The following is a 57,367-nucleotide window of genomic DNA, read 5'->3' as shown; positions in this document are numbered from 1 at the left end:
AGAAGGCGGGCTAGCCGAGAAGCAGGCGGGCCGGGGGACGGGCGTCGCGGGGGGAACCGGGGGAGATGGCCAGGCGAGAGCAAGTCATGAGGATGTCGGTCGAGCAGCCGCTGTGGCGTGCGCTCACCGCCTACCGCGTACTGACGATGCTGTACGCGATCGGCCTCTTCGTCGCCGCGCACGAGAAGCTGGACCGCCCCTGGCTCGCGGTCGCCTACTACGCGGTGCTCGCCCCCTGGACCCTCGCCACCCTGCCCCGCGTCGCGAACGCCGCGAGCTGCACCCGGCGGTTCCTCTTCGCGGACCTGACGGTCGCGATCGCCGGCATCCTGCTCACCCCCCTCGCCGACTCGCAGCAGCGGATCGCCGACGGCGGCCCGACGCTGCCCTCCATATGGACCGCGGGCTCCGTCCTGGCGTTCGCGATCAAGGGCGGCTGGCGCTGGGCGGCGTCGGCGTCCCTCCTCGTGGGGGTCGCCAACGTGGTGCAGCGCGGCGCGTTCAGCCGGGACACCCTGCACAACGTCCTGCTGGTCTGCATCGCCTCCATCGCCATCGGGTACGTCGTCGAGCTGGCCCGCGCCTCCGAGCGCACCCTGGCCCGCGCCCTGGAGATAGAGGCCGCCACCCGCGAGCGCGAACGGCTCGCCCGCGACATCCACGACAGCGTCCTTCAGGTCCTCGCCATGGTGCAGCGGCGCGGCACCGCCATCGGCGGCGAGGCCGCGGAGCTCGGCCGCCTCGCCGGTGAGCAGGAGGTCGCGCTGCGCACCCTGGTCGCCGGGGGCATGGTGCCGGCGTCGCGCGTGTCGGAGGACGCCTCGCAGGGTGCTGTCGTACGCGCCGTCGAGGTGCCGGACGACGCCGAACGGGACGACGGGACCCCCTGTGACCTGCGCTCGCTCCTCGTCGCGCACGCGGGGGCGAAGGTCACGCTCTCCGAGCCCGGGGCGCCGGTGCTCCTCGCGCCGGGGGCCGCGAGGGAGCTGGCGGCCGCTGTCGGCGCCGCCCTGGACAATGTCCGCAGGCACGCGGGCGCACAGGCGCGCGCGTGGATCCTGGTCGAGGACGAGCCGGGCGAGGTCATCGTGACCGTCAGGGACGACGGCCCCGGCATCCCGGAGGGGCGGCTCGCGGAGGCCGAGGGGGAGGGGCGGCTCGGGGTGGCCCTGTCGATCCGGGGGCGGCTGCGGGACATCGGGGGCACGGCCGAGCTGATCTCGGTGCCGGGCCAGGGGACGGAAGTGGAACTGAGAGTGCCGCGCGAAGAGGCGCGGGACGCGCGGGGGAAGGCGGGAAAGGCGAGATGAACGAGCAGCAGAGGCAGGAACCGGCCACGACCCGGGCCACGGAGGGCGCGGCGGCGGCAGGACCCGTCAAGGTCATGGTCGTCGACGACCACCCCATGTGGCGCGACGCCGTCGCCCGCGACCTCGCGGAGGCGGGCCTCGACGTGGTCGCCACGGCGGGCGACGGTGAGCAGGCGGTGCGCCGCGCGCAGGCCGCGGGCCCCGACGTCCTGGTCCTCGACCTGAACCTCCCGCTCAAGCCGGGCGTGCAGGTCTGCAAGGAGCTCGTCGCAGGCAACCCGGCGCTGCGCGTCCTGGTCCTCTCGGCGAGCGGCGAGCACGCCGACGTCCTGGAGGCCGTCAAGTCCGGCGCCACCGGCTATCTCCTGAAGTCGGCGTCGACCGAGGAGCTGATCGACGCGGTCCGCCGCACGGCCGTCGGCGACGCCGTCTTCACCCCGGGCCTCGCGGGCCTCGTCCTCGGCGAGTACCGCCGCCTGGCCACCGAGCCCGCGGCCGGCACCCCCGACGACCCGAAGGCCCCCCGGCTCACCGACCGCGAGACGGAGGTACTGCGCCTAGTCGCCAAGGGCCTGAGCTACAAGCAGATCGCCGAGCGCCTGGTCATCTCGCACCGCACCGTGCAGAACCACGTCCAGAACACCCTGGGCAAGCTCCAGCTGCACAACAGGGTGGAGCTCGTGCGGTACGCGATAGAGCGGGGCCTCGACGACGCGTGAGCGCGAAGCCGCCGCCGCGAAACCCCTCGTACGAGTGAAAGTGCTTGATCAACTGCCCTGCGCCACAAGGGAATTGACCATTCGCACCATCCCTGAGTGACCTGGATCACCATTAGCGTGACTCGCATCAGGTCACTGAGGCGAAGGGACATTTCCATGGGGGCCAAGAAAATTGGCGTACTGACCGGAGGCGGCGACTGCCCCGGGCTCAACGCTGTCATCCGGGGCATCGTCCGCAAGGGCGTGCAGGAGTACGGCTATGACTTCGTCGGCTTCCGGGACGGCTGGCGCGGTCCGCTGGAGGGCGACACCGTCCCGCTCGACATCCCCGCGGTCCGCGGCATCCTGCCGCGCGGCGGCACCATCCTCGGCTCGTCGCGCACCAACCCGTTCAAGGCGGAGAACGGCGTGCGCCGCATCAAGGAGAACCTCGCCAAGCAGGAGGTCGACTCGCTCATCGCGATCGGCGGCGAGGACACCCTCGGTGTCGCCGCGCGCCTCACCGACGAGTACGGCGTCCCGGTCGTCGGGGTCCCCAAGACCATCGACAACGACCTCTCCGCCACCGACTACACCTTCGGCTTCGACACCGCGGTCGGCATCGCCACCGAGGCGATCGACCGGCTCCACACCACCGCCGAATCGCACATGCGCGTCCTCGTCGTGGAGGTCATGGGCCGCCACGCGGGCTGGATCGCGCTCCACTCGGGCCTCGCGGGCGGCGCCAACGTCATCCTCATCCCCGAGCAGCGCTTCGACGTCGACCAGGTGTGCGCGTGGGTGACCTCGCGCTTCAAGGCGTCGTACGCGCCCATCGTCGTCGTCGCCGAAGGGGCGATGCCCAAGGACGGCGAGATGGTCCTCAAGGACGGCACGCAGGACTCCTTCGGGCACGTCAGGCTCTCCGGGGTCGGCGAGTGGCTGGCCAAGGAGATCGAGGGGCGCACCGGCAAGGAGGCGCGCACCACGGTCCTCGGCCACGTCCAGCGCGGCGGCACCCCCAGCGCCTTCGACCGCTGGCTCGCCACGCGCTTCGGACTGCACGCGATCGAGGCCGTACGGGACGGCGACTTCGGCAAGATGGTCGCGCTCCAGGGCACCAACGTGGTCCGGGTCCCGATCGCGGAGGCCACGGCCAAACTGAAGACGGTGGACCCGGCGCTGTACGCGGAGGTCGGGGTGTTCTTCGGCTGAGATCCTGTGCCCGGCGGGACGGCCCCCGCTCCGGGTGCCGTCCCGTTCGGCGCTCCTTAGACTCGCGCCATGGAGATCCTCGCGTTCGGCGTGCAGTCCGACGAGAAGCCGCTGATCGAGAAGGCCTTCGAGGGGCACCACGACGTCCGCTGCCTCGACGTGTTCCTGAACGAGGACACCGCCCCCATCGCCGCCGGTTACGAGGTCATCTCCTCCAGCGTCAACGCCACCCTGAACAACCGCGTCCTGCAGAGCCTCGCGGCCGGCGGGACGCAGATGATCGCCCAGCGCTCCACCGGGTTCAACAACATCGACCTGCGGGTCGCCGAGCGCCTCGGCCTGACCGTCGCCCGCGTCTCGTACTACTCGCCGTACTCTGTGGCCGAGTTCGCCTGGACCCTTGCCATGGCCGTCAACCGCCGCATCGTCCGCGCGAGCAACCGCACCCGCGACTTCGACTTCCGCCTCGACGGCCTGATGGGCCGCGACCTGCGCGGCCGCACCGTCGGCGTGCTCGGCACCGGCAAGATCGGCGAGGCGTTCACCCGGATCGCGCACGGCTTCGGCATGCGGCTGCTCGGCTGGGACGTCGCCGAGAACCCCGCCTGCCTCGGGCTCGGCATGACGTACGTGGAGCGGGACGAGCTCCTCGCCGAGGCGGACCTCGTCAGCCTGCACGTGCCGCTGCTCCCCTCCACCCAGCACCTCATCGGCGCCGACGCGCTGCGGATGATGAAGGACGACGCGATCCTGGTGAACTCCAGCAGGGGCGGCCTGATCGACACCAAGGCCCTGGTCGAGGAGTTGCGCGCGGGCCGCTTCACGGGTGTGGGCCTCGACGTGTACGAGGCGGAGGCGGGCCTCTTCTTCCTCGACAAGTCCCTGGAGGTCGTCGAGGACGACACGCTGGCCCGCCTCGTCACCTTCCCCAACGTCGTGGTCACCTCCCACCAGGCGTACTACACCGTGGACGCGGTCGGCCAGATCATCGACACCACGGTGAGCAACGTCCTCGACTACCTCGCGGGCCGCCGCTCCGAGAACGTCCTCGTCCCGGCCCCGGCCAGGAGCTGACCGAGCAGTTCCCGCACGATCCGGGCCCCGCTCAGCGTCAGCACCGACTCGGGGTGGAACTGCACGCCCGCGAAGGACGGCGCGCGCAGCGCGTGCACCTCGCCGCTGGCCGCGTCCCTGCTGACCTCGACGCCGTGCGCGGCGAGCTCCACCGCCGCGTCGTCGTCGCAGCGCGCCACGAAGCTGTTGTAGAACCCGACGGTCTCGGGCCGCCCGAACAGCTCGATGTCCGTCTGCGCGCCCTGGTAGGGCACTTCCTTGCGCACGATCTCCAGGCCCAGCTCGGCCGCGATCAGCTCGTGCCCGAGGCAGACGCCGAGCACGCCGTGCCCATGGGTACGGACGACCTCCGCGGCCAGCGAGCGCAAGAAGCGCATCTTCGGGTCGGTCAGGTCGGACGGGTCGCCCGGCCCCGGGCCGAGCACGACGGGACCCTCGTGGGCGAGCACCGCCTCCCGCAGCCCCTCCTCGTCGTACCGCCGGACCGACACCGCGAGGCCCGAGGAGCGCAGCACGTGCGCGAGCATCGCGGTGAACGTGTCCTCGCCGTCGACGACGAGGGCGTGCCCCGCCAGGTCGCTCGCGGGCTCCTGCATCCGCAGCCAGAACGGCGCGAGCGATGCCCGCCGGCCGTCGAGCGCCGCCCGCACCCGCGGATCGTCGGCGAGGGCGGGCCCCGCGTCGCCCGCGCGCGGACGCCCCGGACGTACGCCCAGGGCGGCGAGGACCCCGGCGGCCTTCGCATGGGTCTCGGCGACCTCGCCCATCGGGTCGGAGCCGCGCACCAGCGTGGCGCCCACCGGCACCCGGAGCCGCCCGGCCGCGGTGATGTCGGCGGTGCGGATCAGGATGGGGGAGTCCAGGGTCTGCGCGCCGCCCGCGTCCCTGCCGACGAGGGCGAGGGCGCCCGCGTAGTAGCCGCGGCCCCCGCTCTCGTGGCGCTCGATGACCCGGCAGGCGTTCTGCACGGGCGATCCGGTGACGGTCGCCGCGAACATCGTCTCCTTGAGGACCTCCCGCACGTCCAGGGACGACCTGCCGCGCAACTCGTACTCGGTGTGTGCGAGATGGGCCATCTCCTTCAGGCGCGGCCCGATCACGACACCGCCCATGTCGCCGACCGTGCACATCATCTTGAGCTCCTCGTCGACGACCATCGACAGCTCCTCGATCTCCTTGCCGTCGGCGAGGAAGGCGAGCAGACCCTCCGGGGTGGGCCCGTCGGCGGGGTAGCGGTAGGTGCCGCTGATGGGGTTCATGACGACGGTCCCGCCGGACATCCGCACATGGACCTCGGGGCTGGCCCCGACGAGCGTGCGCTCGCCCGTGTGCACCACGTACGTCCAGTACGCGCCCCGCTCGCCGACGAGCAGCCGCCGGAAGAGCGCGAGGGCGTCGGCCCGGCCGAAGCCCGGGATCCCACCCTCGTACGTACGCCGGATGACGAAGTTGGCGCCCTCGCCCCGGCCGATCTCCTCGCGCAGGACCCGCCCCACGATGTCCGCGTACGCCGCGTCGTCCACGTCGAAGGCGCCGCCCTCGACCCGCACCTCGTGCGCGGGCAGCGCCGCAAGGGCCTCGGCGAGCGGCAGCTCGTGGCGCTCCTCGGGGGTCAGGACGGTCAGCGGCGTGCCGTCGTCGCGTACGTCGAAGCCGCGCTCCCTGATCTGCCGGAACGGCACGAGCGCGAGGCCCTCCGGGATGTCCGCGAGCCGTTCGTACGTGCCCGTCGGGCCGATCAGGACCTCGACCGTGTCGTGGTCGCGGCCCGGGGTGCGGCGGCGCAGCAGGGCGAAGGGGCGGTCGTCGGACAGGAGGTCGGTGAGCTGCATCGTTTCGGTTCCTTCTCACTGGGGAGAGGAACGGCCCGCCCCCGGGAAGTCCCCGGAAAACACTGAAGGCCGCCCCTCGGGCGGCCTTCGCGAGTCTGTGTGCGCGCAGAGTCAGTGGGCCGCCGGATGAGCGGGCCACCACCAGTTCGACATCGTCGTCTGCGTACGCATGAGCGGCACGATAACGCATCACGTGTACGGTCGCTCCACTGTGTCGGGTCCGTCTCACTTGGTGAGCGGGGGAATGGACGCTGCCCGGCACCCCGTAATGTTGACGAGGTGACCGTGAACGCTAAGACCACCGCCACCGGTGGCAACACCTGGCGAAACCTGCCCGCGGCGCAGCAGCCCGAGTACCCCGATGCCGAGGCTCTGCGCGATGTGATCGCGGACCTCGAGTCGTATCCGCCGCTCGTCTTCGCGGGCGAGTGCGACCAGCTGCGCGCCCGACTGGCCTCCGTCGCCAAGGGAGAGGCGTTCCTGCTCCAGGGCGGCGACTGCGCCGAGGCCTTCGACGCCGTCTCCGCCGACCACATCCGGAACAAGCTGAAGACGCTGCTCCAGATGGGTGCCGTCCTCACGTACGCGGCGTCCGTGCCCGTCGTGAAGGTGGGCCGCATCGCCGGGCAGTACTCCAAGCCGCGCTCCAAGGGCACCGAGACCCGCGACGGCGTGACCCTGCCGACGTACCGCGGCGACTCGGTCAACGGCTTCGAGTTCAACGAGAAGGCCCGCATCCCGGACCCCGAGCGCCTGAAGCGGATGTACAACGCCTCCGCCTCCACGCTCAACCTCGTGCGCGCCTTCACCACGGGCGGTTACGCGGACCTGCGCCAGGTGCACGCCTGGAACCAGGACTTCGTGAAGTCGTCCCCCTCCGGCCAGCGGTACGAGCAGCTGGCCCGCGAGATCGACAACGCGCTGAACTTCATGCGGGCCTGCGGCACCGACCCGGAGGAGTTCAAGACCGTCGAGTTCTACGCCTCCCACGAGGCGCTGCTGCTCGACTACGAGACGGCGCTGACCCGCGTCGACTCGCGCACCGGCCGTCTTTACGACACCTCGGGTCATATGGTCTGGATCGGTGAGCGCACCCGCCAACTGGACCACGCGCACATCGAGTTCGCCTCCCAGGTGCGCAACCCCATCGGCGTCAAGCTCGGCCCGACCACCACGGCCGAGGAGGCGCTGCAGTACATCGAGCGCCTCGACCCCGACCGCGAGCCCGGCCGGCTGACCTTCATCGTCCGGATGGGCGCCGACAAGGTCCGCGACAAGCTGCCCGAGCTGGTCGAGAAGGTCACCGCCTCCGGCGCGACCGTCGCCTGGATCACCGACCCGATGCACGGCAACACCTACGAGGCGGCCTCCGGCCACAAGACCCGCCGCTTCGACGACGTGCTCGACGAGGTCAAGGGCTTCTTCGAGGTCCACAAGGCGCTCGGCACGCACCCGGGCGGCATCCACGTCGAGCTCACCGGTGACGACGTCACCGAGTGCGTGGGCGGCGGCGACGAGATCTTCGTCGACGACCTGCACCAGCGCTACGAGACGGCCTGCGACCCGCGCCTCAACCGCAGCCAGTCGCTCGACCTGGCGTTCCTGGTCGCCGAGATGTACCGCGACCAGTAGTTTCTCCGCTGTACGCACGTGTGGGGCGCGGATCCGTGTGATCCGCGCCCCACCGGCGTATCCGGGGCTTTTGTGTGCCGACCCTCGCGGGTAAGGTTAGGTTAGCCTCACCGATCAATCGGGGCGGCGCTACCGATGAGTCCTGTCCGGGAGGTGAACCGCGTGTACGTCTGCAACTGCTTCGGGGTCACCGAGGCCCAGGTGAAGAAGCACGCGGCGGACGGGGCCTGCACCCCCCGCCAGATAGCGTCGGCCTGCAAGGCCGGCACGGACTGTGGTTCGTGCGTGCGGCGTATCCAGGCACTCCTCGGCCGGGGCGCGTGCCCCCGCCGTGAACTGGTGGACCAGGGAGAATCGGCGGTGGCGCTGGCTTCCGGGACCGAGCTCCCCGAGGCCGCCTAGCCCTCCGGCTGCCTGATCTAGCTGTCCGGCTGCTCGATGAGCTGCGCGATGTAGAGCGCCTCACCCAGCTTCTCGACCAGTTCGAGCTGGGTGTCCAGATAGTCGATGTGGTGCTCCTCGTCCGCGAGGATCGACTCGAAGATGTTCGCGGACGTGATGTCGCCCTTGGTGCGCATCACCTCGATGCCGCGCCTGAGGCGGTCGATCGCCTCCACCTCGACCTGGCGGTCGGCCTGGAACATCTCGGTGACCGTCTGGCCGACCCGGACGTGGAAGAGCCGCTGGTAGTTGGGCAGACCGTCGAGGAACAGAATCCGGTCGGTCAGCACCTCCGCGTGCTTCATCTCGTCGAACGACTCGGACCGGGTGTACTTCGCGAGCTTCGTCCAGCCGAAGTTTTCCTGCATCTTGGCGTGGAGAAAGTACTGGTTGATCGCCGTCAGTTCGGCGGTCAGCTGCTCGTTGAGAAATTCGATGACCTCGGGGTCGCCCTGCATCGCAGAGGCTCCTTCCATAAGGGTTACCGGGCAGGTGACGCGCATCCTTGCACCGGTGTTCGGAGGCCGTCCAGTAAGTGCACGCTTAGTAGGAGTTGCCCCAATCGGCCTCCCCGGGGCTGCGGCTGGTCACGTCCACCGTCCGGGGTCTGTCAGGATGGAGTCATGGGTCAGCCGGCGGAACGCGCATCTCGACAGGCGGCGGAGTCGGAGCTTCCGCCGGGTCAGCGGCTGCAGCGCGGCTGGCCGGTCACGCACTACGGCCCGGTGCCGAAGTTCCGGCCCGAGCGCTGGGAGTTCAGGGTCTTCGGGGCCACCGCGGACGGCGCGAAGCACTGCTGGACGCACGAGGAGTTCTCCGCCCTGCCCTACGAGACGGTCGTGGCCGATCTGCACTGCGTCACGAAGTTCAGCATGCTGGGCGCCGAGTGGGGCGGGGTCCCGGCCCGTACGATCCTGCAGCTCGCGCCGCCCGCGCCGGAGGCCACCCATGTGATGGTCTGGGCCGAGTACGGCTTCAGCTCGAATCTGCGGATGGCCGACTTCGCCTCGGACCGCACGATTTTCGCCACCCACAAAGGCGGCGAACTCCTCACCGCGGAGCACGGTTTCCCGCTGCGGCTCGTGGTGCCCCACCTGTACGCCTGGAAGGGCCCCAAGTGGGTCCGCGGCATCGAGTACATGACCGCCGACCGTCGCGGCTTCTGGGAGGAGCGCGGCTACCACAACCTCGGCGACCCGTGGCAGGAGCAGCGCTACTCCTACCAGGAGGAGCCCGGGGACGGCCCCGAGCTCTGACCTGCGTCCGACCTGTGCCTGACTCGCCCTTGACCTGCGCCTTCGGGTGATCAGTGGTGGTACTGGTGGACCACCGCGTGGCCCTTGCCGCGGCCGATCATCCACTTGTTCACCGGCGTGGTGACCAGGAACGCCACGGCCAGCGAGACGGCGAGGACCCACCAGAACATCGCGTCCGTCAGGTGCGCGTCCATGGCACCCGGCCACAGCGCGATCACCCCGTTGTCGATCAGCTCCATGACCGCGATGGACAGGGTGTCGGCGGCGAGCGCGACCCGGAACGCCGTCCTGAAATCGACGCCCGCCTTGAGGATGCCGCGCAGGGTCAGCGCGTAACCGAAGGCGAAGGCCAGGACGATCGCGAGGGCCATCGTCGGCATGTTGCCCCAGCCGAACGCGGTGCCGACGATCATGCCGAGCACCTCGCCGATGGCGCAGCCGGTGAGGCAGTGGAGGGTGGCCTGGGCGGCCGTGCGCCAGCTGACCTTGCCGAGGCCGTGCTGGTGGCTGTGGGCGTGGCCGTGGCCGTGACCTTGGTGTGTGTGCCCGGCGTGCCCGGCGTGCCCGGCGTGCCCGGCGTGCCCGGCGTGCCCGGCGTGGCTGTGGTGCTCGGAGTGCTTGGCGTGCATGTCGTGCATGTCGTGCATGTCGTGCGTGCCGTGCGTGTCGTGCTCCATGAGGTTCCCCCAACGTCGGATAGCGGTTCCTGCCTCCACTGACAGGAACCGTATACCCCCAGGGGGTATTCCTCAAGGATCTTTAGACGCCCCTGAGCTCCTTCAGGCGCGCCACGTCCGCCGCGTGCCCCTCCTTGCCGCCCGGTGTCTCGATGACCAGCGGTACGCCGTCGGTCGCGGGGTGGAGCATCAGCTCACGGAAGGGCTCCTCGCCGATGTGGCCGGTGCCGATGTTCTCGTGGCGGTCCTTGTGGGCGCCGACGACGTCCTTGGAGTCATTGGCGTGCACGAGCTTCAGACGGCCCTCGCCGACCGTGTCGACGAGGAGGTCGAGGGTCTGCTTCATGCCGCTCGGGCCCGTCAGATCGTGGCCCGCCGCGTAGATGTGGCAGGTGTCCAGGCAGATGCCCAGCTTGGGGTGGGCGTCCAGGGCCTCGAAGTACGGCCCGAAGTCCCAGGTGCGCGAGCAGAGCGAGGCGCCCTGGCCCGCGGTCGACTCCAGGAGCAGGAAGGGGTCGTCGTCGTGCGTCAGCTCGTCGAGCAGCGGCAGCATGCGCTCGCGCACCTGCCGCAGGGCGACCGCGCGGTCCCGGCCGCCGGTCGCCGAGCCCGTGTGCACGACGACGCCGAGCGCGCCGATCTCGCGGGCCCTGCGCAGCGAGTGGCGCAGGGAGTCCACGGACTTCTCGACGGTCGCCTCCGTGTGCGAGCCGAAGTTGATGAGGTAGGGCGCGTGGACGTACGCGGGGATCCGCTCGGCGGCGCAGGCCGCGCGGAACGCCTCGTCCTGCTTCGGGTTGCCGGGCGGGGTCGCCCAGCCGCGGGGGTTGGCGACGAAGACCTGGACGGCTTCGGCGCCGAGGTCCCGGGCGTACGGAAGGCCGACCGTGGCCAGGCCGCCGGCCACGGGGACATGGGCGCCGACGGGGTTGCGGGACGCTGCGCTGGGGGTGTTGTTGCTGCTCACGCCCTCCAGGGTGGCACGGGCGCGGGGGTGCTCCGTCAGCGGTCCGGGACGCGCGGGACCCGCGGGACCCGCTGGACCCCGGGTACGGGGCTCAGCGGGTCTTCAGGAGCGGAGAACGCGCACGGCTCAGCGGATCGTGATGGTGATCGTCGAGTTCTTGGGGGCCTTGTCGCCGCCGTCCACCGACTGCTTCTTCACCTTGTCGCCGAAGATGCCGAGCAGGCCGCGGTCCTCGTCCACCTCGAAGCCCGCCTTCTCCAGCTCGTCCGTGGCATCGTCGACGCTCATGCCGGTCACGTCGGGGACCTCGACCATCGGCGGTCCCTTGGAGATCGTCAGCGTGACCGTGTCACCCTCGGCGAGCGTCTTGTTCTGGGCGGGTGACTGTGCGGCGACGTTGCCCTTGTCCTCGTCGGAGTGGACCCGCTCGGTGGCGACCTTCGCCTTGAGGCCCTCGTCCTCGAGGTCGGCGATGGCGTCGGCCTCGGACTCGCCCGTCACGTCGGGGACCTCGACCGCGCGGCCCTTGCTGACGACCAGGGCGACGGCCGAGCCCGCCTTGCGGGTGAAGCCGGCCCGCGGGTCCGTGCTGATCACGGAGCCCTTCTTGACGTCGTCGCTGAAGCTCTGGCTGACCATGCCCGGCGCCAGCCCGGAGTTCTTCAGCTCCTTCTCCGCCGTGGCCAGCGGGATCTTTCTGACGTCCGGGACCTTGACGGTCTCCGGGCCCAGCGAGACGGTCAGCGTCACCTTGTCGTTCTGCCGGATGCGCTCGCCCGCCGCGGGGTCGCTGGCCATGACCGTGCCGCGCTTGTCCGTGTCGCTGTACTTGCGCTTGATGTCCTTCACTTCGAGCCCGGCCTCGTCGAGCCGGTCCTTCGCCTGCGCCTCGGTCTTCGCGAGGAGCGGCGGGACCTTCGTGAACTGGCCGGAGTTGATGTACCAGATGCCGGTGCCGAGCCCGAGGACGAGTACGACGGCGGCGATGACCGCGACCATGCGGCGACGCGGCTCGAACCGCCTGCGGGGCACCGGGGCGGCGGCGGGCGGGCCGGCCGGCGGGGTCGCGAGGACGCTGGTGCGGTTCAGCGGGTCCTGGCCACCCTGCTCGCCCTCGGCGGGGAGCGGGAGCTGGACCGACCGGGCCGCGCGCGGGATGACGCTCGTGCGGTCGTCGGCGTTGTCGTGCCCCGTCGCGTGCGCCTGCGGCGGCACCGCGTCGAGCTCCTCCTCGGTCAGGGCGGACCGCGCCTCCCTGAGCTGGGCGAGGAGCGCCACCGCGTCGTACGGACGGACGTCGGGGTGGCGCGCGGTGGCCGAGGCGACCACCTCGTCCAGCGCGACGGCGAGCCCGGGGACGGCCGCCGACGGGGGCGGCACGTCCTGGTGGAGGTGCTGGTAGAGGACCTGGGCGGGGGAGTCGCCGGAGTGCGGCTTGGCGCCGGTCAGCATCTCGTAGAGCACGACCCCGCTGGCGTACACGTCGACGCGGGTGTCCGCCGTGCCGTGCTCGATCTGCTCGGGGGCGAGGTAGGAGACGGTGCCGAGCACGGTGCCGGTCGTGTTCGTGACGGTGTCCACCGCGCGGACCAGACCGAAGTCGGCGACCTTGACCCGGCCGTCGTCCCCTATGAGGACGTTCTCGGGCTTCATGTCGCGGTGCACGAAACCGGCGCGGTGCGCGGCGCCGAGCGCGGCGAGGACCGGCTCCAGGATGTCGAGCGCGGCCCGCGGCTGCAGCGCCCCGCGCTCGCGCAGGACGTCGCGCAGGGTGCAGCCCGCGATGTACTCCATGGCGAGGTAGACGTACGAACCGTCGGTGCCCTGGTCGAAGACGCCGACCACGTTCGGGTGCGAGAGGCGGGCCACCGACTTGGCCTCGCGGATGAAGCGGTCGACGAAGGAGGCGTCGGCCGCCAGCGTCGGATGCATCACCTTGAGCGCGAGCACACGGTCGAGGCGGGTGTCCACGGCCCGGTAGACCGTGGCCATCCCGCCGACCGCGATGCGTCCGTCGATCCGGTAACGGCCGTCGAGCAGCTGCCCGACGAGCGGGTCCTGAAGGGTCGTGTCCACGCAGGGGAGTCTACGAGGCACCACCGACACCTCCACCCGCCCGGGCCGCTTCCCGGCGGGACTGCAGCCGAGCTGTGACGCTCACCGCCGTACCCCCGCGCCCGGCGCTAGAACGCGGGCCGCTCCGGATCGAGCCGCGCCATGCCCGCCGCGGGCGAGGACGCCTCCGCGAAGTGCCTGCGCGGGATCCGCCCGGCCCGGTGCGCGAGGCGCCCCGCCTCGACGCCGTGCCGCATGGCCTCCGCCATCAGGACCGGCTCCTGCGCCCGCGTCACCGCGGAGGCGAGCATCACGCCCGCGCAGCCCAGCTCCATCGCGATCGCCGCGTCGGACGCCGTGCCCGCGCCCGCGTCGAGGATCACCGGCACGCGCGCGTGCTCCACGATCAGCTGGAAGTTGTGCGGGTTGCGGATGCCGAGACCGGAGCCGATGGGCGAGCCCAGCGGCATGATCGCCGCGCAGCCCACGTCCTGAAGCTTCCGGGCGAGCACCGGGTCGTCGTTGGTGTACGGCAGGACCGTGAAGCCGTCGTCCACCAGGACCTCCGCGGCGTCCAGGAGCTCGACCGGGTCGGGCAGCAGGGTGCGCTCGTCGGCGATCACCTCCAGCTTCACCAGATCCGTGCCGAGCGCCTCGCGCGCGAGACGGGCGGTGAGGACGGCCTCGCCCGCCGTGAAACAGCCCGCCGTGTTGGGCAGTACGCGGATGCCGAGCCGGTCGAGTACGGAGAGCACGGAGCCCTGGACGTCCGGGTCGAGGCGGCGCATCGCGACCGTGGTCAGCTCCGTGCCGGACGCGACGAGGGAGCGCTCGAGGACGTCGAGGCTCGGCGCTCCGCCCGTGCCCATGATCAGACGCGAGGAGAGGGTGAGCCCGCCGATGACGAAGGGGTCGTCTGCCATGGTGGTTCAGCCTCCCTGGACTGCGGTGAGTACTTCGACACGGTCGCCATCGGCGAGCGCCGTGGCGGACCACTGCGCGCGCGGGACGACGGTTTCGTTGACGGCGGCGGCGACACCGGAGTGCGCCGAGGACAGGGTGGCCACGAGGGCGTCGAGCGTGGTGCCCGAGGCCACCTCGCGTACTTCTCCATTGAGGGAGACGGCGAAGGGCGTGCTCATGCGTGCTGCTCCATGACGTGCTGCGCGGGGAGTGCGGGGGAGGCGCCTTCGAAGCGGCGCGGGGTGAACGGGCGTGCCTCGTCGGGGAGTTCACCGGTGGTCAGAGCGTGCGCCATGACGTCACCGGTGAGGGGCGTGAGGAGGACGCCGTTGCGGTAGTGGCCGGTGGCCAGCTGGAGTCCGGCGAGCCGGGTCGGGCCGAGCAGCGGCGCGTTGTCGGGCGAGCCGGGCCGCAGCCCCGCGCGGGTCTCGGTCAGCGGCAGTTCCGTGATGCCGGGCACGAGTTCGTGCGCGTCCCGCAGCAGCTCGTACACGCCGCCCGCCGTGACCGTCGTGTCCCAGCCGAGCTCCTCGCTGGTCGCGCCGACGACGAGCTCGCCGTTCTCGCGCGGCACGAGGTAGACGTGGCTGCCGCGCACCACGGCCCGCACGGTGCGGCTCAGGAACGGCGCGTAGGGTTCCGGCACCGTCAGCCGCAGGACCTGCCCCTTCACGGGGCGCACGGGCGGCAGTACGTCGTCGGGGACGCCCGCGAGCCGCCCGCTGAGGCTGCCCGCCGCGAGCACGGTCCGCTCCGCGCCCAGTCCGGTGCCGTCGGCGAGGACGACACCGTGCGCCCGCTCGCGTACGACCGAGAGGCGCTCGGCCCAGGCGCGGTGGAAGACCACGCCGGCCCGCTCGCAGGCCACCACGAGCGCCGCCGCGAGTCGGCGCGGGTCGATCTGGTGATCGCCGTCGACCCGCAGGCCGCCGCGTACGCCCGGCGCGAGCATCGGCTCCAGACGGCGGCACTCGCGCCCGCTCAGCCACTCCGAGGCGAGCCCCGAACGGCGCTGCAGGGCGTGCAGCTCGCGCAGGTGGGCGCGGTCGTCGGAGTCGAGCGCGACCGCGAGCGTGCCGCAGGCGCGGTAGCCGAGGTCCCGCCCGCTCGCCTCGGTCAGCTCGGCGGCGAAGGCGGGGTAGCGGCGGGCCGATTCGAGATTGAGGCCGAGCAACGTCTGCTCGCCGTAGTGCAGTTCGGTGACGGCGGCCAGCATGCCCGCCGCCACCTGGGCGGCGCCGCCGCCCGGTTCGGGGTCCACGACCGCGACGGAGAGCCCGCGCTGCGCGGTCCGCCAGGCCGTGACCAGGCCGATGACGCCGCCCCCGACGACGAGGACGTCGGTGGTGGCCGACGGCGCCGCCGTAGGGGACGCCGAAGGAGACGTCGTACGTGGATGCATGGGCGTCCAGCCCCTCCCTTCGCCGGCATGACCCGGATCAGGTTCGTACGGTCGGAGGCCGTCCCAGCCTCCCTCTCAGTCCGGTACGCCCGGACTCCCGCGAGTGCTCTGCACCGGCCACCCTAGCCCGTCGCTCCGCGCGGCGTCAGGGGAGCTGTCCGGGTATGAGCAGTGACGATGTGTCAGAGATCTCCTCGTAGCCATCTGAAGGCACCCGGTCCCGCCGCCCTACAGTGATCGGGTGAGCGAGCAGCAGAGGCAGACCGGGAAAGAGCTTCAGGCGGAGCGGCGCGTCGTCGTCGTGGGCGCGGGGATGGCCGGGGTGCAGACCGCGGTGGCACTGCGGGAGCAGGGCTTCACCGGCGCGGTCACCGTCGTCGGGGCGGAGCCGCACCAGCCGTACGACAGGCCGCCGCTGTCCAAGGCGGTGCTGCTCGGCAAGGCGGAGGGCTCCGCCTTCGACATCGACTTCGAGGCGCTCGGCATCGAGCTGAGCCTGGGCCGCGCGGTCACCGGGGTGCGCCCCGCCGACCACGCTCTCGACACCGAGGCGGGGCCCCTCGCGTACGACGTCCTGGTCCTCGCGACCGGCGCCGAACCGATCAGACTCCCCGGCACCGAGGGTGTCCCCGGGGTCCACCTGCTGCGCACCCTGGACGACGCGGAGCGGCTGCGCCCCGTCCTCGCCGAGCAGCACGACGTCGTGGTCGTCGGGGCGGGCTGGATCGGCGCGGAGTTCGCGACGGCCGCGCGTGAGGCGGGCTGCTCCGTCACCGTGGTGGAGGCCGCGGGGCGGCCGCTCGCGGGCACGCTGCCCGAGGAGGTCGCGGCGCCCATGGCGGGCTGGTACGCGGACTCCGGAGCGGTACTGCGCACCCACGCGCGCGTGGAGCGCGTCGAGCCGGGCGCCGTGCTCCTGTCCGACGGGACCAGGGTGCCCGCGGGCGCCGTCGTCGTCGGCATCGGCGCGCGCCCCGCGACGCGGTGGCTGTCGGGCTCCGGCATCGAGCTCGGCGCCCACGGCGAGGTGGTGGCCGACGACCGGCTGCGCACCTCGGCCCCCGACGTCTACGCGGTCGGCGACTGCTCCTCCTTCCCTTCGGGAAGGTACGGGGAGCGCCTTCTCGTCCACCACTGGGACAACGCCCTCCAGGGCCCGCGCACGGTGGCGGCCAACATCATCGGCGAGACCCCGGCGGCGTACGACCCGGTCCCGTACTTCTGGTCGGAGCAGTTCGGCCGCTTCGTCCAGTACGCGGGCCACCACGAGGGCGCCGACGAACTCATCTGGCGCGGCGACCCGACGGGTGTGGCCTGGTCGGTCTGCTGGCTCCGCGAAGGCGCGCTCGCAGCCGTCCTCACGGTCGGCCGCCCCCGAGACCTGGCCCAGGGCCGCAAACTGATCGAATCCGCCACCCCCCTGGACCCCACCCTGACAGCAGACCCGTCAATCCCCCTGAAAAAGGCAACCCGATAACGAAACCCCCGCCCCGTAAGGGACGCGGGGAACGGCGCCCCCAGCCCCCACGGCCCGCAGCAAACACCCGAGCGACCACCCCCCAGGGGCGCGGGGAACTGCGCACCCAGCCCCCACGGCCCGCAGCAAACACCCGAGCGACCACCCCCCAGGGGCGCCGGGGGAACGCCGCACCTACCCCCACGGCCACACAGTCACCGCCCAAGGCCCCCGGCCAGAGATACGCTGGGGACGTGACCGAGATTGACGCAAAGACCGATGCTCTCGTCCCCGCCTGGCTGCACCTCCCCGACATCGCGGAAATGCTCGATGTCGAGGTGACCCGCGTGCGCCAGCTGGTCAAGGAGGGCACGCTGATCGCCGTACGCCGCGGGGAGAACCGCGCGCTGCAGGTGCCGGCCGCCTTCATCGACGGCGACAAGGTCGTCAAGGGCCTCGCCGGGACCCTGACGCTCCTGAGGGACGACGGTTTCTCCGACGAAGAGATGATCGAGTGGCTCTTCACCCCCGACCCGACCCTGCCCGGCACCCCCGCGCAGGCACTGAGCGAGAATCGCGGCACGGAGGTGAAGCGCCGCGCCCAGGCGCTCGCCGTCTGAGCAGGTGCTCGGCCGTCTGACCTGAACACACCGTCCGGCGCACGGGAAGCACGGGCGTGGACGTGAGCGAGACAGATGCTCACGCCCGCGCCCGCGCTCGCACCCCGTACGCCACCGACAACGGGGGACTTCTCCATGGCTGCCGCTGCCGCCGACCACCGCGCCCAGCTCGCCGATGCCCGGCTCTACCTGTGCGTGGACGCCCGCAAGCGCCAGGGAGACCTCCCGGAGTTCCTCGACGCCGTCCTCGCGGGCGGCGTCGACATCGTGCAGCTGCGCGACAAGGGCATGGAGGCCGCCGAGGAGCTGGAGCACCTCCAGGTCTTCGCGGACGCCGCGCGGCGCCACGGCAAGCTCCTCGCGGTGAACGACCGCGCGGACGTCGCCCACGCCGTCGGCGCCGACGTGCTGCACCTCGGCCAGGGCGACCTGCCCGTACCCGCGGCCCGCGCCGTCCTCGGCAGGGACGTCCTCATCGGCCGCTCCACGCACGCCGATGAGGAGGCCGCCGCGGCCGCCGTCCAGGACGGCGTGGACTACTTCTGCACGGGCCCGTGCTGGCCCACGCCCACCAAGCCGGGCCGCCACGCCCCGGGCCTCGACCTCGTGCGGTACACGGCCTCGCTCGGCACGGACCGCCCCTGGTTCGCCATCGGCGGCATCGACGCGGGCAACCTCGACGAGGTCCTCGATGCGGGCGCGCGACGCGTCGTCGTCGTGCGGGCGATCACCGAGGCCGACGACCCGGGCGCCGCCGCGGCCGACCTCGCGAAGCGGCTGCGTACAGCTGTGTGAGCAACCGCCCAGGAGTGTCCGATCCGTGGACAACAAACCGGCAAACCGGCCGAATCTCCCCGACTCGGTTGGGGGAGCGCCCCGGCCTGGCTAATCTGCCCATATGGCCTCAGGCACAGCTTCGACCAGGACTGACCGCGCGCGCACGGTACGCGACATGCTCGCGACCGGTAAAACGACGTTTTCGTTCGAGTTCTCCGCCCCGAAAACCCCCAAGGGCGAGCGGAACCTCTGGAACGCGCTGCGGCGGGTCGAGGCGGTGGCCCCGGACTTCGTCTCCGTGACCTACGGCGCGGGCGGTTCGACGCGTACCGGCACGGTCAAGGAGACCCAGCAGATCGTCGCCGACACCACGCTGACACCCGTCGCCCACCTGACCGCGGTCGACCACTCCGTGGCCGAACTGCGCAACATCATCGGGCAGTACGCGGACGCGGGCATCAGGAACATGCTCGCGGTCCGCGGCGACCCGCCGGGCGACCCCCTCGGCGACTGGGTCCCGCACCCCGAGGGCCTCACCTACGCCGCCGAACTGGTCGGGCTGATCAAGGAGTCCGGGGACTTCTGCGTGGGCGTCGCGGCCTTCCCCGCGATGCACCCGCGCTCGCCCGACTGGGAGACCGACACCCGGTACTTCATCGACAAGTGCCGGGCCGGCGCGGACTACGCGATCACCCAGATGTTCTTCGACCCTGAGGAGTACCTGCGGCTGCGCGACCGCGTCGAGGCGGCCGGGTGCGATACGCCGATCATCCCTGAGATGATGCCGGTCACCAACGTCCGCCAGCTCGACCGGCTGCCCCAGCTCAGCAACGCCGTGTTCCCGGCGGAGCTGAAAGAGCGGATGCTCTCGGCCAAAGACGATCCCGCCGCTGTACGCTCCATTGGCATCGAGTTCGCGACGGAGTTCTGCGGGCGGTTGCTGGCCGAAGGCGTGCCGGGACTGCACTTCATTACGCTCAACAACTCCACGGCGACGCTGGAGATCTACGAGAATCTGGGCCTGCACCAGCAGGCCTGAACGGTCGTTCCCCCGGGGCCGCGGCCGAAGGGGAGAGGGGCGTACATGGGCTGGACGGTCCTCTACATCGCGTTCGGGTTCGTCGCGCTGTGGCTGCTCGGTGAGGTGCTGCTGCAGTACAAAGCCAGGCTGCGCTGGCGCCTGCTGGCCTTCGTGGGCTTCCTCGGGGTCGTCGTCGGCGTACTGATCCCCGCGGTGTGGATCATCGCGCTCGGCGCCATCGCCTTCGCCACCGGCCAGACGTACGTGACCCTGTCCTTCCGACGGGGCTTCTCCACCGGCTGGGCGATCGGCGGGCGGCCCGGTCCGAGCAGGCGCCGCAAGAAGCAGCCGTCGCGGGCCGCCGGGGCAGCGCAGGAGCCGACGCTCCAGGTCTCCGACCTGGAGTACGAGCCGGTCCCGCCGCCGCCCGCGCACGGCCCGGACGCCTCCGGGAACCCGGACTTCCCCGCTCACCCGGACTTCCCCGCGGACGCGGACATCGCGAGCGGCGGGATCTACGCCCCCGAGCCGCTGCCCGACGACACCGGCCAGTACGGCGTGTACAGCGACTCGGCGTACACCCCGCCCGCCCCGGACGGCACCCCGCGGAGCGACGGCTACGGCTACGAAGCCGCGGCCTTCCCCGGCCACGGCCAGCAGGGCTACGGGTACGACGAGACGGGGCAGCAGCAGTACGCCGCCTACTCCGACCCCTACATCGGCACGCAGACCTACGGCGCGCAGAGCTACGACGGCTACGGCGACCAGCAGCAGTACGCCCCGTACGGCGGCGACACCTACGGCGGGCTCGGCGAGACGTACAACGACACCCCGCCCGGTGGCGTCTGGGTGCCGCTTCAGCGCACCACCGACGATCCGCCGCACGGCGGCGAACTCCCGCAGGAGCAGCCCTACCCGTACGGGCACGGGGACGGGAACACCGGCGGGCACGACGGCCAGGGCTACAACGAGCAGCAGTACCGGTACTGAGAGCCTGTCTTCGCACCCGCCGCGGTGGTCACTGCGAGCCGCGGAACTCCGGGCCCTCCACGATCAGGCCCGCGGCCAGGGTGCCGGACATGCCGGCGTGGGGCAGACCGCCACCGGGATGCGACCAGCCGCCGACCGCGAAGAGCCCCGGCAGGCCGGTGCTGTTGGACGGGTGCAGGAGCCGCCCGCCGGACGCGGCGAGCGCCGGGGCCGGGACCGCGCCGCCCTCGGCGCCGGTGGCCTCCGCGATGTCGGCGGGGGCGCGCACCTCATGCCACAGGAGACGCCCGCTCAGCTCGGGAATCACCCGCTCGGCACGGGAGATCACCCGCAGCGCGTCGGCCTCGGTGACGTCCAGGTGCGCGGGCACCGTCGCCGTGAGCGTCACCGCCTCGTGCGCGCCGTCCGGGGTCAGGTCCGGGTCGTCGGGGCGGAGCACCGTGAGGGTGGGGGAGTCGGGCAGGCCCGGCCGCTCGCCGAAGAGGCGGTCCAGCTCGTCCCGGCGGTCGGCCGTGTGCAGCACGGTCCGGTGCGGGGTGCCCTCGGGGCGGGCGCCGGACAGGGCGAGGAGGACCGTCAGACGGCTCGGCATGCCGGAGCGCGCGGGGACGTCGCCCGCTGACCGTATGCCCACGCCGGGGAGCATGGCGTCCAGGGCGGCGGGCGCGACACCGGCGACGACGAAGTCGGCCTCGGCCGTGGTGCCGTCCGCCAGCTCCACGCCCGCCGCCCGGCCGTCCTTCTCGACGATCCGCGTCACCGCCGCGTCGAACACGAACTCGACCCGCCGGGCCAGGCACCGCTCGTACACCGCCCGCGCGAGGGCGCGCATGCCGCCCCGCGCCGACCAGACACCGAACGTCTGCTCCAGATACGGCAGGACGGCCGCGCTCGCCGGGGTCGTACGGGGATCCAGGCCCTGCGCGAGCGCGAACTGCTCGAGGAGCGCCACCAGGCGCGCGTCGCCGCCCAGTTCGAGCTCGCCGACCTCGGTGAGCGTGGCCGCGCGGCGCTCACGGCGCAGCAGGCGCTTGTGGGGCACCGACGGGTAGGGCTCGCGCTCGGCGAGCACCTCCCAGTTCGGCCAGAGGGGCTCTTCCAGGAGAGGGCGGCGCGTGCGGTCCCAGGCCTCCCTGGCCCGGTTCATGAACGCCGCCCAGCGCGCGCCCGCGCCGTCGCCGAGGGCCGCGTCCAGCGCCTCGCCCACGCCCGCGCGCGAGGCGTTCGGCAGGTCCGCCGTCGTGCCGTCCGCGAAGACGTGGCGCACGGCGGGCTCCACCTGGGACAGCTCGACGCACTTCTCCAGGGGTTCCTTGCCCGTCTTGATGAACAGGTCGCGGTAGACCGCGGGGAGCTGCAGCAGCGCCGGCCCGGTGTCGAAGGCGAAGCCGTCCCGCTCGACGCGGCCGAGCGCACCGCCGTACGTCCCCGCGCGTTCGTACACCACCACCCGGTGGCCCGCGACGGCCAGCCGGGCGGCCGCCGTCATCGCGCCCATCCCGGCGCCGATCACCACAATCCGTGCCATGCCAGGGACCTTATCGCCAGCCACCGACAGTCAGGGTGGTGGTGCCCCCGTACGCCCCGCAAGCCGCTTCTCCTCGCGCCGCTGCGCCCTGCGCCGCAGGAACCGCCGAATCCGCGAGACCAGGAAGAACAGCAGGAACAGGCCGAGCAGCAGAAGCACCGCGGCGATGACCGCGGCGGCCTCGGGGTAGAACATCGCGAAGCTGATGAGGCCGCCGACCCCGAGGTCCTCCGCCGTGCTCAGCACGAGGTTGCTGAACGGCTCGGGCGAGGTGTTGACCGCCATCCGCGTCCCGGCCTTCACCGCATGGCTGGCCAGCGCCGTCGACCCGCCCACCGCGCCCGCGGCGAGATCGGAGAGGGAGCCGCTCTGCCCCGCGAGGAGCGCCCCCACCACGGCACCGGACACCGGACGGATCACGGTGTGCACCGTGTCCCAGACCGAGTCGACGTAGGGGATCTTGTCGGCGACGGCCTCGCACACGAAGAGCACGCCGGCCACGATCAGGACGTCGGGCCGCTGGAGCGCCTCGGGGACCTCGTCACTGACGCCGGTCGCACCGAAGATGCCGAGCAGCAGGACAACGGCGTACGCGTTGATCCCGCTCGCCCAGCCGCTGGTGAACACCAGGGGGAGTACGGACACGGACGTGATCGTAACCAGTCGGAGGCGATGCGGCCCGGGGATGAGCGCTCGGGCCTGAGTATCCGTACCTAGTGGGTGAGATGAGTACGCGCACGGATGGGGCTCCACCTGCGGAGAGGGAAGAGTGTGGGGCACGGAGAAGGGCGCGGGGCCGGTACCGCCGACACGGGGCGGCGGAACGGAGCCGCGCCCTTGACCGCTCCTCCCGCCGCAGGCCGGCGGGAGCGAGACACGGGGGTGACTCGGGGGACGACCGCACGGGGGAAACGGGGGTCGGCGGGGGTCGCGGGGGGACACGAAAAGCGCCGGTCCGGTGCCGCCTGGGGGAAGGCGGCACCGGACCGGCGTCGTTCGTGTGGGCTGCGGTGTGTCTGCACTGCGGTGTGTTGGCGGTGCGGGCGCTGTTTTCGTAGCGCTACGCGCGCGTGCCGCTCACCCGGCCCTGCAGCAGCCGCGACAGCGCCGCGTGCACGTCGTCGAGTGAGCGCTCAGGCTGGAAGGCCTGCCAGTCGAGCGCGGCCACCAGCACCATGCCGACGAGCGCGGCGGCCGTCAGCGGGATGTCGATCTCCTCGCTGAGCTCGCCGCCCGCCACGCCCGCCCGCAGCACGTCCTCGACCACGGCGACGGCCTGCTGTCTGACCACGAGCAAGGTGGACTGCCAGGCCCGGTTGGTCCGCCACAGCTCGGCGACGTACAGCTGGGTGAAGGCCGGATAGCGGTTGATGAAGACCAGGCCGGCCCTGATCATCGCGTCGAGCGCGTCGACCTTGCTGCCGCCGTTCCTGTCCGCCTCCTCGGCCGCGTCCTTCAGGGAGGCGGTGAGCAGGCCGACGCCGTGCCGCAGCAGCTCTTCGAAGAGGACGGATTTGCTGGCGAAGTTGTAGTAGACCGTGCCCTTCGCGACCCCGGCGCGCTCCGCGATCTCGTCGACCGTCGTGGCAGAGAAGCCCTGTTCGGCGATGAGGGTGACGGCTGCCTCGTAGAGCTTCTGCCGGGTGGCCTCACGACGGGTGCTGCCCGTACTGCTGTCCATGGCCCTGATTCTCACAGGTTCCGCGGCACGTCCCGGCCCCGCCGCCCTCACAGTGTCAGCTCCGGGTGCAGCCGCTCCAGGGTCCACACCTGCTTGCGGTGGGCGCAGAGCGCGGTGAGCGCCAGGGCGCCCAGGGTGAAGGCGGTCAGGACCGCGCAGCCCTGCCAGACGGGACCGAGGCCGCCGCCGGTGATCAGTCTCCGCAGCGCCTCGACGACGTAGCTCATCGGCAGGAAGGGATGGATGGCGCTGAAGAAGCCGGGGCTCGTCTGAACGGGGTACGTGCCGCCCGCCGACGTCAGTTGCAGCATCAGCGCGGCGAGGACGAGGATGCGCCCGGCCGCCCCGAAGCGGGCGTTGAGCCACTGCACGATGGCCGCGAAGCACGCCGTCACCAGGCAGAGGAAGCCCACCGTGCCGGCCGCCCTGGTCATCTGCAGACCGATCCCCCAGTGCAGGACCGAGAGCAGGGCCGCGGTCTGGAGCACGCCGAGGGCGGCCACCGGGAGCCAGCCGGCGAGCGCGATGCGCCACGCGGAGGCGCCCGCGGCGAGCGCGCGCCGGTTGAGGGGCTGGATCAGCATGTACGCCACCATCGCGCCGACCCACAGGGACAGCGGGATGAAGTACGGGGCGAAGCCGGTCCCGTAGTTGGGCGCCTTGTGCAGGGATTGGGAGGCGAGCTGCACGGGGTCGGACATGACACCGGTGCGTGCGTCGCGGTCCTTCTTGTCGTAGTCCGGGATCTTCTTGACGCCGTCGTGCAGCCCGCCGGACAGCTTCGCTGAGCCGTCCGCCAGTTTGAACATGCCGCCTTGGAGGGTGCCCGCACCCGTCTCCAGCTTGCCGATGCCCGTGTCGAGGTCACCGGCGCCGCGCTGGGCGGTGCCGAGGCCCGTGTCCAGCTTCCTGGCACCGTCGGCGACTTTGCCCGCGCCCTTGTTGAGGTCGTTGATCTGCGTGACGGCGGTGTTCAGGTCCTCGTCGAGGTGCGGGGCGCGCTCCGCGAGCGCCCGCGACTTCTTCTGCAGCGTGGCCAGTTGCCTGTCGAGCTTCTTGACGTCGCTGTTCTGGTCCTTGATCACGGTGTTCATGTCGTCCGCGACGGTCGACACGTTCTCCGCGGCCTCCTTGGCGTCCTTGATCCGGGGGCAGTAGGGATCGGGCACCGGTGCCTTCTCGCAGCGGTCCGCGTAGAGGCGGCCGATGGCCCTGGAGCCCTCCTCGGCGCCCTTGGCGGCCCCCGGCGCCAGCTTGACCCAGGTGTCCAGGTGGTGGCGCAGCGCCTTGGAGGAGTCGGCGACGAGGCGGGCCGTGTCGCCGATGGTCCTGCCGTTGTCCTTCAGGAAGGGCCGCACCTTGTCCGCGGTGCCGTTGACCTTGTCGGCCAGCTTCTGCGTACCGTCCGCCACCCGCTTCGAGCCGTCCTTCAGGTCGCCCGCGCCCGTGTGGAGCTTCTTGATGCCCCCGGCGAGGTCGCCGCTGCCCTTCTTGGCGTCCTTCAGGCCGTCCGCGAGGTCCTTGGAGCCCTTCTTCGCCTTTCCGATGCCGCTGTCCAGCTTGTCGGCGCCGTCGGCGGCCTTCTGCGTCTTCCCGTGGATGTCGGAGAACGAGATGAAGATCTTGTCGAGGAACGAGCGCGACGCCTTCGTGGACGCGGCGGAGCGCACTTCGGAGAAGACGGTCCGCGATATCTGCCCGACGATGTAGTTGTTGGCGTCGTTCGTCCTGACCCGCAGGGCGCCCGTCTCCGGAGAGGACCCCGAACTCGACGCGATGCGCTTGCTGAAGTCCGTGGGCATCGTCAGTGACAGGTAGTACCTGCCGTCCTCGACGCCCTCGCGCGCCTCGGCGTCGCTCACCTCGTGCCATTCGAAGGTCTTGCTGTCCCGCAGCCCCTTGACGATGTTGTCGCCTGCCGCGAGCTTCCTGCCCTGCGCGGTGGCCCCCTTGTCGTCGTTGACGAGCGCCACGGGGATGCGGTCGAGACGGCCGTACGGGTCCCAGAAGGACCACAGGTACAGGGCGCCGTAGAGCAGGGGCAGCAGCAGGAGCGCGACGAGCGCGGCGCGCGGCAGCTTCCCCCTGCCGAAGCGCCTGAGCTCAAGCGCGGCGAGCTTCGGCGAGCGCATCCGCCGTCTCCTTGTCGTCGTCGGTGCGGGTGGCGTTGGCGCCGGTGCGGACCACGACGGCGCCCTCGGGGGCCTCGCTGCACACCGCTAGGACGGTCGTCCCGGCGTCCGCGAGGGACCGCAACATGTCCCAGACCGCCGCTCGTTCGGCGTCCGAGAGCTTCATGTCGGTGTCGTCGACGGCCAGCACGTGCGGCCGGCCGATCAGGGCCAGGGCCACGGAGAGCCGCAGGACCTCAGGCCGCTCCAGGTCGCGCACGGAGGTCCGCCGGCCCTTGGGCAACGACTCCAGGTCGAGCCCGGCGGCGGCCAGGGCGGCGTCGACGCGCAGCCGCAACTCGTTCCGGCGCTCGTCACGGGGCCGCAGGAGCCCGCGCAGGGAACCGCCGAACCGCCGCTCCAGAAGCGCCCGTTCGTGCAGGTGCTCGGCCACCGTCAGGGCCGGATCGAGGTCGGTGACGCCCGGCACGGGGCCGAGCCCGCTGATCCTGCGTACCGCGGCCAGCTGCTTGGGCAGCCGGAAGCCGCCCACACGGGCGTGGCCCTCGGTGGCACGCATACGTCCGGTCAGAGCGAGCAACAGACAGGTGCGGCCCGACCCCGAAGGGCCCTCGATGGCGATCAGCGACCCGGGCTCCGCCTCGAATCCGATGCCGCGGAACGCCCAGCCCCGTGGCCCCTGGAGCCCGAGGCCCCCGGCGGCGACGGCGGCGCCGCGCGCCTCGTCGGTCGAACCGTCCACAGTCCCCCCTGCTTTTGAACTGACTGGTCAGTACAAAAGTACGCCCGAACCCGCGATCGGGGCAAAGGGCCAGGTCAGGGCCGATTGTCAGTGGCGTACTCCACGATGGGCACATACGGCCACTGCGCCGTCACACGACGACAGGAGGTTCGTCATGGCCAGCACTTCCGCAGCAGCCGCCCGTCGGCACCGCGCCGTCGGCCCTGCTCCCTCACTGACCGGCCCGGCGAGCGATGTCCACCCCGTCCTGCGCCGCGCCACGGCCCCGCCCGCCGCCCTCGAACTGCTCGCCCAGGCCCGCGCCGGAATCGACGAGGCCGCCCACCTGGACGCGCCGAACGAGCGGTACGCCACCGCCCACCTCGCCGCCCTGCGCACCGCCGCCGCCGTCCTCGCCGCGCGCGGGCGCCCCGAGACGACCCCGCGCCGTCGCCAGCGCATCCGCAGCGCCTGGGAAGTCCTCCCCGAGATAGCCCCCGAACTGACCGAGTGGAGCGCCCTGTTCGCCTCCGGCGCCGCCCGCCGGGCCCGCGCAGAGGCGGGCATCAAGGACGCCGCCACCACCCGCGACGCCGACGACCTGCTCCGCGACGTGGCGATGTTCCTGCGCATCGTCGAGCGGATGCTGGTCCTGCAGCCCGTCCTGCCCCAGCCGAGGCAGGAGCCGCCGGCCGCCGGAGAGGAGCCGCCACAGGCGGGCTGACCGGGGTCTCACGTCGCGGGACGGGTGGCCCGGGCACCGAACGCCAGGCAATAAGGTGGTGGTGATCCGCACCCCACGCGCCGAGGAGTCAACTGCCGTGTCGGACCCGATGCGCCCACCCGCCTCCCACCAGCACCCCCAAACGGCGTCACCGCGCTCCGACTCCCCCCGCCCGCGCGCTTCCCTGCGCACCGCCGTCGTCTGGGACGTCCTGAAGGAGGCCCTCGACCGTCGCGTCAAGGTCACCGGCCGGGAGTCCCGCGCCGAGCTCGACGTGCTCGACACCGGCGGCGGCAGCGGCAACTTCGCGGTGCCCGTCGCCCAGCTCGGCCACCGCGTCACCGTCGTCGACCCCAGCCCGAACGCCCTCTTCGCCCTTGAGCGCAGGGCCGCCGAGGCCGGCGTCGCGGACCGGGTGCGCGGCGTCCAGGGCGACGTGCTCGGCCTCTTCGACGTCGTCGAGCGGGGCGGCTTCGACGCGGTCCTGTGCCACGGCGTCCTGGAGTACGTGGACGACCCGGCGGAGGGCGTGCGCCTCGCCGTCGACGCGCTGCGCCCCTCCGGCGTCCTCAGCCTGCTCGGCGCGGGACTCGGCGGCGCGGTGCTCGCGCGGGCCCTCGCCGGGCACTTCACCGAGGCGCGGACGGCGCTCAGCGACCCGGCGGGCCGCTGGGGCGAGGGCGACCCCGTGCCGCGCCGCTTCACCGCCGAGCAGCTCACCGAGCTGGTCGAGGCCGCGGGCGTGCGCGTCGACGCGGTGCACGGCGTCCGGGTCTTCGCGGACCTGGTCCCCGGCGTCCTCGTGGACACCGAGCCGGGCGCCCTGGAGGCCCTCCTCAAGCTGGAGGCCGCCGCCGCGGAACTGCCCGCTTTCCACGCGGTGGCCACCCAACTGCATGTGCTCGGTGAGGCGCGGGGCGCCGCGGAGGCCTGAGATGCCGCTGCGGCCGACCGGCTGATCAGCGACGCAGCCGCACATGGAGTACGCCACAGGCCCCCCGAACGGGCTACGGGCGCCGTATGATCGAGGCACACCGTTCTGCATGACGGTCCGGCCGCTGGGGAATGCACGCATCAGCGAGCCGGGGTGGCGTGGTGGTCCGGTTTGGCGAAGTTGGCGCAGAGGGGCGGGTTTCACGGGGGCGATTCCCTGCCTATCCTGAAGGGGACCCCCGGTCGCCCCGGCGACTGCACGATGAGGAGGACTCCGTGCCGCTCTCGGAGCACGAGCAGCGCATGCTCGAGCAGATGGAGCGAGCGCTGTACGCCGAAGATCCCAAGTTCGCGACAGCGCTTGAGGGAAGCGGGCTGCGCACGTACACCCGGAAGCGGGTCTACCAAGCGGTCGCGGGCTTCCTGGTGGGCATCGCCCTTCTCATGGCCGGAATGGTCGCCCAGCAGATCTGGATCAGCGTGGTGGGGTTCCTCGTCATGCTGGGGTGCGCGGTGCTCGCGGTCACCGGCTGGCGCAAGGCGCCGAAGCCGGGCGAGCAGCCCGCGGGCGCGGCAGCCGGACCAGGTGGGGCCCCGGCCCGTCGGCAGGCGAAGCAGCGCCGCTCCGTCATGACCCGTATCGAGCAGCGGTGGCAGCGCCGCCGCGACGAACAGCAGGGCGGTCAGTGAGCGCGTCGGCTCACCACTGACCGGACAGGACGCGAAGACATCCGAAGGCATCCGTGAGGGGTGACAGCCCGGTGGGGCGGTCACCCCTCACGCGTATGTGCCGGGCGCCGGGGCCGGGGCCGGAACGAGCGTGAAGTCCGGTCGGGGCGCGGTGGAGGGCCGGTGGAGCACCGGCCCTCCCGTGCGGCGGGGGCTCGAGGACAGGCCCTCAGAGCCTGTCTTTGAACCCCCGCCTGCGCCCCGGCGCCCGGCACGCACGCTCGGCGCACGGAGCCCCAGGACAGGTGGCTCCGCCACATGACCTGGGACTCCGCACACCGATCGCACGCTTCCCCAAGCTCTCGGCTCCGCTCGAGCAGGGGAGGCCCCAATCCACCGCTGCGCCCGCGCTTCGCGCGGACGACGGGGGTTCAAAGACAGGCTCTCAGCTCTCCTGTCCGGCCCGGCGCGGCAGCTTCCGGGCGAGCGCCGCCCACCGCTTGGCGCCCCGCTCGCGCCAGCGCGCGCCGAACGCCGTCCAGCGGTCCGAGACCGCCCACACCACCCGCGCGGCCGAACGCGGAGCGAGCAGCACCCGCAGCCGGGTGGCCCGGCCCACCGAGGCGTTCAGCCCGTCCCGCACCCGGCCCACGTCCTCGGCGAGACCCTGCACGGGCTGCGGGCGCGGGGCGTAGAGCACCTGCTCCACCGCGGCGGCCACCCGGTGGACGGCCTCCGCGGGCCCGGCGGACAGCTGCCCGACGCGGACGATCCGCGCGGCCGCCTTCCGGGGGGTCAGTGACTCGTCAGGCGCGATGCCGTGGTCCCAGGCCGTATCGGTCACTTCGAGCCAGGCGGCCAGGGTCCGCGCCGCCGCGTCCGCCCCGGTGCGGCCGCCGGGAGCCAGTCGTACGGTCCGCGCGCGGGTCCGCCACAACAGCGGCAGCAGCGGCACGACGAGGACGAGCAGCGCCGCGAGGGAGAGGCCGACGATCATCCCGACGGGCGGTCCTCCGCCGTCCGAACCGGCCGCGACCTGCGGCGCCGCGCTCTGGCAGCCGCCCTGCTTCTTCATGTCGGGCGGGCAGGTGTCCGACGCGGAGGGCGCCGTGGAGGGCTCGGAGGAAGCGGAAGGCTCCGGCGTGCCCGGGTCGCTCGCGCCACCGGAGGGGACGTCGGCGCGGGTGTACTCCGGCACCGAGCCGCGGCTCGGCGTCGGCTCGAAACGAGTCCAGCCCACGCCCTCGAAGTACAGCTCGGGCCAGGCGTGCGCATCCCGGAGGCCGACCGACATCGAGCCGTCCGCCTGCGGGGTGCCCGGCGTGAAGCCCACCGCGACCCGGGCCGGAATCCCCAGCGTCCGCGCCATCGAGGCCATGGCGAAGGAGAAGTGGACGCAGAAGCCTTCCTTCTGCTTGAGGAACCGCTCGATCGCGGAGGGGCCGCTGCCCGCCCGCACCCGGGTGTTGTACGTGAATCCGCCGTCGGAGGCGAAGTAGTCCTGGAGCTTGACCGCCTGCTCGTACTGGTTGGCGGCGCCCTTGGTGACCTCGCGTGCCCTGGCCCCGACGAGCCGCGGCAGCGAGTCGGGCACCTTGGTGAACTCACGCCGCAGGTCGTCGTCGGGGGCCGGGGCGGCCGCGAGCTGCTCGGCCGTCGGCTCCACGATCAGGCTCTTGACCTGGTACTGCGCACCGCGCGTGGTCTGGCCCCTGTCGCCGACGACGGAGCGGCCCACCGGCTCGTACCGCCAGCGCCCGTCGATCTTCACCTGGCTGGCCGGGAAGGGCATCGGCAGCCAGTTCTGCGCGTAGCTCTCGGCGGCCGCGAGGTTGGTCTGGATCTCGGTCCTGCGGACGTCGGGGCTCAGACCCCTGGGGCTTGGCAGCGGTGTCTCCACGTCCTGGATGTGCCGGACGGTGGTCTTCCACGTGGTGCCGTCGAACTGGTCGAGCGAGACGATCCGCAGGTAGAGGTCGTCGGTGCCGTCGGCGTTCGTGCGGTACGACAGGACCTCGCGGTCCTCCGGCTGGTTCAGGCTGTCCTGGAGCGCGACCAGCGGATTGACCGCCGAGATCGTTCCGCCGCCGCCCGAGCCGTCGCCGCCGGGACCGCCGGAGCCGTGCAGCAGGCCGCCGTCCAGGGCGGGCAGCGCCAGCGGCACCACCAGGGCGATGCCGAGGGCGACCGCGCCGATGCGCCGTCCCGTACGGACCGGCGCGAGCGCCCCGCTGTTGCTCTCCAGGCCGCCGGAGACCCGCCCCGGCGCGCGCGCCGCGCCGCCGAACACCCGGCCCCACTGGGAGAGCCGGTCCCGCCCCTCCGCCAGGAGCAGCAGCAGGTAGCCGGCCGCCGCCAGCAGGAACCACAGCCAGCCGGCGCCGCCCTCGGAGAGCCCCGCCGCGACCGAGTACAGGGCGAGCAGCGGAAGCCCGGCCGGGGCCGCCGTACGGAACGTCACCGCGAGCGCGTCCACCGCGAGACCGACCACCAGGACGCCGCCGACCAGCATCAGCCGGATGCCGTCGCTGAGCGGCGCCGGGATCATGTACCGGCTGACGTCGTCGCCGCCCGCCTCGAGGAGCAGGCCGAACCGGCGGAACACGTCGGGGCCCGGCACGATCCCGGCGATGGCCTGCTCGCGGGCGAAGACCAGCGTGAGCAGGAGCAGCGTCACCAGTGCCTGCACCACCACGGTGACCGGCCTGGCCAGCGGCGCCCGCCGGGCCAGCGCGCCCACCCCGCTCTGGAGCACGAGCAGGATCACCGCCTGCAGGAACCACGTCGCCGGATCGACGAGCGGCAGCAGCGAGCCCGACGCCATCAGCGTGGCCGCGGTGGCGCACACCGCGAGCCGCGCGCGTCCGCTCATGACCGTCCCCCTGCTGTCTTGAAGCCCCACGCCGTCGTGCGCCCGCCCGGCCATCGCCCCGTGCCGCCGTCCCGGCCGTTCATGCCCATCCCCCGGTCGTCGTGCCCGCGGTGGGCGCGGGGCCCGCGCTCGTACGGGCGTGGTCCGCCTGCCGCCACAGTTCCTCGAGGCGCGCCCCCGGGACCACCACAAGTGCCGTCCAGCCCGCTTCGCGGAGCATCCGCGCACGCGCATCGCCGGCTCCGGAGGGACCGGCTCCGGGGCCCTGCGCCCAGGCCGCGCCGTCCAGCACGAAGGCGACAGCGGAACCGCTGCGCTGGCGCATCTTGGCGGCCACCGTCGCCTGCTCCTCGTCGAGGTCGCCGAGGAAGGCGACGAGGAGGCCTTCGTTCCCGCCGCGCAGCACGTCGTACGCCCGGGAGAGCCCGGTGCCGTCCGAGTGGTCGATCACCGCGAGGGTGTCCATCATCAGCCCGGCGGCGTCCGCCGACTCCTGGCTGGCGCCCGCGAAGCCGTCCGAGCCCTCGCCAGGGACGGAGGTGCCGGTGTCGGTCAGCAGCCGCACCGAGAAGCCCCGTTCGAGCATGTGCACCAGGGCTGAGGCGGTGCCCGACACCGCCCACTCGAAGGCCGAGTCGGGCCCGGCGCCCCGGAAGCCGATGCCCCGGGTGTCCAGGAGCACCGTGCAGCGGGCCCGCTGCGGCTGCTCCTCGCGGCGCACCATCAGCTCGCCGTAGCGCGCGGTGGAGCGCCAGTGGACCCGGCGCAGGTCGTCGCCGTGACGGTACCCGCGCGGGATGACGTCGTCCTCGCCGGCCAGCGCCAGCGAGCGGTTGCGCCCGTCGCCGTACCCCTTGGCCTCGCCCGTGAGCCGCACCGGGGGCAGCGCCTCCACGCGCGGGATGACCGTCAGGGTGTCGTACGTCGAGAAGGACCGCGTCAGCTCGCACATCCCGAACGGGTCGGTCAGGCGCAGTTGCAGGGGCCCCAGCGGATAGCGCCCGCGCAGGTCGGAGCGGACGCGGTAGGAGACCTCGCGCCGTCCGCCCGCCTCGACCCGGTCGAGCACGAACCGGGGCCGCGGCCCCAGCACGTAGGGCACCCGGTCCTGGAGCATCAGGAGGCCGGTGGGCAGCCGCGAGATGTTGTCCATCCGCAGGTGGACGCGGGCCTCCGCGCCGGCGGGCACGCGCGAGGGGGAGAGCCTGCGGCTGCCCGCGACGCGGTAGCGGGTGCGGAACAGGACGGTGGCGCACACCAGCGGCAGCACGGCGAGCAGTAACCCGACGCGCAGCAGGTCGCCCTGGCCGAGGACGTAGGCGCAGATGGCGGCGGCCACACCGGCCGCGAGGAAGGAACGTCCGCGGGTGGTCAGGCCCGCGAGAGCCGTGCGAAGGCCGCCCTTCTCGTCCTCGGCGGGGCCCGGCGGCTGCCCCCCGGCCGTCATCAAAGCCTCCGGGCGCCGGGCGGCTGCTGGTTGAAGTAGGAGTTGGTGTTCGGCTGCGCCGCGGCGGGCACCGGGGTGCGCTGGAGGATCTCCAGGACGACGGATTCGGCCGTACGGCGGTTCAACTGGGCCTGCGCCGTGGGCAGCAGCCGGTGGGCGAGGACCGCGACGGCCAGGGCCTGCACATCGTCCGGCAGGGCGTACTCCCGGCCGCTGAGCGCGGCGGAGGCCTTGGCGGCGCGCAGCAGGTGCAGGGTCGCGCGCGGGGAGGCGCCGAGCCTGAGGTCGGGGTGGTTGCGGGTCGAGGAGACCAGGTCCACCGCGTACCGCCGGACGGGGTCGGCCACGTGGACCGTGCGCACGGCGTCGATGAGCTTCACGATCTCGTGCGCGTGCGCCACCGGCTGGAGGTCGTCCAGGGGCGAGACGCCGCCGTGGATGTCGAGCATCTGCAGCTCGGCCTCCGGGCCCGGGTAGCCGATGGAGACGCGCGCCATGAAGCGGTCGCGCTGCGCCTCGGGCAGCGGGTAGGTCCCCTCCATCTCGACGGGGTTCTGGGTGGCCACCACCATGAACGGACTGGGCAGTTCGTAGGTCTGCCCGTCGATGGTGACCTGGCGCTCCTCCATGGACTCCAGGAGCGCGGACTGCGTCTTCGGAGAGGCGCGGTTGATCTCGTCACCGATGACGATCTGCGCGAAGATCGCGCCCGGCTTGAACTCGAAGTCCCTGCGCTGCTGATCGAAGATGGACACGCCGGTGATGTCCGACGGCAGCAGGTCCGGCGTGAACTGGATGCGTCGCACGGAGCAGTCGATGGACCGCGCCAGCGCCTTGGCGAGCATGGTCTTGCCCACGCCGGGCACGTCCTCGATGAGCAGATGTCCCTCCGCGAGGAGCACCGTCAGCGAAAGCCGTACGACCTCTGGCTTGCCCTCGATCACACCCTCCACCGACCTGCGGACGCGCTCCGCTGTGGTGGTCAGATCTGTGAGGCTCGCTCGATCGTCATAGGTCGTCACCCGGCCCTCCTCGGCCCTTCCCCACACTCCAGAGGAGCGGGAAATACCCCATTCCCGGGCCGCCACTCAAGCGCACGGCCCGGTACACCCCAAATTCACGGACATCACGCCACAATGCTTCCGCGTGATGTCACTCCCGCATTGTTGTTGGGCATACCGGGTCGTGTCACTCGCCTGTGGATAACTGGCGCCGATTTGTCGGGTCTTACGCCTTTATGTCAGTCACGCAGGGTCGATCTCCCGCAGCAGACCCGAGGTCACGTCGAACACGAAGCCGCGGACGTCGTGGGTGTGCGGCAGGAACGGCGAGGTCCGCACGCGTGCCATGGACTGCCGCACGTCCTGGTCGACGTCGGCGAAGGACTCCACCGCCCAGGAGGGGCGCTGTCCGACCTCCATCTCCAGGTCGTGCCGGAACTCCTCGGTGAGGGTCTCCATGCCGCAGTTGGTGTGGTGGATCAGGACGACGCTGCGCGTGCCCAGCGCCCGCTGGCTGATGGCCAGGGAGCGGATCACGTCGTCGGTGACCACGCCGCCCGCGTTGCGGATGGTGTGGCAGTCGCCCAGTTCGAGGCCGAGCGCGCGGTGCAGGTCGAGGCGGGCGTCCATGCAGGCGACGACGGCGACCTGCAGGACGGGACGGGCGTCCATGCCGGGGTCGGTGAAGGCCGAGGCGTACTTCTCGTTCGCTTCGACGAGGCGGTCGGTGACCGTGCCGTCGGCTATGCCGCCGGTGGTCTCTGCGCGGGTGCGGTCCGAGGAGGCTGCGGATGTCGACATAGCCAAGACGTTAGTAGCCACTGACCGTCCGGGCTCGCTGTGAGAAGGGACAAAGAACGTCAAAGACCTTTGTTGTGAGCTAACCCACAGACGGCTGCGACCTGCGGCTGAACGGGTGACCGTGGCGGATTCCCGACCCGCGCGGGACCGGCCCACGACGCGCAGGCCGGTTGATTGACCGGGCCGGACCGTCGACTAAAGTGACGCGGAGCGGGAGACGACCTGCTCCCTGCTGGACCGCACATCCCGGAGATTCCCGGAATCTCCACCACGTGCGCGGCGCGAACGTACGGCTCGGCCTCCTCCCGCTCCCGGTCGGCTGACGCCACCTTCCCGGCGCCGGCAGCCCATTCCCCTTCACGGAGCGGGCGGGGACCCGGCGGTGCGTACGCCGCGCCGGACCTGAGAGGGCCCCTTGAGCGACAACAGCCGACACGTCCCGGTGATGCTCCAGCGGTGCCTGGACATGCTGGCCCCCGCGCTCGCCGAGCCGGGCGCCGTCGTCGTCGACTGCACCCTCGGACTCGGCGGCCACAGCGAGGCCCTCCTCGCCACCTTCCCGGCCGCCCGCCTCGTCGCCCTGGACCGCGACAAGGAAGCGCTGCGCCTGTCCGGCGAGCGGCTCGCCCCCTACGGCGACCGGGCCACCCTGGTGCACGCGGTCTACGACGAACTCCCCGACGTCCTCGAGCGCCTCGGCATCCCGCGCGTCCAGGGCGTCCTCTTCGACCTCGGCGTCTCCTCCATGCAACTGGACGAGGCCGACCGGGGGTTCGCGTACGCCCAGGATGCCCCCCTGGACATGCGCATGGACCAGACGACCGGCATCAGCGCCGCCGAGGTCCTCAACACCTACGCGCCCGGCGAACTGGTGCGGATCCTGCGGGCGTACGGCGAGGAGAAGCAGGCCAAGCGGATCGTCAGTGCCGTCGTCCGCGAGCGCGAGAAGGAGCCGTTCAGCAACAGCGCGCGGCTCGTCGAGCTGATCCGCGACTCGCTGCCGCAGGCCGCCAAGCGCACCGGCGGCAACCCCGCCAAGCGCACCTTCCAGGCCCTGCGCATCGAGGTCAACGGCGAGCTGAGCGTCCTGGAGCGGGCCATCCCCTCGGCCGTGCGGGCGCTCGCCGTCGGCGGCCGGATCGCCGTCCTGTCGTACCAGTCCCTCGAAGACCGGCTGGTCAAGCAGGTGTTCGCGGCCGGCGCCGCGACGACGGCGCCGCCCGGCCTGCCCGTCGTCCCCGAGCGCTACCAGCCCCGGCTCAAGCTCCTGACGCGCGGTGCCGAACTCCCCACAGAGGAAGAGATCGCCGAGAACCGCAGGGCGGCGCCCGCGCGGCTGCGGGGGGCGCAGCGCATCCGCGAGGACGTCGGGTGACGCCTCGCCCGGGCGCCGGCCCTGAGCAGAACCCGCTGAGCAGTATCCGCTGAGCAGAGTCCGCTGAGCAGAGTCCGCGAGGAGGCTCCATGAGAAAGAAGCCCGAACTGCGGGGGAGGGCCGCCCGCCTCGCGCGCCTGCTGCCCCAGGGCGCGAGCCAGGCCGCGCGCACCCCCTTCGTCCTCCTCGTCGTCCTGCTCCTCGGCGGTGGCCTGATCGCCCTGCTCATCCTGAACTCCTCCCTCAACGAGGGCTCGTTCCAGCTGAGCGAGTTGAAGAAGCAGACGAAGGACCTCACCGAGGAGAAGCAGGAACTCCAGCGCGACGTGGACGGGTACGCGGCCCCCGAGGCCCTCCAGCGCCGCGCCCAGGAGCTCGGCATGGTCCCCGGCGGCGATCCGGCCTTCCTCTCCCCCGACGGCACCGTGCGCGGCGTGCCGGGACCCGCGGCCGCCCGGCCCTCGGCGCTGAGCTACCTCGCGCCACGCCCGCAGGAGGTGGCGTCCCCGGCCGCCACCGTCTCGGTCCCCGCCGTGCCGTCGGTCCCGCCCGCGGCCTCGCCCCGGACCCCGGCCGCCGGCGCCCCCGCCGCGCAGCCCTCCGCCCAGGCCCCGGCCGACCCCGCCGCCCCGGCCCCCGCAGCCCCCACAGCCCCCGCGATCCCTCGGCCCGCCGACCCCGGCCCGTTGAACCCCGGCCCCACGACGACCTCCGGCAGGTGACGCAAGTGTCCGACAGGGAACCCCCGCGGCGCCGGGTGCCAGGACCCGCGAAGCCCACCGGCTCCGCACGGTCCGGCCCGTCCCGCCGCCCGGCGCCGGGCGCCCGCCCCGCCAACCGCCGCCCCGCGGCCAGGGGCAGGAACCGCACCATCCGCCTGGGCAGCCCCCGGCCGCGCCTGCGCATGGTCACCCTCGGCCTGACGCTGGTGATGCTGGCCTTCGTCGTACGGCTGCTTCAGGTGCAGGCCGTCGACGCGAGCGCGTACGCGGCCAAGGCCGAGAAGAACCGCTACTTCACGCACACCCTGGCCGCCGAGCGCGGACGCATCACCGACCGCGGCGGCGTCGAACTGGCCGCCAGCGTGGACGCGTACGACATCACGGCGGACCCCACGCTGTTCACGCCGAAGGAGACGAAGACCGAGGACGCGCCCGAACAGGCCGCCGCGCTCCTCGCCCCGATCCTCGGCAAGGACGTCGCCGAGCTGACCGGGAAGCTCAAGAAGGCCGACACGCGGTACGTCCTGCTCGCCCGCCGCCAGACCCCCCAGGTGTGGAAGCAGATCAAGGACCTGCGCGGCGCGCTCGGCGAGAAGGCCGCCGCGGACCCGAGCTCCCCGAACGTACTGGCCGGCGTCCTCGCGGACCCGAGCAGCAAGCGGGTCTACCCGAACGACGAACTGGCCGCCGGGATACTGGGCTGGGTCAACTCCGACGGCAAGGGCGCGGGCGGCCTGGAGCAGCAGCTCAACAAGAAGCTGGCGGGCGAGGACGGCAAGATCAAGTACGCCCAGTCCGGCGGCCGCCAGGTGCCGACCGCGGGCTCCACGGAGACGCCCGCCGTGCCCGGCTCCGACGTCGAACTCACCATCGACCGCGACATCCAGTGGGCCGCGCAGAGCGCCATCACCGAACAGGTCAGGAAGTCGAAGGCCGACCGCGGCTACGTCATAGTGCAGGACACCCGGACCGGTGAGGTTCTCGCGATGGCCAACGCCCCCGGCTTTGACCCCAACGACCTCACCCAGGCCGACGGCGCGGCGCTCGGCAACGCCTCCCTCCAGGACGCATTCGAGCCCGGCTCCACCGCCAAGGTCATGTCGATGGCCGCCGTCCTCGAGGAGAACGCGGCCACGCCCGGCACCCATGTCACGGTGCCCAACCGGCTGCACCGCGGCGACCGGCTCTTCCAGGACGACATCGACCACCCGACCTGGCAGCTGACGCTCAACGGCGTGCTCGCCAAGTCCTCCAACATCGGCACGATCCTCGCCACCGGCGAGCTGGGCAAGACGCAGAAGGAGACCAACCGGATCCTCTACTCGTACCTGCGCAAGTTCGGCATCGGCGAGGAGACCGGGCTCGGCTTCCCCGGCGAGACCCCCGGCATCTTCGCGCCCGCCGCCAAATGGTCGACCTCGCAGCAGTTCACCATCCCGTTCGGCCAGGGCTTCTCGATCAACGCCATGCAGGCGGCCTCGGTCTACTCGACCATCGCCAACGGCGGCGTACGCGTCGAGCCCACGCTGGTGCGCGGCACGAAGGGCCCGGACGGCCGCTTCACGCCCGCGCCCAGGCCCAAGAAGACCCGGGTGGTCAGCGACAGGACCGCAAGGACCGTGTCGCGGATGCTCGAATCCGTCGTCGACGACGAAGAGGGCACCGGAGCCAAGGCCCGCATCCCCGGCTACCGCGTCGCGGGCAAGACAGGTACGGCCAACCGGGTCGACCCCGCGACCGGCCGCTACAAGGGGTACACCTCTTCCTTCGCCGGCTTCGCGCCCGCGGACAAGCCGCGCGTCACCGTCTACTGCGCGATCCAGAACGCCACAAGCGGCAGCTACTTCGGCGGCCAGATCTGCGGCCCCATCTACAAGGAAGTCATGGAGTTCGCCCTCAAGACGCTCCAGGTCCCGCCCACCGGCAGCGCCCCGGCCCGCCTCCCGGTGACCTTCAAGCCCTGAGACCCACCAGGAACCACGCGTGACAACGATCACCCCGGGCGCGGGGAACCACCCCGCGCCACGCCCCTCACTTCGCCCTGAGCCGGGTGCGCCCGGTACGCTCACCGCCGTGCCACACGCTGATCAGTCCCAAACCACCCAGAAGGGCGCTCCCGTGACATATCCGGGACCGCCGCGGCCCGTCCAGGTCTCACCGGCCTCCCTGACGGAGCTCGCAGCGCAGCTGGGCGTCGCCGAACCAGGAGAACCGGGCACCCCGGACACCTCGGGGAACGCCGGCACCACGGAGATCACCGGCATCACGCACGACTCCCGCGCGGTGCGCCCCGGCGACATCTACGCCGCGCTGCCCGGCGCCCGCATGCACGGCGCCGACTTCGTCGCGCAGGCCGCCGACCTCGGCGCCGCGGCCATCCTCACCGACCCGACAGGCGCCGAACGCGCGGCCGCGACCGGCCTGCCCGTCCTCGTCGTCGACAGCCCCCGCGCCGTCATGGGCGAGCTGGCGGCCACGGTCTACGGCCACCCCGGCCGCGACCTGCTCCAGATCGGCATCACCGGCACCTCCGGCAAGACCACCACCGCGTACCTGATCGAGGGCGGCCTCAAGGGCGTCCGCTCGACCGGGCTCATCGGCACGGTCGAGATGCGCATCGGCGACGAGCGCATCAAGTCGGAGCGCACGACACCCGAAGCCACCGACCTCCAGGCGCTGTTCGCGGTGATGCGCGAGCGCGGCGTCGAGGCGGTCGCGATGGAGGTCTCCAGCCACGCGCTGGTGCTCGGGCGGGTGGACGGCTGCGTCTTCGACGTCGCCGTCTTCAACAACCTCAGCCCGGAGCACATGGAGTTCCACTCCGGCATGGAGGACTACTTCCAGGCCAAGGCGCAGCTGTTCACCAAGCGGCGCTCCCGGGTCGGCGTGGTGAACTTCGACGACGAGTACGGACGCAGGCTCATCACCGAGTCGGAGGTGCCCGTCACCACCTTCTCCGCCGAGGGCCACCCCGACGCCGACTGGCGCGCCGAGGACGTCGAGGTCGGGCCGCTCGACTCGACGTTCGTCGCGGTCGGCCCCAAGGGCGAGCGGATCACCGCCAAGTCGCCGCTCGCGGGCCCCTTCAACGTCGCCAACACCCTGGCCGCGATCGTGTCGCTCGCCGTCGCCGGGATCGATCCGCAGCAGGCCGCCGACGGCGTCGCGGCGGTGCCCGGCGTCCCCGGCCGCCTGGAGCGCGTCGACGCGGGCCAGCCCTACCTGGCCGTCGTCGACTACGCCCACAAGACGGACGCCGTCGAATCGGTCCTGCGCGCGCTGCGCAAGGTCACCGAGGGCAAGCTGCACATCGTGCTGGGCTGCGGCGGCGACCGCGACAAGACCAAGCGGATGCCGATGGGCGCGGCCGCGGCCCGCCTCGCCGACACCGCCGTACTGACGTCCGACAACCCCCGCGGCGAGGACCCCCTCGCGATCCTCGCCACGATGCTCGCGGGCGCCGCCGATGTACCGGCCCACGAGCGCGGCGACGTCGCCGTGTTCGAGGACCGGGCCGCCGCCATCCGCGCGGCCGTCGTCCGCGCGCGGCCGGGTGACACCGTCCTCGTCGCGGGCAAGGGTCACGAGCAGGGACAGGACATCGCCGGGGTGGTGCGTCCCTTCGACGACCGCCAGGTGCTTCGCGAAGCTATCCAGCAAACCCAGGGATGAAGTTGTGATCGCCCTCTCCCTCGCCGAGATCGCAGACGTCGTCGGCGGGCAGACGTACGACATACCGGATCCGGCCGTCCAGGTCACCGGACCCGTCGTCCGGGACTCCCGTGAGGTGGAGCCCGGCAGCCTCTTCGTCGCCTTCGTCGGCGAGCGCGTCGACGGCCACGCCTACGCGGCCGACGTGGTCGCCGCGGGCGCGGTCGCCGTCCTCGCGTCGCGGCCCGTCGGCGTGCCGGCCGTCGTCGTCGACGACGTCCAGGCGGCCCTCGGAGCCCTCGCGCGCCACGTGGTGCGGCGGCTCGGTGCGACGCTGGTCGCGCTGACCGGATCCGTCGGCAAGACCAGCTCCAAGGACCTCCTCGCGCAGGTGCTGCGGCGCCACGCGCCCACCGTATGGACGCCGGGCTCGCTGAACAACGAGATCGGCCTGCCGCTGACCGCGCTCAGCGCCACCGACGGGACACGGTTCCTCGTCCTGGAGATGGGGGCGCGCGGAATCGGCCACATCCGCTACCTCACCGAGCTCACCCCGCCGAGGATCGGCCTCGTCCTGAACGTCGGCACCGCCCACATCGGCGAGTTCGGCGGACGCGAGCAGATCGCACAAGCGAAGGGTGAGCTGGTCGAGGCGCTGCCCGCCGACGGCGCCGCGGTCCTCAACGCCGACGACCCCCTCGTCCGCGCGATGGCCTCGCGCACGAAGGCGCGGGTGCTCCTCTTCGGAGAGGCCGAGGACGCCGACGTACGCGCGGAGAATGTCCGGCTCACGGAGAACGGACAGCCTGCTTTTACGCTGCACACACCCTCCGGGTGCAGCGACGTGACGCTGCGGCTGTACGGTGAGCACCACGTGTCGAACGCGCTTGCCGCGGCCGCCGTCGCCCATGAGCTGGGCATGTCCGTGGACGAGATCGCCCTCGCGCTCTCCGAGGCGGGCACGCTGTCCCGCTGGCGGATGGAGGTCACCGAGCGCCCGGACGGCGTGACGGTCGTCAACGACGCCTACAACGCGAACCCCGAGTCCATGCGAGCGGCCCTGCGCGCGCTCGCGGCCATGGGCAAGGGGCGTCGTACGTGGGCGGTGCTCGGTCAGATGGCCGAGCTCGGGGACGAGGGTCTCGTCGAGCACGACGCGGTCGGACGCCTTGCCGTCCGGCTCAACGTGAGCAAGCTCGTGGCAGTCGGGGGCAGGGAAGCGTCCTGGCTCCAACTGGGCGCATACAACGAGGGTTCGTGGGGTGAGGAGTCGGTGCACGTGTCCGACGCACAGGCGGCGATCGACCTGCTGCGCAGCGAGCTGCGCCCGGGAGACGTCGTGCTGGTGAAGGCGTCCAGGTCGGTCGGTCTCGAGAAGGTCGCCGCGGCGCTGCTCGAGAACACCAACGAGGGCGAGGTCGCCGGCCGATGAGGCAGATCCTCTTCGCGGGTGTGATCGGGCTCTTCCTGACCCTGGTCGGCACCCCGCTGCTGATCAAACTCCTGGCCCGCAAGGGCTATGGCCAGTTCATCCGGGACGACGGCCCGCGTGAGCACCACAGCAAGCGCGGTACGCCGACCATGGGTGGCATCGCCTTCATCCTGGCCACGCTCATCGCGTACTTCCTCACGAAGATCATCACCGGTACGGAGACCACGCTCTCCGGCCTCCTGGTGCTCTTCCTGATGGCGGGCATGGGCCTCGTCGGCTTCCTCGACGACTACATCAAGATCGTCAAGCAGCGCTCGCTCGGTCTGCGCGCCAAGGCGAAGATGGCCGGACAGCTGATCGTCGGCATCGGCTTCGCCGTGCTCGCGCTGAACTGGCCGGACAACCGCAACCAGACCCCGGCCTCCACCAAGCTGTCCTTCGTCACGGACTTCGGCTGGTCGATCGGCCCGGTCCTGTTCGTGGTCTGGGCGCTGTTCATGATCCTCGCGATGTCGAACGGCGTGAACCTCACCGACGGCCTCGACGGCCTCGCCACCGGCGCCTCCGTCATGGTCTTCGGCGCCTACACCTTCATCGGTGTCTGGCAGTACCAGGAGTCCTGCGCCAACGCGGTCACGCTGACCAACCCGCAGGCCTGCTTCGAGGTCAGGGACCCGCTCGACCTCGCGGTCGTGGCCTCCGCGCTGATGGGCGCCTGCTTCGGCTTCCTGTGGTGGAACACCTCGCCCGCCAAGATCTTCATGGGCGACACCGGCTCGCTCGCCCTCGGCGGTGCGCTCGCGGGCCTCGCGATCTGCTCCCGCACGGAGCTGCTCATCGCGCTCCTCGGCGGCCTCTTCGTCCTGATCACCATGTCCGTCGTGATCCAGGTCGGCTCGTTCAAGATGACCGGCAAGCGCGTCTTCAAGATGGCGCCGCTGCAGCACCACTTCGAACTCAAGGGGTGGTCCGAAGTCCTTGTCGTGGTCCGCTTCTGGATCATCCAGGGCATGTGCGTGATCGTCGGTCTCGGTCTCTTCTACGCGGGATGGGCAGCCGAAAAGTGACCTCTGCGTCCGACTGGCAGGGCAAGAACATCACCGTCGCCGGTCTCGGCGTGAGCGGCGTCAGCGCCGCCCGCGCCCTGGCCGGCCTCGGCGCGTCGGTGACCGTCGTGGACGGCGGCTCGGGAGAGGCGCACCGCCAACGCGCCGCGGCTCTGGAGAGCGACGGCGTCGCCGTACGCCTGGGGGACGCCCAGACGCTTCCCGAGGGCACCGACCTGGTGGTCACCTCGCCGGGCTGGAAACCGTCGTCGCCGCTGTTCGCCGCGGCCGCGCGGGCGGGCGTGGACGTCATCGGCGACGTCGAGGTCGCCTGGCGCCTGCGCGGGCCCGGCGCGGCCCCCTGGCTCGCCGTCACGGGCACCAACGGCAAGACCACGACCACCCAGATGCTGGCGTCGATCCTGCACGCGGCAGGCCTGCGCACGGCCGCCGTCGGCAACATCGGCACCCCGATCGTCGACGTGATCCTGGAGGGCGACGACGCCTACGACGTGCTGGCCGTCGAGCTCTCCTCGTACCAGCTGCACTGGGCGCCCTCCCTGCGCGCCCACTCCGCGGCCGTCCTGAACCTCGCGCCCGACCACCTCGACTGGCACGGCTCCATGGAGGCGTACGCCGCCGACAAGGGCCGCATCTACGAGGGCAACCGGATCGCCTGCGTCTACAACGTCGCCGACCGGGCGACCGAGGACCTGGTCCGCGAGGCCGACGTCGAAGAGGGCTGCCGCGCCATCGGTTTCACGCTGAACGCGCCCGCGCCCTCGCAACTGGGCGTCGTGGACGGCATCCTGGTCGACCGTGCCTTCGTGCCGGACCGCCAGAAGCAGGCCCAGGAGCTCGCCGAGATCTCCGACGTCAAGCCGCCCGCGCCGCACAACATCGCCAACGCGCTGGCCGCGGCGGCCCTCGCGCGCGCCGTCGGCGTCGAGGCCACGGCCGTCCGCGACGGGCTGCGCGCCTTCCGCCCGGACGCCCACCGCATCGAGCACGTGGCCGACGTCGGGGGCGTCGCGTACGTCGACGACTCCAAGGCCACCAACACCCACGCCGCACAGGCGTCGTTGGCGGCGTACGACCCGATCGTCTGGATCGCGGGCGGCCTCGCCAAGGGAGCCACCTTCGACGAGCTCGTCGAAGGCGCCGCGAAGCGGCTGCGCGGGGTCGTCCTCATCGGCGCCGACCGCGAGCTGATCCGCGAAGCCCTGGCGCGACACGCCCCCGAGGTCCCGGTCGTCGACCTCGACCGGACCGACACTGGGGCGATGTCCGAGGCGGTACGGCGGGCGGCGGATCTCGCCCAGCCGGGGGACACCGTGCTGATGGCTCCGGCCTGTGCGTCGATGGACATGTTCACCAACTACAACAAGCGTGGTGAAGCGTTCGCGGACGCCGTCCGCGAACTCGGCGCCACGCGCGCCTGACCGGGCTCCCCGCCCGGCGGGGCGCCGGGCACACCCTTGGGAGGGAACGTGGCCAGGTCTTCCGTGCGGGTCGCCAGACGACCGGCTCCGGTACGCGCCAGAGGAGCCGCCCACCCTCCGGGCGAGAGTGGGCTGCGACGGCTGCGCACCCGGGTCCGCCGGGCCTGGGACCGGCCGCTCACGGCGTATTACCTGATCTTCGGCAGCACCCTCCTGATCACCGTGCTCGGCCTGGTGATGGTCTACTCGGCCTCGATGATCCAGGCGTTGCAGCTGAACCTGCCCGCCTCGTACTTCTTCCGCAAGCAGTTCGTGGCGGCCGTGCTCGGCACGGTCCTGCTCCTGATCGCCATGCGGATGCCCGTCAAGCTGCACCGGGCGCTCGCCTACCCGATCCTCGCGGTGACCGTCTTCCTGATGGTCCTCGTACAGATCCCGGGGATAGGGCGCAGCGTCAACGGCAACCAGAACTGGATCTACCTGGGCGGCCCGTTCCAGCTCCAGCCCAGTGAGTTCGGCAAGCTCGCCCTGATCCTGTGGGGCGCCGATCTGCTCGCCCGCAAACACGACAAGCGGCTCCTCGCCCAGTGGAAGCACATGCTGGTGCCGCTCGTGCCCGTCGCCTTCATGCTGCTCGGACTCATCATGCTCGGCGGCGACATGGGCACGGCGATCATCCTCACCGCGATCCTCTTCGGACTGCTCTGGCTCGCGGGCGCCCCCACCCGGCTCTTCGCCGGGGTGCTCGGCATCGCGGCCCTGCTCGGTGTGATTCTCATCAAGACCAGCCCCAACCGGATGGCCAGGCTCGGCTGCATCGGCGCCACCGATCCCGGCCCCGGCGACCAGTGCTGGCAGGCCGTGCACGGCATCTACGCCCTGGCCTCCGGCGGATTCTTCGGTTCCGGACTCGGCGCCAGTGTGGAAAAATGGGGTCAACTGCCCGAACCGCACACCGACTTCATCTTCGCCATCACAGGGGAGGAACTCGGCCTGGCAGGGACGCTGTCGGTGCTCGCCCTGTTCGCGGCTCTAGGCTATGCGGGTATCCGCGTGGCCGGACGCACGGAGGACCCCTTCGTGAGGTATGCCGCGGGAGGCGTGACCACCTGGATCACGGCGCAGGCCGTGATCAACGTCGGTGCGGTGCTCGGTCTGCTGCCGATCGCCGGTGTCCCGCTCCCGCTGTTCTCCTACGGGGGCTCCGCCTTGCTGCCGACCATGTTCGCCATCGGACTCCTCATCGCCTTCGCGCGATCGGACCCCGCGGCGAAGGCGGCCCTGGCCATGCGGCAACCTCGGGTGAGATGGAACACGATGAGACGGCGCGTCAAGGCGCGTTCGTCCGGAGAGCGGTGAATTTCGGTGCATGTCGTACTCGCCGGCGGGGGGACCGCCGGCCACATCGAGCCCGCGCTCGCCCTCGCGGACGCCCTGCGGAGGCAGGACCCGACCGTGGGCATCACGGCCCTGGGCACGGAGCGTGGACTCGAGACCCGACTCGTACCCGAGCGGGGCTACGAACTGGCGCTGATCCCTGCCGTCCCGCTGCCGCGCAAGCCCACCCCTGAGCTGATCACCGTCCCGGGACGGCTGCGCGGCACGATCAAGGCGGCCGAGCAGATCCTGGAGCGCACCAAGGCGGACTGCGTGGTCGGCTTCGGCGGCTACGTCGCGCTGCCGGGGTACCTCGCGGCCAAGCGGACAGGGACGCCGATCGTGGTGCACGAGGCCAACGCGCGGCCCGGCCTCGCCAACAAGATCGGTTCGCGGTACGCCCACGGGGTGGCCGTCGCCACCCCCGACAGCAAGCTGCGCAACTCCCGCTACATCGGCATCCCGTTGCGGCACACCATCGCCACGCTCGACCGGGCCCGGGTCCGCCCGGAGGCGCGCGCCGCCTTCGGCCTCGACCCCAACCTGCCGACGCTGCTCGTCTCCGGCGGCTCGCAGGGCGCCCGCAGGCTCAACGAGGTCGTCCAGCAGATCGCCCCGGTCCTGCAGCGCGCGGGCATCCAGATCCTGCACGCGGTCGGCCCGAAGAACGAATTGCCGCAGGTGCAGCAGATGCCGGGGATGCCCCCGTACATCCCGGTACCGTACGTGGACCGGATGGACCTCGCGTACGCCGCGGCCGACATGATGCTCTGCCGCGCGGGCGCGATGACCGTGGCCGAACTCTCCGCCGTCGGGCTGCCCGCCGCCTACGTCCCGCTGCCGATCGGCAACGGCGAACAGCGGCTCAACGCCCAGCCGGTGGTCAAGGCGGGCGGCGGACTCCTCGTCGACGACGCGGAACTGACGCCCGAGTGGGTCCAGGGCAACGTCCTGCCCGTGCTTGCCGACCCGCACCGGCTGTACGAGATGTCCCGCGCGGCCTCGGAGTTCGGCCGCAGGGACGCCGACGAGCTGCTCGTCGGCATGGTGTACGAGGCGATTGCGTCACGCCGCAACGCGTGAGAAGGCAGGGGACCGTGGCCGGACCGACCACCGCCGAACGGCAGCAGAAGAAGTCCGGCCCGGCCCGTCCGCCGCGCGTCCGCCGCTTCAGGCGGCCGCGTTCGCGCACTCTGATTGTCATTCTGGTCCTGGTCCTGTCGCTCGGTGCCGGCGGCAGCTGGGTGCTCTACGGCTCGCAGTGGCTCCGGCTGGAGCACGTGAAGACCTCGGGCACCCGGGTGCTGACGCCCCGGGAGGTGCGCGAAGCGGCGGACGCCCCCGTCGGGGCACCACTGATTTCGGTCGATACGGCCGCGATCGAAGACCGGCTGCGCTCAAAATTGCCCCGAATTGACTCGGTTGACGTCGTCCGGTCCTGGCCGCACGGAATCGGGCTCGAAGTGACGGAACGTAAGCCGGTTCTTCTCATCGAAAAGGGCGGAAAGTTCATCGAAGTGGACGGCAAGGGAGTGCGATTCGCCACGGTCGAGCGCGCCCCGAAGGCGGTGCCGCTGCTCGAATTGGCGCCGGACCGGGAGAGCGGGGCGGCGAGCCTGCGCCGGTTCGGCACCGACCGGTTGCTGCGCGAGGCGGTGCGGGTCGCCGGTGACCTGCCGGGGGCGGTGGCCAGGGACACCCGGAACGTGAAGGTCCGCTCGTTCGACTCCATCTCGCTGGAGTTGAGCGGCGATCGCACCGTCGCGTGGGGCAGCGGCGAGAGGGGGCGTACGAAAGCCACGACCCTCACCGCCCTGATGAAAGCGGCCCCCAAGGCGCGGCACTTCGATGTGAGCGTCCCCACCGCCCCTGCGGCGTCGGGGAGTTGACGCATATCGTCGCAGGCCAGCACCCTGGTTCGGCAGCGCTACGGCTGATCACATAGGGTGAAAAGAAAAACGGGAGGTTCGGCGTGTTCGTTGAACGTGCGCCACTTGTCGACTTAGTGTCCTGTTCGGAAGAGTCCAGGGAACAGACACACTGGTAACCCTAAACTTCAGCGTTAGGGTTCGGGTCGGCGTTCGGACCGTCCCATTCGGCATCAGTCGCCGCTTCGCATCGATGCGAAACGGCGACACGTAACTCGAGGCGAGAGGCCTTCGACGTGGCAGCACCGCAGAACTACCTCGCAGTCATCAAAGTCATCGGTGTCGGCGGCGGTGGTGTCAATGCCATCAACCGGATGATCGAGGTCGGTCTCAAGGGCGTCGAGTTCATCGCCATCAACACCGACGCGCAAGCCCTGTTGATGAGCGACGCCGACGTCAAGCTCGACGTCGGCCGTGAACTCACCCGTGGACTCGGCGCCGGCGCCAACCCGGCCGTCGGCCGGAAGGCCGCAGAGGACCACCGCGAGGAGATCGAGGAGGTCCTCAAGGGGGCCGACATGGTCTTCGTCACCGCCGGCGAGGGCGGTGGCACCGGCACCGGCGGCGCACCCGTCGTCGCCAACATCGCGCGCTCGCTCGGCGCCCTCACCATCGGCGTGGTCACCCGGCCGTTCACCTTCGAGGGCCGTCGCCGCGCCAACCAGGCCGAGGACGGCATCGCGGAGCTGCGCGAAGAGGTCGACACCCTCATCGTCATCCCCAACGACCGGCTCCTGTCCATCTCGGACCGGCAGGTCTCCGTCCTCGACGCCTTCAAGTCGGCGGACCAGGTCCTGCTCTCCGGTGTCCAGGGCATTACCGACCTCATCACCACGCCCGGCCTGATCAACCTCGACTTCGCCGACGTCAAGTCGGTCATGTCCGAGGCCGGTTCGGCGCTCATGGGCATCGGCTCGGCCCGCGGCGACGACCGCGCGGTGGCCGCAGCGGAGATGGCGATCTCCTCGCCGCTGCTCGAAGCGTCCATCGACGGCGCACGCGGCGTGCTGCTCTCCATCTCCGGCGGCTCGGACCTCGGCCTCTTCGAGATCAACGAAGCGGCCCAGCTGGTCAGCGAGGCGGCCCACCCCGAGGCCAACATCATCTTCGGCGCGGTCATCGACGACGCGCTCGGCGACGAGGTCAGGGTCACCGTCATCGCGGCGGGCTTCGACGGCGGGCAGCCGCCGTCCAAGCGGGACACGGTCCTCTCGGCGTCCTCCTCCGCCAAGCGCGAGGAGCCCTCGGCGCCGTCCGCCACGCCGTCCCGGCCCGCTGAATCGTCCCGCCCGGCCTTCGGCGGCCTCGGCAGCGTCACACCGCGCGACGAGCCCCCGGCCCCGGAGCCCGCCGAGCCGGCCCCCGTGAGCGAGGCCCCGTCCGCGCCCACGGCCCCGCCGCAGGTCCCGCCGGCCCGTCCGTACTCGGACAGCGCCGCCGAAGAGCTGGACGTGCCGGACTTCTTGAAGTGATAAGCGAGCACAGCACCGTGAGCGGCGCGCACTTCGCCTTCACCGACAGGTGGGGCGGGGTGAGCGCCGTTCCGTACGAAGAGCTCAACCTCGGCGGCGCGGTCGGCGACGACTCCGAGGCGGTGCGCACCAACCGCGCGCTGGCCGCCAAGTCGCTCGGCATCGACCCGGACCGGGTCGTCTGGATGAACCAGGTGCACGGCCGCGACGTCGCGGTGGTCGAGGGGCCCTGGGGCTCCGACGCCGGGATTCCCGCCGTCGACGCGGTGGTGACCGCCCGCGAGGGCCTCGCCCTCGCCGTCCTCACCGCCGACTGCACGCCCGTCCTGCTCGCCGATCCCGTGGCCAGGGTCGCGGCCGCGGCGCACGCGGGCCGCCCCGGCATGCTGGCGGGCGTCGTGCCCGCCGCCGTCGAGGCCATGGTGGAGCTCGGCGCCGACCCGGGACGCATCGTCGCCCGCACGGGACCCGCCGTCTGCGGGCGCTGCTACGAGGTGCCGGAGGCGATGCGCGCCGATGCCGCCGCCGTCGAGCCCGCGGCGTACGCCGAAACGAGCTGGGGCACGCCCGCGGTCGACGTGAGCGCCGGGGTCCACGCCCAGCTGGAGCGGCTCGGGGTGCGCGGGCGGCAGCAGTCGCCGGTGTGCACCCTGGAATCAGGTGACCACTTCTCGTACCGCCGCGACCGCACCACCGGTCGTCTCGCGGGCTATGTCTGGCTGGACTGATAGGACATGACGGAACGCAGGACCCAACTCGCGGAGAATCTGGCGAAGGTCGAGGAGCGCATCGCCGCGGCGTGCGCGGCGGCAGGCCGCAAGCGGGAGGAAGTGACCCTCATCGTGGTCACGAAGACCTACCCCGCGAGCGACGTGCGGATCCTGGCCGAACTCGGTGTGCGGCACGTCGCCGAGAACCGCGACCAGGACGCGGCGCCGAAGGCGGCCGAATGTACGGATCTTCCTCTTACGTGGCACTTTGTCGGTCAGTTGCAGACCAACAAGGTTCGTTCCGTGGTCGGTTATGCCGATGTCGTGCAGTCCGTTGATCGTCCCAAACTCGTCACAGCTCTCTCGACGGCGGCGGTACGCGCCGAGCGTGAACTCGGGTGCCTGATCCAGGTCGCACTCGACGCCGAGGAGAACGGGCGGGGCGAGCGCGGGGGCGTCGGGCCCGGCCAGATCGAGGAGTTGGCCGGTCTCGTGGCGGCGGCGCCGGGGCTGCGGCTCGATGGCCTGATGACCGTGGCGCCGCTCACCGGGGCGTATGCGGGGCGGCAACAGGCGGCGTTCGAGCGGTTGATGGAATTCTCAACCCTCATGCGCGCGGCTCATCCTGCTGCGAACATGGTGTCGGCAGGGATGAGTGCGGATCTCGAGCAGGCCGTTGCGGCCGGGGCGACACATGTGCGCGTCGGTACGGCGGTACTCGGAGTCCGCCCCGGGCTCGGGTAACGTCGCCAAGAAGTCGGACCACAGCAGAAAATATGGTCATTCTCGCTGTTGGGCGGGGAGACCCAGTGGATCGCGAGCGGTTGGTGACGACAGCCGATCCACCACAGAGCGGAGGACTCAGAGCATGGCCGGCGCGATGCGCAAGATGGCGGTCTACCTCGGCCTCGTGGAGGACGATGGGTACGACGGTCCGGGGTTCGACCCCGATGACGAGTTCGAACCCGAGCCGGAGCCCGAGCGTGACCGCAGAAGGCACGAACCGTCGCATCAGTCCCACCAGTTGCAAAGGGACGAATCGGTACGAGTGGTGCAGCCGCCGGCCCAGCGCGAGCCGGCGCCCCATTCCGCTCCGCAAGCCGCGGAATCCGGACGTCCGGCACGAATCGCCCCCGTGGCATCCATCACACCTGAACGCCAGAGCCTGGAGAAGAACGCACCGGTGATCATGCCCAAGGTCGTGTCCGAGCGGGAGCCCTACCGCATCACCACATTGCACCCGCGGACCTACAACGAGGCCCGTACCATCGGGGAACACTTCCGTGAGGGCACTCCGGTGATCATGAATCTGACCGAGATGGACGACACGGACGCGAAGCGACTTGTCGACTTTGCGGCCGGTTTGGTCTTCGGTCTGCATGGCAGCATTGAACGAGTGACGCAGAAGGTGTTCCTGTTGTCGCCTGCTAACGTCGATGTAACGGCGGAGGACAAGGCTCGCATCGCAGAGGGCGGGTTCTTCAACCAGAGCTGAGACGCAGTGATGCAGTAGTTGCCGTAGACGCAGTACCGGAACGACGAAGCACGAGTAACAGGGGAGAGGGAACCGCGAACATGAGCGTGGTCGTGCAGGTGCTTTACATCGCGCTGATGTGCTTCCTCATCGTGCTGATCTTCCGACTGGTCATGGACTACGTCTTCCAGTTCGCCCGCTCATGGCAACCCGGCAAGCCGATGGTGGTCGTTCTGGAGGCCACCTACACTGTCACTGATCCACCGCTCAAGCTTCTGCGGCGGTTCATTCCGCCGCTGCGTCTCGGGGGCGTGGCGCTCGACCTGTCCTTCTTCGTACTGATGATCATCGTCTACATCCTGATCCACATCGTGAGTCAGCTGTGAGTGCGATGTCTAATACGGTCTTGCCGAATGCCGACGACTACGTTGAGGTGAAGAGATGCCGTTGACCCCCGAGGACGTGCGGAACAAACAGTTCACGACCGTCCGCCTCCGAGAAGGCTATGACGAGGACGAGGTCGATGCCTTCCTCGATGAGGTCGAAGCCGAACTGACCCGCCTGCTCCGCGAGAACGAGGACCTGCGCGCCAAGCTCGCCGCGGCCACCCGTGCCGCCGCGCAGAACCAGCAGCAGGGCGGAATGCGCAAGGGCCCCGACGGGCCCCAGGACCAGCGCGGTCCCGGCGCACCCGTGCCCGCCGCAATATCGGGTCCGCAGCCGGTCCCGCCGCAGCAGCAGCAGATGGGTGGCCCCATGGGCGGCCCGCCGCAGCTGCCCGGTGGCGCACCGCAGCTGCCCGCAGGCCCCAGCGGCCACGGCCAGGGCCACCCGCAGGGTGGTCCGCAGGGTCCCGGCCCGATGGGTCAGGGTCCGATGGGCCAGGGTCAGATGGGCGGCCCCATGGGCGGTCCCATGGGCGGCCCGCAGATGCCGCAGCCCGGTCAGGGCCCCGGTGGCGACAGCGCCGCCCGGGTGCTCTCGCTCGCGCAGCAGACCGCCGACCAGGCGATCGCGGAGGCCCGTTCCGAGGCCAACAAGATCGTCGGCGAGGCCCGCTCGCGCGCCGAGGGCCTCGAGCGTGACGCCCGCGCCAAGGCCGACGCCCTGGAGCGGGACGCGCAGGAGAAGCACCGTGTCGCGATGGGCTCCCTGGAGTCCGCTCGCGCCACGCTCGAGCGCAAGGTCGAGGACCTGCGCGGCTTCGAGCGCGAGTACCGCACGCGTCTGAAGTCGTACCTGGAGTCGCAGCTGCGCCAGCTGGAGACCCAGGCCGACGACTCGCTGGCCCCGCCGCGCACTCCGGCCACCGCCTCGCTGCCGCCGTCCCCGGCGCCTTCGATGGCTCCGGCCGGCGCGGGTGCCCCGTCCTACGGCGGCAACCAGTCGATGGGCGGCAACCAGCCGGGCAACGGCCCGTCGTACGGCGGCCAGCAGCAGATGTCCCCGGCGATGACCCAGCCGATGGCGCCGGTGCGGCCGCAGGGCCAGCAGCCGATGCAGCAGGCTCCGTCCCCGATGCGTGGCTTCCTCATCGACGAGGACGACAACTGACGGGCGTGAGCACGCCATAGGCGTCGGCGGCGTTCAGGGCCGGGCCCCCAGAATTTCTGGGGGCCCGGCCCTTTTGTGTACCGGCAGGCGATTACGCGAAAGGCCCGGCCCCATCGGGGCCGGGCCTTCGGTGCGAGCGCCTACGCCTTGCGGAGGCGGAACGTCAGCTTCAGGGAGTCGTCCGTGAACGGCTCCCCGAATGTGTCGTCCGCCTCACCCGAGGTGAACTCCGTGGCGAGGACCTCGTCGGCGATGAGCCCGGAGTGGTCGGACAGCGCCGTCACGACCTCCGCGTCCGGGGAGGTCCAGCGCAGGGCGATCCGGTCCGCGACGTCCAGGCCGCTGTTCTTGCGGGCCTCCTGGATGAGGCGGATCGCGTCGCGGGCCAGGCCCGCGCGGCGCAGCTCCTCGGTGATCTCCAGGTCGAGGGCGACGGTGGCGCCGGACTCGGACGCCACCGACCAGCCCTCGCGCGGGGTCTCCGTGATGATGACCTCGTCGGGCGCGAGCGTCACGCTCTCGCCGTCGACCTCGACCGAGGCCGTGCCCTCGCGCAGGGCCAGGGAGAGCGCGGCGGCGTCGGCCTCGGCGACGGCCTTGGCGACCGCCTGGACGCCCTTGCCGAAGCGCTTGCCGAGAGCCCGGAAATTGGCCTTGGCGGTGGTGTCGACCAGTGAACCGCCGACTTCGGAGAGCGACGCCAGCGAGGAGACGTTGAGTTCCTCGGTGATCTGGGCGCGCAGCTCGGGGCCCAGCGCCTCGAAGCCGGCCGCCGCGACGAGCGCGCGGGACAGCGGCTGACGGGTCTTGACGCCCGACTCCGCGCGCGTGGCACGGCCGAGCTCGACCAGGCGGCGCACCAGGACCATCTGCTTCGACAGCTCGGGGTCGATCGCCGACAGGTCCGCCTCGGGCCACGAGGTCAGGTGCACCGACTCCGGGGCGTCCGGGGTGACCGGCACGATCAGGTCCTGCCAGACACGCTCGGTGATGAACGGTGTCAGCGGGGCCATCAGGCGCGTGACCGTCTCGACGACCTCGTGCAGGGTGCGCAGGGCCGCCTTGTCGCCCTGCCAGAAGCGGCGGCGGGAGCGGCGCACGTACCAGTTGGAGAGGTTGTCGACGAAGACGGACAGGAGCTTGCCCGCGCGCTGGGTGTCGTAGCCCTCCAGGGCCTGGGTGACCTGGTCGGTGAGCGCGTGCAGCTCGCTGAGGAGCCAGCGGTCCAGGAGCGGGCGGTCGGCGGGCGCCGGGTCGGCGTCGCTGGGGGCCCACTTCGACGTACGGGCGTAGAGCGCCTGGAAGGCCACCGTGTTCCAGTACGTGAGGAGCGTCTTGCGGACGACCTCCTGGATGGTGCCGTGGCCCACGCGGCGGGCCGCCCAGGGGGAGCCGCCGGCCGCCATGAACCAGCGGACCGCGTCGGCGCCGTGCTGGTCCATGAGCGGGATGGGCTGGAGGATGTTGCCCAGGTGCTTGGACATCTTGCGGCCGTCCTCGGCGAGGATGTGGCCGAGACAGACCACGTTCTCGTAGGACGACTTGTCGAAGACCAGGGTGCCGACGGCCATCAGCGTGTAGAACCAGCCGCGGGTCTGGTCGATGGCCTCCGAGATGAACTGCGCCGGGTACCGGCTCTCGAAGAGCTCCTTGTTCTTGTACGGGTAGCCCCACTGCGCGAACGGCATCGAGCCCGAGTCGTACCAGGCGTCGATGACCTCCGGCACGCGCGTGGCCGTCGATCCGCAGCCCTCCTGCGGGCAGGTGAAGGTGATCTCGTCGATGAACGGGCGGTGCGGGTCGAGCTCCGACTGGTCCTTACCGGTCAGTTCGGTGAGTTCGGCGCGCGAGCCGACGCAGGTCAGGTGGGACTCCTCGCAGCGCCAGATGGGCAGCGGGGTGCCCCAGTAGCGGTTGCGGGAGAGCGCCCAGTCGACGTTGTTGGTCAGCCAGTCGCCGAAGCGGCCGTGCTTGACCGAGTCGGGGAACCAGTTGGTCTTCTCGTTCTCCTCGAGGAGACGGTCCTTGATGGCCGTGGTGCGGATGTACCAGGACGGCTGCGCGTAGTAGAGCAGGGCCGTGTGGCAGCGCCAGCAGTGCGGGTAGCTGTGCTCGTACGCGATGTGCCGGAAGAGCAGGCCGCGGTCGTCGAGGTCCTTGGTGAGCGTTTCGTCGGCCTTCTTGAAGAAGACACCGCCCACGAGGGGGACGTCCTCCTCGAAGGTGCCGTCGGGGCGGACCGGATTGACGACCGGCAGGCCGTACGCGCGGCAGACCTTGAGGTCGTCCTCACCGAAGGCGGGGGACTGGTGGACCAGACCGGTGCCGTCCTCGGTGGTGACGTAGTCGGCGTTGACGACGTAGTGCGCGGGCTCCGGGAACTCCACGAGTTCGAACGGACGTTGGTAGTTCCAGCGCTCCATTTCGGCGCCGGTGAAGGTCTCGCCGGTGGTCTCCCATCCTTCGCCGAGTGCCTTCTCGACGAGCGGCTGGGCGACGACCAGCTTCTCCTCGCCGTCCGTCGCGACGACGTAGGTCACGTCGGGGTGCGCGGCGACGGCGGTGTTGGAGACCAGGGTCCAGGGGGTCGTCGTCCAGACCAGGAGGGCGGCCTCGCCCGCGAGGGGACCGGAGGTGAGGGGGAAACGGACGTAGACGGAGGGGTCGACGACCGTCTCGTAGCCCTGCGCCAGCTCGTGGTCCGAGAGGCCCGTGCCGCAGCGCGGGCACCAGGGGGCGACGCGGTGGTCCTGGACGAGCAGGTCCTTGTTGAAGATCTCCTTCAGGGACCACCAGACCGAGTCCACGTACTCCGGGTTCATCGTCCGGTACGCGTCGTCGAGGTCGACCCAGTACCCCATGCGGGTCGTCAGCTCGGCGAAGGCGTCGGTGTGCCGGGTCACGGACTCGCGGCACTTGGCGTTGAACTCGGCGATGCCGTACGCCTCGATGTCCTTCTTGCCGTTGAAGCCCAGCTCCTTCTCGACGGCGAGCTCCACGGGGAGGCCGTGGCAGTCCCAGCCGGCCTTGCGGGCCACGTGGTAGCCCCGCATGGTGCGAAAGCGAGGGAAGACGTCCTTGAAGACGCGGGCCTCGATGTGGTGGGCGCCCGGCATGCCGTTGGCGGTGGGCGGGCCCTCGTAGAACACCCACTCGGGGCGGCCCTCGGACTGTTCGAGGCTCTTGGCGAAGATCTTCTGCTCGCGCCAGAAGTCGAGCACGGCGTGCTCGAGGGCGGGCAGGTCGACCTGGGCGGGCACCTGGCGGTACTGCGGCGGCGTATTCAACGAGTCCTCCGGCGGATGTGCTGCCTTCCGTCGGAGGGACGAGAGCTTGTGCGCCTGTTGCGGCGCGCTCCCGCGGTACCACCCTCCTTGGCCCTCCGGTACGGGGTCCGTGCCGGTGAGCCCCCTCATTGGGGTCGCGATACCGGGTCTACTCGCCTCGCCTTGAGGGCCTCGGCTTTCTTCCGGCGGCTCCGGGGTGATCTTCACGTCGTGCCGGCCCCCGGGCTCACACCGTCCCCGGGTCGCTCATGGCTGCGTACGCCGCTACTCGTCCCCATCCACGCTTCTCGCTGCCGCCCAGTGTACGGCGCCCGGGGAGGCGGGGCCGACCGGTTTTCCGGGAGTCCGGCGGCGGCCGGGGACGGGGGAGCGGAGTGACCCGAATGGCGACATGCGGGCCGGACGGTTCCGGGCGTGCGGTGAGCGGCGGATTACCCGGCAGGGAGTTGGGCACAACGCATGCAGACTCGCCGTGCGGGGCCCGCGGGGCGGGCGGATCTGGCGGCGTGCCCCGTTGCCGCGGGCCCGGAGTCGATTTATCGTCCCAGCACGATTCGCGTGCAAGATCACAATATGTGAAGGGGCCGCGGCCATGGTGGCGAAGAAGACCGCCGAACAGCATTCGGCGTCCGGCAGATCCACCGGCGCCGCCGCGGTGACGTCCAAGGACGTGAGCGGCAAGAAGCGTGCGGGGGCCGCGGGGGCGGCCCGGAAGACCGCGACCGGGAAGGCCGCCGCCACCGCTGCCGCCTCTGCGGACGAGGCGGTCTCCGAGAGCGTCGCCAAGAAGGCCGCGGCGAAGAAGAGCCCGGCCAAGAAGACCGCCGCCAAGAAGGCCGTCCCGGCGAAGAAGGCGGCCGAGAAGAAGAGCGCCACGCACGAGGGCAGGAGCGCGGCAGAGGCGCCCCCGGCCAGGAAGCGCCCGGCCACGGAGGGTGCCGCCGAGGCGGGCGCGACCACCGAGCGCACGGCCAAGAAGACCACGGCCAAGAAGACCACGGC

Annotated in this window: 51 protein-coding genes and 1 riboswitch (2 of these 52 cut by a window edge); of the genes, 33 read left to right on the top strand and 18 right to left on the bottom strand. The window is 71.6% G+C overall.

Annotated elements, in window-relative coordinates:
• From ACFVYR_RS23860 to ACFVYR_RS23840, 5 genes are all read left to right on the top strand, one after another.
• Window positions 1-14, top strand: the final stretch of a protein-coding gene (locus ACFVYR_RS23860) for a lysophospholipid acyltransferase family protein (protein WP_384260774.1). The gene continues 742 nt to the left of window position 1, outside the view; only the last 14 of its 756 coding nucleotides appear in the window; the start codon falls outside the window, past its left edge; the stop codon is at window positions 12-14.
• Window positions 15-65: 51 nt separating this feature from the next.
• Window positions 66-1,310: a MacS family sensor histidine kinase gene (macS, locus tag ACFVYR_RS23855; RefSeq protein ID WP_384260771.1), complete on the top strand. Its 1,245-nt coding sequence runs from the start codon at window positions 66-68 to the stop codon at window positions 1,308-1,310.
• A gap of 74 nt (window positions 1,311-1,384) precedes the next feature.
• Window positions 1,385-2,029: a response regulator gene (locus tag ACFVYR_RS23850; protein ID WP_384260842.1), complete on the top strand. Its 645-nt coding sequence runs from the start codon at window positions 1,385-1,387 to the stop codon at window positions 2,027-2,029.
• A gap of 156 nt (window positions 2,030-2,185) precedes the next feature.
• The gene (locus tag ACFVYR_RS23845) at window positions 2,186-3,223 is read left to right on the top strand and encodes a 6-phosphofructokinase (RefSeq protein ID WP_384260769.1); all 1,038 of its coding nucleotides are present in this window, start codon (window positions 2,186-2,188) and stop codon (window positions 3,221-3,223) included.
• 69 nt (window positions 3,224-3,292) lie between these two features.
• The gene (locus ACFVYR_RS23840; RefSeq protein ID WP_384260767.1) at window positions 3,293-4,297 is read left to right on the top strand and encodes a 2-hydroxyacid dehydrogenase; all 1,005 of its coding nucleotides are present in this window, start codon (window positions 3,293-3,295) and stop codon (window positions 4,295-4,297) included.
• On the opposite strand, the gene ACFVYR_RS23835 is transcribed toward ACFVYR_RS23840, so the two are convergent.
• Window positions 4,240-6,129, bottom strand: coding sequence for an anthranilate synthase family protein (locus tag ACFVYR_RS23835; RefSeq protein ID WP_384260764.1), 1,890 nt, complete (start codon window positions 6,127-6,129; stop codon window positions 4,240-4,242). The two genes, ACFVYR_RS23840 and ACFVYR_RS23835, sit on opposite strands and share 58 nt — an antisense overlap.
• A gap of 279 nt (window positions 6,130-6,408) precedes the next feature.
• On the opposite strand from ACFVYR_RS23835, the gene ACFVYR_RS23830 reads away from it, so the two are divergent.
• Together ACFVYR_RS23830 and ACFVYR_RS23825 are read left to right on the top strand one after the other, a co-directional pair.
• Window positions 6,409-7,761, top strand: coding sequence for a class II 3-deoxy-7-phosphoheptulonate synthase (locus ACFVYR_RS23830; protein ID WP_384260762.1), 1,353 nt, complete (start codon window positions 6,409-6,411; stop codon window positions 7,759-7,761).
• Between the two features lie 153 nt (window positions 7,762-7,914).
• The gene (locus ACFVYR_RS23825; protein ID WP_384260839.1) at window positions 7,915-8,163 is read left to right on the top strand and encodes a bacterioferritin-associated ferredoxin; all 249 of its coding nucleotides are present in this window, start codon (window positions 7,915-7,917) and stop codon (window positions 8,161-8,163) included.
• Window positions 8,164-8,180: 17 nt separating this feature from the next.
• Here ACFVYR_RS23825 and bfr read toward each other — a convergent pair whose 3' ends face one another.
• Entirely contained in the window at window positions 8,181-8,660 is a 480-nt protein-coding gene (gene bfr, locus ACFVYR_RS23820) for a bacterioferritin (RefSeq protein ID WP_384260759.1), read from the bottom strand.
• Window positions 8,661-8,825: 165 nt separating this feature from the next.
• On the opposite strand from bfr, the gene ACFVYR_RS23815 reads away from it, so the two are divergent.
• The gene (locus ACFVYR_RS23815; RefSeq protein ID WP_384260757.1) at window positions 8,826-9,458 is read left to right on the top strand and encodes a sulfite oxidase-like oxidoreductase; all 633 of its coding nucleotides are present in this window, start codon (window positions 8,826-8,828) and stop codon (window positions 9,456-9,458) included.
• 50 nt (window positions 9,459-9,508) lie between these two features.
• Here ACFVYR_RS23815 and ACFVYR_RS23810 read toward each other — a convergent pair whose 3' ends face one another.
• The 6 genes from ACFVYR_RS23810 to thiO form a co-directional block, all read right to left on the bottom strand.
• Window positions 9,509-10,135 (bottom strand): DUF4396 domain-containing protein, encoded by a 627-nt coding sequence (locus tag ACFVYR_RS23810; protein ID WP_384260754.1) that lies wholly within the window; start codon window positions 10,133-10,135, stop codon window positions 9,509-9,511.
• An 82-nt stretch (window positions 10,136-10,217) separates the two neighbouring features.
• The gene (locus tag ACFVYR_RS23805) at window positions 10,218-11,102 is read right to left on the bottom strand and encodes a deoxyribonuclease IV (protein ID WP_384260751.1); all 885 of its coding nucleotides are present in this window, start codon (window positions 11,100-11,102) and stop codon (window positions 10,218-10,220) included.
• 126 nt (window positions 11,103-11,228) lie between these two features.
• On the bottom strand, window positions 11,229-13,178 hold the full coding sequence (gene pknB, locus ACFVYR_RS23800) for a Stk1 family PASTA domain-containing Ser/Thr kinase (protein ID WP_384260748.1): 1,950 nt from the start codon (window positions 13,176-13,178) through the stop codon (window positions 11,229-11,231).
• A 107-nt stretch (window positions 13,179-13,285) separates the two neighbouring features.
• Window positions 13,286-14,080: a thiazole synthase gene (locus ACFVYR_RS23795; protein ID WP_384260746.1), complete on the bottom strand. Its 795-nt coding sequence runs from the start codon at window positions 14,078-14,080 to the stop codon at window positions 13,286-13,288.
• 6 nt (window positions 14,081-14,086) lie between these two features.
• Window positions 14,087-14,299: a sulfur carrier protein ThiS gene (thiS, locus tag ACFVYR_RS23790; protein WP_384260743.1), complete on the bottom strand. Its 213-nt coding sequence runs from the start codon at window positions 14,297-14,299 to the stop codon at window positions 14,087-14,089.
• A complete protein-coding gene (gene thiO, locus ACFVYR_RS23785; protein ID WP_384260741.1) occupies window positions 14,296-15,522 on the bottom strand; it encodes a glycine oxidase ThiO in 1,227 nt (408 codons plus the stop codon). Before thiO ends, thiS begins: the two co-directional genes overlap by 4 nt.
• Window positions 15,520-15,633: riboswitch (TPP riboswitch) on the bottom strand. It overlaps the preceding gene by 3 nt.
• Window positions 15,634-15,835: 202 nt before the next feature.
• On the opposite strand from thiO, the gene ACFVYR_RS23780 reads away from it, so the two are divergent.
• The 5 genes from ACFVYR_RS23780 to ACFVYR_RS23760 all read left to right on the top strand — a co-directional run bounded on the left by ACFVYR_RS23780 (window position 15,836) and on the right by ACFVYR_RS23760 (window position 20,386).
• Window positions 15,836-16,999 (top strand): NAD(P)/FAD-dependent oxidoreductase, encoded by a 1,164-nt coding sequence (locus ACFVYR_RS23780; RefSeq protein ID WP_384260837.1) that lies wholly within the window; start codon window positions 15,836-15,838, stop codon window positions 16,997-16,999.
• Window positions 17,000-17,232: 233 nt separating this feature from the next.
• Window positions 17,233-17,598, top strand: coding sequence for an Rv2175c family DNA-binding protein (locus ACFVYR_RS23775; protein WP_384260738.1), 366 nt, complete (start codon window positions 17,233-17,235; stop codon window positions 17,596-17,598).
• 135 nt (window positions 17,599-17,733) lie between these two features.
• On the top strand, window positions 17,734-18,393 hold the full coding sequence (thiE, locus tag ACFVYR_RS23770; protein WP_384260736.1) for a thiamine phosphate synthase: 660 nt from the start codon (window positions 17,734-17,736) through the stop codon (window positions 18,391-18,393).
• A gap of 103 nt (window positions 18,394-18,496) precedes the next feature.
• Complete coding sequence (metF, locus tag ACFVYR_RS23765) at window positions 18,497-19,414, top strand: methylenetetrahydrofolate reductase [NAD(P)H] (protein ID WP_384260734.1); 918 nt, start codon at window positions 18,497-18,499, stop codon at window positions 19,412-19,414.
• A 45-nt stretch (window positions 19,415-19,459) separates the two neighbouring features.
• On the top strand, window positions 19,460-20,386 hold the full coding sequence (locus ACFVYR_RS23760; RefSeq protein ID WP_384260731.1) for a hypothetical protein: 927 nt from the start codon (window positions 19,460-19,462) through the stop codon (window positions 20,384-20,386).
• A gap of 28 nt (window positions 20,387-20,414) precedes the next feature.
• Here the strand turns inward: ACFVYR_RS23760 and ACFVYR_RS23755 are convergent, their stop codons facing one another.
• From ACFVYR_RS23755 to ACFVYR_RS23735, 5 genes are all read right to left on the bottom strand, one after another.
• Window positions 20,415-21,914, bottom strand: a complete 1,500-nt coding sequence (locus ACFVYR_RS23755; RefSeq protein ID WP_384260729.1) for a phytoene desaturase family protein — start codon at window positions 21,912-21,914, stop codon at window positions 20,415-20,417.
• A gap of 30 nt (window positions 21,915-21,944) precedes the next feature.
• On the bottom strand, window positions 21,945-22,559 hold the full coding sequence (locus ACFVYR_RS23750) for a DUF4126 domain-containing protein (RefSeq protein ID WP_384260726.1): 615 nt from the start codon (window positions 22,557-22,559) through the stop codon (window positions 21,945-21,947).
• 415 nt (window positions 22,560-22,974) lie between these two features.
• Window positions 22,975-23,595 (bottom strand): TetR/AcrR family transcriptional regulator, encoded by a 621-nt coding sequence (locus ACFVYR_RS23745; RefSeq protein WP_384260724.1) that lies wholly within the window; start codon window positions 23,593-23,595, stop codon window positions 22,975-22,977.
• 47 nt (window positions 23,596-23,642) lie between these two features.
• Window positions 23,643-25,727 (bottom strand): YhgE/Pip family protein, encoded by a 2,085-nt coding sequence (locus ACFVYR_RS23740; RefSeq protein ID WP_384260721.1) that lies wholly within the window; start codon window positions 25,725-25,727, stop codon window positions 23,643-23,645.
• On the bottom strand, window positions 25,699-26,469 hold the full coding sequence (locus tag ACFVYR_RS23735) for an ATP-binding cassette domain-containing protein (RefSeq protein WP_384260719.1): 771 nt from the start codon (window positions 26,467-26,469) through the stop codon (window positions 25,699-25,701). The genes ACFVYR_RS23740 and ACFVYR_RS23735 overlap by 29 nt, the downstream gene beginning before the upstream one ends.
• Before the next feature lie 154 nt (window positions 26,470-26,623).
• On the opposite strand from ACFVYR_RS23735, the gene ACFVYR_RS23730 reads away from it, so the two are divergent.
• From ACFVYR_RS23730 to ACFVYR_RS23720, 3 genes are all read left to right on the top strand, one after another.
• On the top strand, window positions 26,624-27,172 hold the full coding sequence (locus ACFVYR_RS23730) for an SAV_6107 family HEPN domain-containing protein (RefSeq protein ID WP_384260717.1): 549 nt from the start codon (window positions 26,624-26,626) through the stop codon (window positions 27,170-27,172).
• Between the two features lie 97 nt (window positions 27,173-27,269).
• Complete coding sequence (locus tag ACFVYR_RS23725) at window positions 27,270-28,106, top strand: class I SAM-dependent methyltransferase (RefSeq protein WP_384260714.1); 837 nt, start codon at window positions 27,270-27,272, stop codon at window positions 28,104-28,106.
• Window positions 28,107-28,381: 275 nt separating this feature from the next.
• Entirely contained in the window at window positions 28,382-28,795 is a 414-nt protein-coding gene (locus ACFVYR_RS23720) for a DUF3040 domain-containing protein (protein ID WP_384260712.1), read from the top strand.
• 424 nt (window positions 28,796-29,219) lie between these two features.
• Here the strand turns inward: ACFVYR_RS23720 and ACFVYR_RS23715 are convergent, their stop codons facing one another.
• From ACFVYR_RS23715 to ACFVYR_RS23700, 4 genes are all read right to left on the bottom strand, one after another.
• Window positions 29,220-31,646 carry a DUF3488 and DUF4129 domain-containing transglutaminase family protein gene (locus ACFVYR_RS23715; RefSeq protein WP_384263098.1) on the bottom strand — a complete coding sequence of 809 codons (2,427 nt, stop codon included), beginning with the start codon at window positions 31,644-31,646 and terminating at the stop codon, window positions 29,220-29,222.
• A gap of 79 nt (window positions 31,647-31,725) precedes the next feature.
• Window positions 31,726-33,093, bottom strand: a complete 1,368-nt coding sequence (locus ACFVYR_RS23710) for a DUF58 domain-containing protein (RefSeq protein ID WP_384263095.1) — start codon at window positions 33,091-33,093, stop codon at window positions 31,726-31,728.
• Window positions 33,093-34,115: an AAA family ATPase gene (locus tag ACFVYR_RS23705; protein WP_384263092.1), complete on the bottom strand. Its 1,023-nt coding sequence runs from the start codon at window positions 34,113-34,115 to the stop codon at window positions 33,093-33,095. Before ACFVYR_RS23705 ends, ACFVYR_RS23710 begins: the two co-directional genes overlap by 1 nt.
• Before the next feature lie 222 nt (window positions 34,116-34,337).
• Window positions 34,338-34,895 carry a beta-class carbonic anhydrase gene (locus ACFVYR_RS23700; RefSeq protein ID WP_384263090.1) on the bottom strand — a complete coding sequence of 186 codons (558 nt, stop codon included), beginning with the start codon at window positions 34,893-34,895 and terminating at the stop codon, window positions 34,338-34,340.
• Between the two features lie 415 nt (window positions 34,896-35,310).
• On the opposite strand from ACFVYR_RS23700, the gene rsmH reads away from it, so the two are divergent.
• The 16 genes from rsmH (at window position 35,311) to ACFVYR_RS23620 (ending at window position 53,078) form a co-directional block, all read left to right on the top strand.
• On the top strand, window positions 35,311-36,270 hold the full coding sequence (rsmH, locus tag ACFVYR_RS23695; RefSeq protein WP_384263087.1) for a 16S rRNA (cytosine(1402)-N(4))-methyltransferase RsmH: 960 nt from the start codon (window positions 35,311-35,313) through the stop codon (window positions 36,268-36,270).
• 89 nt (window positions 36,271-36,359) lie between these two features.
• A complete protein-coding gene (locus ACFVYR_RS23690; protein ID WP_384263084.1) occupies window positions 36,360-36,992 on the top strand; it encodes a septum formation initiator family protein in 633 nt (210 codons plus the stop codon).
• A gap of 5 nt (window positions 36,993-36,997) precedes the next feature.
• Complete coding sequence (locus tag ACFVYR_RS23685) at window positions 36,998-38,956, top strand: peptidoglycan D,D-transpeptidase FtsI family protein (RefSeq protein ID WP_384263081.1); 1,959 nt, start codon at window positions 36,998-37,000, stop codon at window positions 38,954-38,956.
• 19 nt (window positions 38,957-38,975) lie between these two features.
• Entirely contained in the window at window positions 38,976-40,664 is a 1,689-nt protein-coding gene (locus ACFVYR_RS23680) for a UDP-N-acetylmuramoyl-L-alanyl-D-glutamate--2,6-diaminopimelate ligase (RefSeq protein ID WP_384263078.1), read from the top strand.
• Window positions 40,665-40,668: 4 nt separating this feature from the next.
• Complete coding sequence (gene murF / locus ACFVYR_RS23675) at window positions 40,669-42,075, top strand: UDP-N-acetylmuramoyl-tripeptide--D-alanyl-D-alanine ligase (RefSeq protein ID WP_384263075.1); 1,407 nt, start codon at window positions 40,669-40,671, stop codon at window positions 42,073-42,075.
• A complete protein-coding gene (gene mraY, locus ACFVYR_RS23670; protein WP_384263072.1) occupies window positions 42,072-43,142 on the top strand; it encodes a phospho-N-acetylmuramoyl-pentapeptide-transferase in 1,071 nt (356 codons plus the stop codon). The genes murF and mraY overlap by 4 nt, the downstream gene beginning before the upstream one ends.
• Window positions 43,124-44,563 (top strand): UDP-N-acetylmuramoyl-L-alanine--D-glutamate ligase, encoded by a 1,440-nt coding sequence (gene murD, locus ACFVYR_RS23665; protein ID WP_384263069.1) that lies wholly within the window; start codon window positions 43,124-43,126, stop codon window positions 44,561-44,563. Before mraY ends, murD begins: the two co-directional genes overlap by 19 nt.
• 48 nt (window positions 44,564-44,611) lie before the next feature.
• Window positions 44,612-45,922 (top strand): putative lipid II flippase FtsW, encoded by a 1,311-nt coding sequence (gene ftsW, locus ACFVYR_RS23660; protein ID WP_384263066.1) that lies wholly within the window; start codon window positions 44,612-44,614, stop codon window positions 45,920-45,922.
• Between the two features lie 6 nt (window positions 45,923-45,928).
• On the top strand, window positions 45,929-47,023 hold the full coding sequence (gene murG / locus ACFVYR_RS23655) for an undecaprenyldiphospho-muramoylpentapeptide beta-N-acetylglucosaminyltransferase (protein ID WP_384263063.1): 1,095 nt from the start codon (window positions 45,929-45,931) through the stop codon (window positions 47,021-47,023).
• Window positions 47,024-47,037: 14 nt separating this feature from the next.
• Window positions 47,038-47,829: a cell division protein FtsQ/DivIB gene (locus ACFVYR_RS23650; RefSeq protein WP_384263060.1), complete on the top strand. Its 792-nt coding sequence runs from the start codon at window positions 47,038-47,040 to the stop codon at window positions 47,827-47,829.
• A 275-nt stretch (window positions 47,830-48,104) separates the two neighbouring features.
• Window positions 48,105-49,340, top strand: a complete 1,236-nt coding sequence (gene ftsZ, locus ACFVYR_RS23645) for a cell division protein FtsZ (protein WP_384263058.1) — start codon at window positions 48,105-48,107, stop codon at window positions 49,338-49,340.
• A 17-nt stretch (window positions 49,341-49,357) separates the two neighbouring features.
• Window positions 49,358-50,068 carry a peptidoglycan editing factor PgeF gene (gene pgeF, locus ACFVYR_RS23640; RefSeq protein ID WP_384263055.1) on the top strand — a complete coding sequence of 237 codons (711 nt, stop codon included), beginning with the start codon at window positions 49,358-49,360 and terminating at the stop codon, window positions 50,066-50,068.
• A 6-nt stretch (window positions 50,069-50,074) separates the two neighbouring features.
• Window positions 50,075-50,794 (top strand): YggS family pyridoxal phosphate-dependent enzyme, encoded by a 720-nt coding sequence (locus ACFVYR_RS23635; protein ID WP_384263053.1) that lies wholly within the window; start codon window positions 50,075-50,077, stop codon window positions 50,792-50,794.
• A 124-nt stretch (window positions 50,795-50,918) separates the two neighbouring features.
• On the top strand, window positions 50,919-51,545 hold the full coding sequence (locus ACFVYR_RS23630) for a cell division protein SepF (protein ID WP_384263050.1): 627 nt from the start codon (window positions 50,919-50,921) through the stop codon (window positions 51,543-51,545).
• A gap of 80 nt (window positions 51,546-51,625) precedes the next feature.
• Window positions 51,626-51,910, top strand: a complete 285-nt coding sequence (locus tag ACFVYR_RS23625; protein ID WP_150166801.1) for a YggT family protein — start codon at window positions 51,626-51,628, stop codon at window positions 51,908-51,910.
• A gap of 55 nt (window positions 51,911-51,965) precedes the next feature.
• Entirely contained in the window at window positions 51,966-53,078 is a 1,113-nt protein-coding gene (locus ACFVYR_RS23620; RefSeq protein WP_384263047.1) for a DivIVA domain-containing protein, read from the top strand.
• Window positions 53,079-53,218: 140 nt separating this feature from the next.
• Here ACFVYR_RS23620 and ileS read toward each other — a convergent pair whose 3' ends face one another.
• Window positions 53,219-56,365 (bottom strand): isoleucine--tRNA ligase, encoded by a 3,147-nt coding sequence (ileS, locus tag ACFVYR_RS23615; protein ID WP_384255916.1) that lies wholly within the window; start codon window positions 56,363-56,365, stop codon window positions 53,219-53,221.
• A 592-nt stretch (window positions 56,366-56,957) separates the two neighbouring features.
• Between ileS and ACFVYR_RS23610 the strand changes: the two genes are divergently transcribed.
• Window positions 56,958-57,367, top strand: partial view of a TraR/DksA family transcriptional regulator gene (locus ACFVYR_RS23610; protein ID WP_384255913.1) — the beginning only. It continues 658 nt past the right edge of the window; only the first 410 of its 1,068 coding nucleotides appear in the window; its start codon is at window positions 56,958-56,960; its stop codon lies off the right edge, out of view.

This window comes from Streptomyces sp. NPDC058284 (genome assembly GCF_042881135.1).
In the GTDB taxonomy this organism is placed as follows: domain Bacteria; phylum Actinomycetota; class Actinomycetes; order Streptomycetales; family Streptomycetaceae; genus Streptomyces.
The sequence above is the reverse complement of the archived record's forward strand: the minus strand, read 5'-3'. Positions and strand labels throughout refer to the sequence as shown.

Bases quoted from the DNA above. Each gene is read 5' to 3' on its own strand.
- macS (WP_384260771.1), top strand. From the start codon at position 66: ATGGCCAGGCGAGAGCAAGTCATGAGGATGTCGGTCGAGCAGCCGCTG.
- ACFVYR_RS23850 (WP_384260842.1), top strand. From the start codon at position 1,385: ATGGTCGTCGACGACCACCCCATGTGGCGCGACGCCGTCGCCCGCGAC.
- ACFVYR_RS23845 (WP_384260769.1), top strand. From the start codon at position 2,186: ATGGGGGCCAAGAAAATTGGCGTACTGACCGGAGGCGGCGACTGCCCC.
- ACFVYR_RS23840 (WP_384260767.1), top strand. From the start codon at position 3,293: ATGGAGATCCTCGCGTTCGGCGTGCAGTCCGACGAGAAGCCGCTGATC.
- ACFVYR_RS23835 (WP_384260764.1), bottom strand. From the start codon at position 6,129: ATGCAGCTCACCGACCTCCTGTCCGACGACCGCCCCTTCGCCCTGCTG.
- bfr (WP_384260759.1), bottom strand. From the start codon at position 8,660: ATGCAGGGCGACCCCGAGGTCATCGAATTTCTCAACGAGCAGCTGACC.
- ACFVYR_RS23815 (WP_384260757.1), top strand. From the start codon at position 8,826: ATGGGTCAGCCGGCGGAACGCGCATCTCGACAGGCGGCGGAGTCGGAG.
- ACFVYR_RS23810 (WP_384260754.1), bottom strand. From the start codon at position 10,135: ATGGAGCACGACACGCACGGCACGCACGACATGCACGACATGCACGAC.
- ACFVYR_RS23795 (WP_384260746.1), bottom strand. From the start codon at position 14,080: ATGGCAGACGACCCCTTCGTCATCGGCGGGCTCACCCTCTCCTCGCGT.
- thiS (WP_384260743.1), bottom strand. From the start codon at position 14,299: ATGAGCACGCCCTTCGCCGTCTCCCTCAATGGAGAAGTACGCGAGGTG.
- thiO (WP_384260741.1), bottom strand. From the start codon at position 15,522: ATGCATCCACGTACGACGTCTCCTTCGGCGTCCCCTACGGCGGCGCCG.
- ACFVYR_RS23780 (WP_384260837.1), top strand. From the start codon at position 15,836: ATGGCCGGGGTGCAGACCGCGGTGGCACTGCGGGAGCAGGGCTTCACC.
- thiE (WP_384260736.1), top strand. From the start codon at position 17,734: ATGGCTGCCGCTGCCGCCGACCACCGCGCCCAGCTCGCCGATGCCCGG.
- metF (WP_384260734.1), top strand. From the start codon at position 18,497: ATGGCCTCAGGCACAGCTTCGACCAGGACTGACCGCGCGCGCACGGTA.
- ACFVYR_RS23760 (WP_384260731.1), top strand. From the start codon at position 19,460: ATGGGCTGGACGGTCCTCTACATCGCGTTCGGGTTCGTCGCGCTGTGG.
- ACFVYR_RS23755 (WP_384260729.1), bottom strand. From the start codon at position 21,914: ATGGCACGGATTGTGGTGATCGGCGCCGGGATGGGCGCGATGACGGCG.
- ACFVYR_RS23745 (WP_384260724.1), bottom strand. From the start codon at position 23,595: ATGGACAGCAGTACGGGCAGCACCCGTCGTGAGGCCACCCGGCAGAAG.
- ACFVYR_RS23740 (WP_384260721.1), bottom strand. From the start codon at position 25,727: ATGCGCTCGCCGAAGCTCGCCGCGCTTGAGCTCAGGCGCTTCGGCAGG.
- ACFVYR_RS23730 (WP_384260717.1), top strand. From the start codon at position 26,624: ATGGCCAGCACTTCCGCAGCAGCCGCCCGTCGGCACCGCGCCGTCGGC.
- ACFVYR_RS23715 (WP_384263098.1), bottom strand. From the start codon at position 31,646: ATGAGCGGACGCGCGCGGCTCGCGGTGTGCGCCACCGCGGCCACGCTG.
- ACFVYR_RS23710 (WP_384263095.1), bottom strand. From the start codon at position 33,093: ATGACGGCCGGGGGGCAGCCGCCGGGCCCCGCCGAGGACGAGAAGGGC.
- ACFVYR_RS23700 (WP_384263090.1), bottom strand. From the start codon at position 34,895: ATGTCGACATCCGCAGCCTCCTCGGACCGCACCCGCGCAGAGACCACC.
- ACFVYR_RS23690 (WP_384263084.1), top strand. From the start codon at position 36,360: ATGAGAAAGAAGCCCGAACTGCGGGGGAGGGCCGCCCGCCTCGCGCGC.
- mraY (WP_384263072.1), top strand. From the start codon at position 42,072: ATGAGGCAGATCCTCTTCGCGGGTGTGATCGGGCTCTTCCTGACCCTG.
- murD (WP_384263069.1), top strand. From the start codon at position 43,124: ATGGGCAGCCGAAAAGTGACCTCTGCGTCCGACTGGCAGGGCAAGAAC.
- ACFVYR_RS23635 (WP_384263053.1), top strand. From the start codon at position 50,075: ATGACGGAACGCAGGACCCAACTCGCGGAGAATCTGGCGAAGGTCGAG.
- ACFVYR_RS23630 (WP_384263050.1), top strand. From the start codon at position 50,919: ATGGCCGGCGCGATGCGCAAGATGGCGGTCTACCTCGGCCTCGTGGAG.
- ACFVYR_RS23625 (WP_150166801.1), top strand. From the start codon at position 51,626: ATGAGCGTGGTCGTGCAGGTGCTTTACATCGCGCTGATGTGCTTCCTC.
- ACFVYR_RS23620 (WP_384263047.1), top strand. From the start codon at position 51,966: ATGCCGTTGACCCCCGAGGACGTGCGGAACAAACAGTTCACGACCGTC.